General features: G+C 61.0%; 54 protein-coding genes and 3 pseudogenes (2 of these 57 cut by a window edge). 27 read left to right on the top strand and 30 right to left on the bottom strand.

The annotated features are described in order from the left end of the window. Nucleotides 1-521: the end of an amidohydrolase gene (locus FDW84_RS02765; RefSeq protein WP_138606315.1), read on the top strand. 1,153 nt of this gene lie to the left of the window's left edge; the window shows 521 of its 1,674 coding nt (coding positions 1,154-1,674); the start codon falls outside the window, past its left edge; the stop codon is at nt 519-521. Nucleotides 522-544: 23 nt separating this feature from the next. Here the strand turns inward: FDW84_RS02765 and FDW84_RS19610 are convergent, their stop codons facing one another. Further along, a complete protein-coding gene (locus FDW84_RS19610; protein WP_240721337.1) occupies nt 545-1,084 on the bottom strand; it encodes a molybdopterin-binding protein in 540 nt (179 codons plus the stop codon). A gap of 48 nt (nt 1,085-1,132) precedes the next feature. Continuing rightward, complete coding sequence (locus FDW84_RS19605; protein ID WP_240721336.1) at nt 1,133-1,483, bottom strand: molybdopterin-binding domain-containing protein; 351 nt, start codon at nt 1,481-1,483, stop codon at nt 1,133-1,135. Nucleotides 1,484-2,155: 672 nt separating this feature from the next. Here FDW84_RS19605 and FDW84_RS02755 point away from each other — a divergent pair. Both FDW84_RS02755 and FDW84_RS02750 read left to right on the top strand, forming a co-directional pair. Continuing rightward, complete coding sequence (locus tag FDW84_RS02755; protein ID WP_138606313.1) at nt 2,156-3,604, top strand: purine-cytosine permease family protein; 1,449 nt, start codon at nt 2,156-2,158, stop codon at nt 3,602-3,604. 377 nt (nt 3,605-3,981) lie between these two features. Beyond that, nucleotides 3,982-5,484 carry an aldehyde dehydrogenase family protein gene (locus FDW84_RS02750; protein WP_171046627.1) on the top strand — a complete coding sequence of 501 codons (1,503 nt, stop codon included), beginning with the start codon at nt 3,982-3,984 and terminating at the stop codon, nt 5,482-5,484. 1,623 nt (nt 5,485-7,107) lie between these two features. Here the strand turns inward: FDW84_RS02750 and FDW84_RS02740 are convergent. Then, on the bottom strand, nt 7,108-8,658 hold the full coding sequence (locus FDW84_RS02740; RefSeq protein ID WP_240721335.1) for a PucR family transcriptional regulator: 1,551 nt from the start codon (nt 8,656-8,658) through the stop codon (nt 7,108-7,110). A gap of 208 nt (nt 8,659-8,866) precedes the next feature. Here FDW84_RS02740 and FDW84_RS02735 point away from each other — a divergent pair, with 208 nt between their 5' ends. The 6 genes and pseudogenes from FDW84_RS02735 to FDW84_RS19600 form a co-directional block, all read left to right on the top strand. Beyond that, complete coding sequence (locus FDW84_RS02735; RefSeq protein WP_171046626.1) at nt 8,867-10,153, top strand: alpha-hydroxy acid oxidase; 1,287 nt, start codon at nt 8,867-8,869, stop codon at nt 10,151-10,153. A gap of 10 nt (nt 10,154-10,163) precedes the next feature. Next, a complete protein-coding gene (locus FDW84_RS02730; protein WP_138606305.1) occupies nt 10,164-11,099 on the top strand; it encodes an ABC transporter substrate-binding protein in 936 nt (311 codons plus the stop codon). Nucleotides 11,100-11,125: 26 nt separating this feature from the next. After that, on the top strand, nt 11,126-12,046 hold the full coding sequence (locus tag FDW84_RS02725; protein WP_240721334.1) for an amino acid ABC transporter permease: 921 nt from the start codon (nt 11,126-11,128) through the stop codon (nt 12,044-12,046). Beyond that, nucleotides 12,046-12,810 carry an amino acid ABC transporter ATP-binding protein gene (locus FDW84_RS02720; RefSeq protein ID WP_138606519.1) on the top strand — a complete coding sequence of 255 codons (765 nt, stop codon included), beginning with the start codon at nt 12,046-12,048 and terminating at the stop codon, nt 12,808-12,810. Before FDW84_RS02725 ends, FDW84_RS02720 begins: the two co-directional genes overlap by 1 nt. Nucleotides 12,811-12,842: 32 nt before the next feature. Beyond that, nucleotides 12,843-13,223 (top strand): RidA family protein, encoded by a 381-nt coding sequence (locus FDW84_RS02715; protein ID WP_138606300.1) that lies wholly within the window; start codon nt 12,843-12,845, stop codon nt 13,221-13,223. Nucleotides 13,224-13,437: 214 nt separating this feature from the next. Continuing rightward, nucleotides 13,438-13,578, top strand: a pseudogene (locus FDW84_RS19600) (PbrT family lead (Pb2+) uptake porter); the annotation flags it as partial. Between the two features lie 354 nt (nt 13,579-13,932). Here the strand turns inward: FDW84_RS19600 and FDW84_RS02705 are convergent. Continuing rightward, on the bottom strand, nt 13,933-14,646 hold the full coding sequence (locus FDW84_RS02705; RefSeq protein WP_171046625.1) for a helicase associated domain-containing protein: 714 nt from the start codon (nt 14,644-14,646) through the stop codon (nt 13,933-13,935). A 255-nt stretch (nt 14,647-14,901) separates the two neighbouring features. On the opposite strand from FDW84_RS02705, the gene FDW84_RS02700 reads away from it, so the two are divergent. Then, nucleotides 14,902-15,417: a hypothetical protein gene (locus FDW84_RS02700; RefSeq protein WP_138606296.1), complete on the top strand. Its 516-nt coding sequence runs from the start codon at nt 14,902-14,904 to the stop codon at nt 15,415-15,417. Nucleotides 15,418-15,642: 225 nt separating this feature from the next. Then, nucleotides 15,643-16,362, top strand: a complete 720-nt coding sequence (locus tag FDW84_RS02695; protein ID WP_138606294.1) for a hypothetical protein — start codon at nt 15,643-15,645, stop codon at nt 16,360-16,362. Nucleotide 16,363: 1 nt separating this feature from the next. On the opposite strand, the gene FDW84_RS02690 is transcribed toward FDW84_RS02695, so the two are convergent. Beyond that, nucleotides 16,364-16,894 carry a hypothetical protein gene (locus tag FDW84_RS02690; RefSeq protein ID WP_138606292.1) on the bottom strand — a complete coding sequence of 177 codons (531 nt, stop codon included), beginning with the start codon at nt 16,892-16,894 and terminating at the stop codon, nt 16,364-16,366. Between the two features lie 169 nt (nt 16,895-17,063). Between FDW84_RS02690 and FDW84_RS19180 the strand changes: the two genes are divergently transcribed. After that, entirely contained in the window at nt 17,064-17,216 is a 153-nt protein-coding gene (locus FDW84_RS19180; protein ID WP_171046624.1) for a hypothetical protein, read from the top strand. Nucleotides 17,217-17,988: 772 nt separating this feature from the next. On the opposite strand, the gene FDW84_RS02685 is transcribed toward FDW84_RS19180, so the two are convergent. After that, the gene (locus FDW84_RS02685) at nt 17,989-18,204 is read right to left on the bottom strand and encodes a hypothetical protein (RefSeq protein WP_138606290.1); all 216 of its coding nucleotides are present in this window, start codon (nt 18,202-18,204) and stop codon (nt 17,989-17,991) included. A 206-nt stretch (nt 18,205-18,410) separates the two neighbouring features. Here FDW84_RS02685 and FDW84_RS02680 point away from each other — a divergent pair, with 206 nt between their 5' ends. Continuing rightward, entirely contained in the window at nt 18,411-19,103 is a 693-nt protein-coding gene (locus FDW84_RS02680; protein ID WP_138606289.1) for a hypothetical protein, read from the top strand. A gap of 873 nt (nt 19,104-19,976) precedes the next feature. Further along, nucleotides 19,977-20,756, top strand: a complete 780-nt coding sequence (locus FDW84_RS02675; protein WP_138606287.1) for a hypothetical protein — start codon at nt 19,977-19,979, stop codon at nt 20,754-20,756. Between the two features lie 213 nt (nt 20,757-20,969). On the opposite strand, the gene FDW84_RS02670 is transcribed toward FDW84_RS02675, so the two are convergent. Then, nucleotides 20,970-21,536 carry a recombinase family protein gene (locus FDW84_RS02670; protein ID WP_138606285.1) on the bottom strand — a complete coding sequence of 189 codons (567 nt, stop codon included), beginning with the start codon at nt 21,534-21,536 and terminating at the stop codon, nt 20,970-20,972. 1,307 nt (nt 21,537-22,843) lie between these two features. Here FDW84_RS02670 and FDW84_RS02665 point away from each other — a divergent pair. Both FDW84_RS02665 and FDW84_RS02660 read left to right on the top strand, forming a co-directional pair. Then, nucleotides 22,844-24,988 carry a M1 family metallopeptidase gene (locus FDW84_RS02665; RefSeq protein ID WP_171046622.1) on the top strand — a complete coding sequence of 715 codons (2,145 nt, stop codon included), beginning with the start codon at nt 22,844-22,846 and terminating at the stop codon, nt 24,986-24,988. 1,404 nt (nt 24,989-26,392) lie between these two features. Then, nucleotides 26,393-28,342, top strand: a complete 1,950-nt coding sequence (locus FDW84_RS02660) for an Ig-like domain-containing protein (protein ID WP_240721333.1) — start codon at nt 26,393-26,395, stop codon at nt 28,340-28,342. A gap of 360 nt (nt 28,343-28,702) precedes the next feature. On the opposite strand, the gene FDW84_RS02655 is transcribed toward FDW84_RS02660, so the two are convergent. Further along, entirely contained in the window at nt 28,703-29,029 is a 327-nt protein-coding gene (locus tag FDW84_RS02655) for an acetylxylan esterase (protein ID WP_256371711.1), read from the bottom strand. A 470-nt stretch (nt 29,030-29,499) separates the two neighbouring features. On the opposite strand from FDW84_RS02655, the pseudogene FDW84_RS02650 reads away from it, so the two are divergent. Both FDW84_RS02650 and FDW84_RS19980 read left to right on the top strand, forming a co-directional pair. After that, nucleotides 29,500-29,823 (top strand): annotated as a pseudogene (locus FDW84_RS02650) (DUF3140 domain-containing protein); the annotation flags it as partial. 628 nt (nt 29,824-30,451) lie between these two features. Next, complete coding sequence (locus tag FDW84_RS19980; protein WP_138606278.1) at nt 30,452-30,829, top strand: sigma factor; 378 nt, start codon at nt 30,452-30,454, stop codon at nt 30,827-30,829. On the opposite strand, the gene FDW84_RS02640 is transcribed toward FDW84_RS19980, so the two are convergent. The 6 genes from FDW84_RS02640 to FDW84_RS02615 all read right to left on the bottom strand — a co-directional run bounded on the left by FDW84_RS02640 (nt 30,830) and on the right by FDW84_RS02615 (nt 34,532). Continuing rightward, nucleotides 30,830-31,267, bottom strand: coding sequence for a cupredoxin domain-containing protein (locus FDW84_RS02640; RefSeq protein WP_171046621.1), 438 nt, complete (start codon nt 31,265-31,267; stop codon nt 30,830-30,832). A 53-nt stretch (nt 31,268-31,320) separates the two neighbouring features. Beyond that, complete coding sequence (locus FDW84_RS02635; protein ID WP_138606274.1) at nt 31,321-31,956, bottom strand: hypothetical protein; 636 nt, start codon at nt 31,954-31,956, stop codon at nt 31,321-31,323. Nucleotides 31,957-32,000: 44 nt separating this feature from the next. Beyond that, nucleotides 32,001-32,702, bottom strand: coding sequence for a sortase domain-containing protein (locus FDW84_RS02630; RefSeq protein WP_138606272.1), 702 nt, complete (start codon nt 32,700-32,702; stop codon nt 32,001-32,003). Nucleotides 32,703-32,726: 24 nt separating this feature from the next. Further along, nucleotides 32,727-33,491, bottom strand: a complete 765-nt coding sequence (locus FDW84_RS02625) for a CHRD domain-containing protein (protein ID WP_171046620.1) — start codon at nt 33,489-33,491, stop codon at nt 32,727-32,729. A 178-nt stretch (nt 33,492-33,669) separates the two neighbouring features. Next, nucleotides 33,670-34,143 (bottom strand): hypothetical protein, encoded by a 474-nt coding sequence (locus FDW84_RS02620; RefSeq protein ID WP_205754715.1) that lies wholly within the window; start codon nt 34,141-34,143, stop codon nt 33,670-33,672. Continuing rightward, nucleotides 34,140-34,532 (bottom strand): cupredoxin domain-containing protein, encoded by a 393-nt coding sequence (locus FDW84_RS02615; RefSeq protein WP_138606270.1) that lies wholly within the window; start codon nt 34,530-34,532, stop codon nt 34,140-34,142. Before FDW84_RS02615 ends, FDW84_RS02620 begins: the two co-directional genes overlap by 4 nt. A 676-nt stretch (nt 34,533-35,208) precedes the next feature. Here FDW84_RS02615 and FDW84_RS02610 point away from each other — a divergent pair. Beyond that, the gene (locus tag FDW84_RS02610) at nt 35,209-35,802 is read left to right on the top strand and encodes a metalloregulator ArsR/SmtB family transcription factor (RefSeq protein ID WP_138606268.1); all 594 of its coding nucleotides are present in this window, start codon (nt 35,209-35,211) and stop codon (nt 35,800-35,802) included. 268 nt (nt 35,803-36,070) lie between these two features. Here the strand turns inward: FDW84_RS02610 and FDW84_RS02605 are convergent, their stop codons facing one another. From FDW84_RS02605 to FDW84_RS02585, 6 genes are all read right to left on the bottom strand, one after another. Further along, nucleotides 36,071-36,367, bottom strand: coding sequence for a hypothetical protein (locus FDW84_RS02605; RefSeq protein WP_138606266.1), 297 nt, complete (start codon nt 36,365-36,367; stop codon nt 36,071-36,073). Nucleotides 36,368-36,380: 13 nt separating this feature from the next. Then, nucleotides 36,381-37,103 carry a GAF and ANTAR domain-containing protein gene (locus FDW84_RS02600; RefSeq protein WP_138606264.1) on the bottom strand — a complete coding sequence of 241 codons (723 nt, stop codon included), beginning with the start codon at nt 37,101-37,103 and terminating at the stop codon, nt 36,381-36,383. A gap of 1,583 nt (nt 37,104-38,686) precedes the next feature. Continuing rightward, a complete protein-coding gene (locus tag FDW84_RS02595) occupies nt 38,687-39,373 on the bottom strand; it encodes a DUF1440 domain-containing protein (protein WP_138606262.1) in 687 nt (228 codons plus the stop codon). 242 nt (nt 39,374-39,615) lie between these two features. Next, nucleotides 39,616-40,263, bottom strand: coding sequence for a class I SAM-dependent methyltransferase (locus FDW84_RS02590; protein WP_205754714.1), 648 nt, complete (start codon nt 40,261-40,263; stop codon nt 39,616-39,618). Nucleotides 40,264-40,355: 92 nt separating this feature from the next. Then, nucleotides 40,356-40,514, bottom strand: coding sequence for a hypothetical protein (locus FDW84_RS19175; protein ID WP_171046607.1), 159 nt, complete (start codon nt 40,512-40,514; stop codon nt 40,356-40,358). A 4-nt stretch (nt 40,515-40,518) separates the two neighbouring features. Continuing rightward, nucleotides 40,519-40,944, bottom strand: coding sequence for a YciI family protein (locus tag FDW84_RS02585; RefSeq protein ID WP_138606260.1), 426 nt, complete (start codon nt 40,942-40,944; stop codon nt 40,519-40,521). Nucleotides 40,945-41,042: 98 nt separating this feature from the next. Between FDW84_RS02585 and FDW84_RS19170 the strand changes: the two genes are divergently transcribed. Beyond that, on the top strand, nt 41,043-41,252 hold the full coding sequence (locus tag FDW84_RS19170) for a hypothetical protein (protein ID WP_171046619.1): 210 nt from the start codon (nt 41,043-41,045) through the stop codon (nt 41,250-41,252). A gap of 56 nt (nt 41,253-41,308) precedes the next feature. On the opposite strand, the gene FDW84_RS02580 is transcribed toward FDW84_RS19170, so the two are convergent. Next, nucleotides 41,309-41,533: a hypothetical protein gene (locus tag FDW84_RS02580; RefSeq protein ID WP_138606258.1), complete on the bottom strand. Its 225-nt coding sequence runs from the start codon at nt 41,531-41,533 to the stop codon at nt 41,309-41,311. Between the two features lie 395 nt (nt 41,534-41,928). On the opposite strand from FDW84_RS02580, the gene FDW84_RS02575 reads away from it, so the two are divergent. The 3 genes and pseudogenes from FDW84_RS02575 to mscL all read left to right on the top strand — a co-directional run bounded on the left by FDW84_RS02575 (nt 41,929) and on the right by mscL (nt 44,608). Further along, nucleotides 41,929-43,203: a glycoside hydrolase family 26 protein gene (locus FDW84_RS02575; protein WP_138606256.1), complete on the top strand. Its 1,275-nt coding sequence runs from the start codon at nt 41,929-41,931 to the stop codon at nt 43,201-43,203. A 215-nt stretch (nt 43,204-43,418) separates the two neighbouring features. Continuing rightward, nucleotides 43,419-43,763, top strand: a pseudogene (locus FDW84_RS02570) (DUF1801 domain-containing protein); the annotation flags it as partial. Between the two features lie 371 nt (nt 43,764-44,134). Next, nucleotides 44,135-44,608 carry a large conductance mechanosensitive channel protein MscL gene (gene mscL / locus FDW84_RS02565; RefSeq protein ID WP_138132391.1) on the top strand — a complete coding sequence of 158 codons (474 nt, stop codon included), beginning with the start codon at nt 44,135-44,137 and terminating at the stop codon, nt 44,606-44,608. Between the two features lie 54 nt (nt 44,609-44,662). Here mscL and FDW84_RS19595 read toward each other — a convergent pair whose 3' ends face one another. After that, nucleotides 44,663-45,061 carry a PP2C family protein-serine/threonine phosphatase gene (locus FDW84_RS19595; RefSeq protein WP_240721331.1) on the bottom strand — a complete coding sequence of 133 codons (399 nt, stop codon included), beginning with the start codon at nt 45,059-45,061 and terminating at the stop codon, nt 44,663-44,665. Between the two features lie 282 nt (nt 45,062-45,343). Here FDW84_RS19595 and FDW84_RS02555 point away from each other — a divergent pair, with 282 nt between their 5' ends. Further along, nucleotides 45,344-45,925 carry a sugar phosphate isomerase/epimerase family protein gene (locus FDW84_RS02555; RefSeq protein ID WP_138606252.1) on the top strand — a complete coding sequence of 194 codons (582 nt, stop codon included), beginning with the start codon at nt 45,344-45,346 and terminating at the stop codon, nt 45,923-45,925. 654 nt (nt 45,926-46,579) lie between these two features. On the opposite strand, the gene FDW84_RS02550 is transcribed toward FDW84_RS02555, so the two are convergent. From FDW84_RS02550 to FDW84_RS02540, 3 genes are all read right to left on the bottom strand, one after another. Continuing rightward, nucleotides 46,580-46,960, bottom strand: a complete 381-nt coding sequence (locus FDW84_RS02550; protein ID WP_138606250.1) for a DUF7793 family protein — start codon at nt 46,958-46,960, stop codon at nt 46,580-46,582. Between the two features lie 1,132 nt (nt 46,961-48,092). Then, complete coding sequence (locus tag FDW84_RS02545) at nt 48,093-48,293, bottom strand: hypothetical protein (RefSeq protein ID WP_138606248.1); 201 nt, start codon at nt 48,291-48,293, stop codon at nt 48,093-48,095. A gap of 932 nt (nt 48,294-49,225) precedes the next feature. Then, entirely contained in the window at nt 49,226-49,441 is a 216-nt protein-coding gene (locus FDW84_RS02540; RefSeq protein WP_138606246.1) for a hypothetical protein, read from the bottom strand. Nucleotides 49,442-49,776: 335 nt separating this feature from the next. Between FDW84_RS02540 and FDW84_RS02535 the strand changes: the two genes are divergently transcribed. Further along, on the top strand, nt 49,777-51,003 hold the full coding sequence (locus FDW84_RS02535; RefSeq protein WP_138606244.1) for a sensor histidine kinase: 1,227 nt from the start codon (nt 49,777-49,779) through the stop codon (nt 51,001-51,003). A gap of 142 nt (nt 51,004-51,145) precedes the next feature. Here the strand turns inward: FDW84_RS02535 and FDW84_RS02530 are convergent, their stop codons facing one another. Beyond that, a complete protein-coding gene (locus FDW84_RS02530) occupies nt 51,146-51,553 on the bottom strand; it encodes an Hpt domain-containing protein (RefSeq protein WP_171046618.1) in 408 nt (135 codons plus the stop codon). A gap of 729 nt (nt 51,554-52,282) precedes the next feature. Between FDW84_RS02530 and FDW84_RS02525 the strand changes: the two genes are divergently transcribed. Both FDW84_RS02525 and FDW84_RS19160 read left to right on the top strand, forming a co-directional pair. Next, nucleotides 52,283-53,470, top strand: a complete 1,188-nt coding sequence (locus tag FDW84_RS02525; protein ID WP_171046616.1) for a glycosyltransferase family 2 protein — start codon at nt 52,283-52,285, stop codon at nt 53,468-53,470. A gap of 11 nt (nt 53,471-53,481) precedes the next feature. Beyond that, entirely contained in the window at nt 53,482-53,628 is a 147-nt protein-coding gene (locus FDW84_RS19160; RefSeq protein ID WP_171046615.1) for a hypothetical protein, read from the top strand. 12 nt (nt 53,629-53,640) lie between these two features. On the opposite strand, the gene FDW84_RS02520 is transcribed toward FDW84_RS19160, so the two are convergent. From FDW84_RS02520 to FDW84_RS19155, 4 genes are all read right to left on the bottom strand, one after another. Next, nucleotides 53,641-54,852 (bottom strand): glycosyl hydrolase, encoded by a 1,212-nt coding sequence (locus tag FDW84_RS02520; protein ID WP_138606238.1) that lies wholly within the window; start codon nt 54,850-54,852, stop codon nt 53,641-53,643. A 234-nt stretch (nt 54,853-55,086) separates the two neighbouring features. Beyond that, complete coding sequence (locus FDW84_RS02515; protein WP_138606236.1) at nt 55,087-56,337, bottom strand: RNA polymerase sigma factor; 1,251 nt, start codon at nt 56,335-56,337, stop codon at nt 55,087-55,089. A 4-nt stretch (nt 56,338-56,341) separates the two neighbouring features. After that, a complete protein-coding gene (locus FDW84_RS02510) occupies nt 56,342-56,767 on the bottom strand; it encodes a YciI family protein (RefSeq protein ID WP_138606234.1) in 426 nt (141 codons plus the stop codon). Nucleotides 56,768-56,940: 173 nt separating this feature from the next. Beyond that, nucleotides 56,941-56,995: the 3' end of a hypothetical protein gene (locus tag FDW84_RS19155; protein ID WP_171046614.1), read on the bottom strand. 83 nt of this gene lie beyond the right edge of the window; the window shows 55 of its 138 coding nt (coding positions 84-138); the start codon falls outside the window, past its right edge — the gene reads right to left on this strand; the stop codon is at nt 56,941-56,943.

The raw sequence follows: 56,995 nt of genomic DNA, 5'->3' as shown, positions 1-56,995 counted from the left end.
GAGCGATCGCGAATATCCAGCCCTTGTGGGCACGCCTGGACCCCGTATTGGTGGAAACCAAGCTTCCCTATCTGGATGACGCGCACCAGCTCGTGCACTTTGCTTTTGACACGTTACGCCGTGCAGGTGTTCAACTTGCCATCGGCAGCGACTGGCCCGTGTCCAGCCCGGACCCACTGTGGGGGATACACACGGCAGTCAACCGAACCGCCCCACCCGCCGACCCTCACGCGAGCGACGCTCGCTCCCGGACCGAACCGCTGCTGCCGGCCGAAGCGATGACGCTGGACACCGCATTGGCCGCCTACACCACCGGCTCCGCGCGCGCCAACCGTCTCGATAAGGAGCGCGGCTCTTTACAGGTCGGTATGACTGCAGACCTGGTCGTGCTTGATGCGGATCCTTACGCCGTGGAGGCCTCCGCGCTCGGGGAAATCGGCGTGGACCTAACATTCGCCGGCGGACAGGTTGTTTTCAGCCGCAGCAACGACAGCGCCCTTCCGGCCCTTTTCGGGCAATAGCCCACAGGTAGCTGCGCAAAGGATCAAGATGACTCAACCGATAGGCACAACGCACCTTGCCCAGGAGCAAAGCCAGCATCTGCAGAAGTCCTTGGCCGCTTCGACATCCTTTTGCTGGTGGTCGCCGCTGTTATGCTCCGTGGAGGTCCTGGGCCAGTCTCCGGCTTCGGCCGTTTGGCCAGGACGGCAGGGTGGCCAGGACGCATGGCTATGCCATACACCAAGAGGCGCCCGCCTAACCGGCTAACGGCTTCGCGGAAGTGGTCCGTTCCGGATTTCCCTGTTCCACCGGTGGTGATCACAACATCGGCGCTGGAACTTCCGACGGCACTGGTTTCGTCAAGAGCGGTAACGCATTTGGCGAGCGAATCGCCTATTCTGCGGGACGGGCCAGGAGTACCGCGGAGCAGGCTAATCACTGTGGCTAGTTGTGGTTCCAAGGCGTCCCTAACTGTTCCAGGAGGAGGAACACCATGGGCCGCTACCTTAGATCCTGTGAGAATGACAGCGACCGCGGGTTTTGCCTGGACCTCCAGATGGTCGTATCCGACTGCAACCGCCAACGCGATGTGCGCCGGGGGTTGAGCGCTGTTCCTGCCGGGATAAGCAACTCACCCGCCAGCGCCTCCGTAGCCGGCAGATCTCAGATGCTGGCCGGGACAAGGCTCGCCGCGGTGCAGGGTTTGAAGGGTCAGGGCTGGCTTCCCATTAGCGTCTTCAACGACTCGTCCAGATTCCTTCCGTAACACCGCTTGGGCGCCCTCTGGAGCCATACCTCCGGTGGCGATTACGCTCGCCGGGCCATGCGTGAGGGTCCGGCCTGCTTCGATCAGCAACCATGAACCTGTACCGTTCACGGCCCAGCCGTCCATCGCGGATGACACGTAGTGGGGGAGAGGCTGAATTGCGTTGACCGGGCTGGTCAAAACCCGGCCGGGCGCCTCCTGCAGGGGAACGTACACCGGGATAACGGACTAGCCGAGCTAAAGGCGACGTGCCGGGCTTCAGATCGGGTGGACGACAATGATTTCCTTGCTTCGATTCGTGGCTGACCGGCTGGAAGGGTGCAGTAGGACGGCTCCCGCGCGAAACCTTCGGGGCTGTTGGGTCTGTTTTGGCGGAAGCTTATGAAAGGGCCAAGCGATGCTCAGCACCCTCCGCCCCTAGTAGGTCTTGCGCGCCACAGCCGTTTCCCCGTCTTTCGTGACGAGAAGCGGGAAGCTGGAAGTTTCCACGCGGCATTAAGGGATTGAATCCCGGCAACCACCCCACGTGCAGCCCTTCGTCCCTCCCGGTTATCTGTCGGCAGGCAGATGCCCACTTGGCTTTCATGACAGTCGGGGAACCTTCCTCAGCGAACACGAACGCCAAACTCTTTGGATGTACGCGCGTTCCATCGATCTCGTCGTAACCGAGCACCCAACATTTGGAAAGTATGTGCAGGGCACGGCCGTCAATGCGAACCTACGTTAGCGCAGGCAGGGGAAGACCAGGCGCCACACGACTGGCGCGGGCGGCGTTCTGCATCTGGATCGCTGATGAACTAGCTCGATTTTTTGTCTTTTACAAATGTTCGCTTCGCGCTCAGAGTGTAGTGATGCGCATAACAGCGAACGGAACTTTGAAAGGCAGCAATGGCCCAAAGCAAGCTTGAGGTAGAGAAGTACTCCACAGACTTCGTTCCTCACTCAGAACGGTACGGCAAGGCCCGAAACCTCTTTTCCTTGTGGTTTGCCACCAACATGAATGTCCTGACGGTCGCTACTGGAGCCATCCCGGTGGCGCTCGGGCTGCCTGTGGTCTGGGCCGTTGTGGCCGCGATCGTTGGGCACGCAGTCGGAGCCGTCTTCATGGCGCTCCATTCAGCCCAGGGACCTATCCTCGGCATACCCCAAATGATTCAAAGCCGTGCGCAGTTCGGGTATCTCGGATCCATCCTGCCACTGGTGCTGGTTGTCATTATGTACATAGGATATTTTGCCGTCGGCGGCGTCCTTACCGGCAACGCACTGGCCGAATGGCTGGGATGGGACGTCAACATCAGCATCGCTATCGCAAATGCTCTGGCTACTGTCGTCACCATCTACGGCTACCGCTTGATCCGCGCCTCGGTCACGGTGGTCTCTTGGGTCACCGGCATAGCATTCGTTATCCTCACCATGGGTCTCGTTACCCGCAATGACCTCGCAGGCGCCCTTCCGCAGGGGGAGTTTACGTGGGGGCTGTTCTTCCTCGCGGTTACTCTTGCCGCAACATGGCAATTGACTTACGCCCCCTACGTAGCGGACTACAGCAGGTATCTACCCGCACACACCTCTGTACGCGCGTCATTTTGGTGGACCTATGCAGGTAGCGCGGCGTCCTCGACTTGGATGTTCGCCTTCGGTGCCATCGCCACGGCGGTAGCGGCTGACGCATTCGCCGGCGGCTCCGTCTCCTTCATTGCCGCGCAAGCAGGATTTGCCCCATGGCTGTTCCTGGTGCTGATTCTGCTCGGCAACATCGTCATTCTTGGCGTCGACCTCTACGGCGGATTCATGTCGGTAGTGACAATCACCGGAGCCCTGAAAGCTTCAACCGGCGTCCGCCCTTCGACACGCGTGATCACCGTGCTCGGCATCTCTGCAGTTGGAACCGTTCTTGCCATCGCCGGGCGTGGTGACTTCCTGAACACTCTGATGAACTTCATCGTCCTGCTCGCAGTCTTCCTGGTTCCCTGGACTTCCATTAACCTCATCGATTTCTACCTGGTGCGCAAGGAAAAATACGACATTCCTGCCATTTACGATCCGGCAGGCCGCTATCGGGGTGTGGACTGGAGGGCCATGACCGCATATGCAGTCGCCGTTGTCAGTGAGGTGCCCTTCCTGGTCACGCCACTGTTCACGGGTCCACTTGCTGAATCCTTCGACGGCGTCGACGTTTCCTGGGTTGTAGGTTTGGTCGTTTCGGCCGCTCTCTTCTACATCCTCATGAAAAGGTACCCCCGCCGGCATGGTTTCCTCCCGATACCGGAAACTGCATCAGAAGCCGATGAGTGCACGCCTGAAGAACTTGCTGGTTCGGCGACCGGAACCGAGTGATTCCTCGACGCCGATGCATGGCGAGCCAGACGAACCATAGGAACTTGGCCGAGCACGACTACAGCTGAACCGCCACGGCCCGCGGGTTGTGTCGCGCAAGTAAATCTTATTTACAGATGCAACCTATAGTAATTCAACGCTTTTCCTTGATCGGTCCGACGCTCTAAGCTTGAACTGTGGTCGTAGGACCGGACCGGGCTGATTCAGGAAAGACGTGCAAGGTTGCACAACCGACCGGGCATAAACTGACCGGGCATAACAGGATGGTTCCAGCGGTCGCCAATGACGACCCACAGGAACAGGCGCGTAGTGAATAGCGAATATGTTCTACCGGTCTTCCTGGACCGCCACCATTATGACTTCAAGGAGAACCAATCTTGACGACGGATACACACGCATCAGCAACCTGGGAGCAAAGGGCTGCGCGCCTTACCCTTGACGGTCGCGCCTTCATTGACGGGGAGCGAAAAGACGCCCTCTCGGGAAAGACGCGGCAAACGGTGAATCCGGCCACAGGCTCTGCTATTGCCGAGCTTGCAGCCTGTGGGGCGAAAGACGTGGAAGTAGCCGTGGCTGCAGCACGGCGCGCCCAGCCTGCATGGGCGGCGCTCGGTGCTGAAGGCCGCAAAGAGATCTTGCTGGCATGGGCTGCCCTGCTCGAGTCAAACGCTCGGGAACTGGCACTCATCGAGAGCATCGACAGTGGACGCCCAGTGCGCGAAACCAGCACAGTGGACGTACCCGGCACTATCTCCTGCCTCCGCTGGTATGCAGAAGCAATCGACAAGCTCGCTGGAGAGTTGCCAGCGGTGACCCCGGGAGCAGTCGCCCAGGTCACGCGGGAGCCCCTCGGTGTTGTGGCCGCCATCGTACCGTGGAACTTCCCACTTGAAATCGCTGCATGGAAACTGGGCCCGGCGCTTGCGTCCGGAAACACGGTCGTGCTCAAACCTGCCGAGCAGACCTCCCTCAGTGCCGTCCGAATCGCTGACCTTGCGGTGCAGGCCGGCCTGCCGGCAGGTGTACTGAATGTCGTCACTGGCTCAGGCCGTGAAGTCGGAACCACGCTTGCCCACCACATGGATGTGGATGCCCTTGCTTTCACGGGCTCGACCAACGTCAGCCGCACGCTGCTGGAAGCATCAGGCCGAAGCAATCTTAAGCGGTTGAGCCTTGAAGCAGGGGGCAAGAGCTCGAATGTCATTTTCGCTGATGCTGATGACCTCAAACTGGCAGCAGCCAAAGCTGCATTCGGCGCCTACTACAACAACGGACAGGTCTGCTCCGCGAACTCCCGCATCCTGGTTCAGCGGCCCGTCTACGATGAATTTATCGGTCTCTTGGCAGATGCAGCTGCCAACTATCGCCCGATCAATCCCCTTGTCGACGACGGCGGTAACGGTGCTCTGATCTCTTCTTCTCACACTGATGCCGTCGCTGAGTGGATTCCCGGCAACGGCCGCAACGGCGGGCAAGGTGAGATCATCTTCGGAGGAAACCGGGTAGAAATTTCCGGGTCCAATGCATTCCTTGAACCAACACTGCTCGGCGGGTTGCCCGCGGAGCACCCAGTACACCGAGAAGAAATTTTCGGACCGGTCGCGGTCGTGCATCCCTTTGATGCTGAAGAGGAAGCCACTACCCTGGCCAACGCAACCGAATTCGGGCTAGCCGCTTCGCTTTGGACGTCCAATCTTGCACGGGCCCATCGCGTTGCAGCGAAACTTATCGCCGGAACGGTTTCCGTAAATACGGTAGATGCACTCGGGAACACGACTCCGTTCGGAGGATTCCGGCAATCCGGATTCGGCAGGGACTTGTCTCTCCACGCTTTTGACAACTACACAGCCCCGAAGACCACATGGATCCAGTTCGGATAGCAGCTCCGGCTGCCACCGTTTCCGAGGTCCGCAGACCAGAACGGTGGCTGCCGGCGTTCAAGGTGGTAGACCTTCCACTGCGGACCAGCCAGGCTCATGGTAACCGTGGACGATCAGGCTGAGCAGAAGGGCCTCTGCTGAGAAACCCGTAAACAGGACAGAAATTGAACAATCAAAACCTGGGCGTTGGAGCAACGGTCCACTTCTACGACCCGTTCGCGACGAGTCAGCCACAGAGTGCCCTGCGGTCCAGAACGAGTTCCAGCACAAATGGCACCCGCAAGCGCGGAAAGCAGAGCGCTTACCAGAGAGCAGCCGCACGAGCCGCTGCAATCGCAGCGATTGAGCAGGACTTAAGGATGCTTAACGAGCAAAGCCTCCGGCGTGTTTCCGGGCTCTCATCGTCGCCCAATTCCGATAAGGCGTTCTGACTCCACCGCATAAGTCCACGGACACCACGTGGAGCAGGAAAACATGCACCATGCGCAGCACCAATGACTCGCCACCCCCAGCAGGATGACATGGATGACATGGCATCCAGTCGCCGTGGTCGCATGGGGCCTAGCTATAGGTCAACCAGCTGACCGAGCAGGGTGCCGCGGGTGACATCTGACCAGTAGCGGCTCTCGGCATTCGATGCAAAGCACAAACAGTAAAGAAGGGATAAACGATGCAAGCCTGCGCCCAAAACGATAATGAAGTTGAAATTACTGTAAAAAGCCGCTCCGACGTGGACACGCAGCTTGAGACAAATTTGGCCGTCCTCGTGGAACGTGCATTTGCCCACCGGAATGGAGGCATTCTCGTCACTCGGCACTCACACAACAAATTCACCCTGGCGCTGGACCCGAAGGTTCCCTTCGGACAAACCATAGAAGTAGACCGCCGATGACAGAATGGCCCGGCTCAGGAACGTAACGGACGGGAAGTGGCAGAGGAGCATTGACGGCCGGACTACCTGCTGTTGCGGACTTGAATGCGCTGTTGCAGGAAGCAGACAATGTGACCTGCAAGGCCCGACGCCATTCGAAGGGACGTGCGAACAGCTGCTCCACCCACCGCCGATCAAATGCGCCGATAATGGATATTTTGACAAACTGACGATGGGGGATTGTTCTACCCGTCACTGACGCGGGGCCTTTAAGGGCAGGGGCGCTCTGTGATCCTTCCCTGGCAAGAGCTGTCCTTTCTCGCCGTTCCCTAAGGCAGACCCTGTGCAGGCGGCGCTCCTAACCGGGAGCTGGCTCTCCATCAAGAACATAGACCAAAGCGAGCGACTGGCAATTCTCACCCGCTAGGTAGAGCTGCCAAATTGTCTGTGGCGCTCTAATGGCGGGCGGTTTCTCATGAACCTCGCAACAGGTCTGCTGTGAACCTACCAGTAGTGGGTGGGTTTCGAAGACCAGCTCTACTCCCGGAGTGGTGTCTGGCGTTTAGGCAGCACCCCAGCGGACGAAGAAATTACGCCAGGGCTTTCCGTCTCTTAAGTAACGGTCCTGCACCGAGGCTAACTTTCTATGCGTGTGCCTACCTTCGGCGGCTTTCAAATTGGCCGCCGAGTTTCGTTCGTTCTGAACTGGGTGTTGTAGTTGTTGCATACCCCATGCCTTGGCTGGGCACAGGCTATTTGGAGGCGAGGTCCATGGTGGTCAGCCGTAACCATAGCCAGAGCCGTTTTTGCTGGTCCGTCAGGTCGAGCTTGAAGTCTTCGGCCAGGCGGCCCACGCGGTACCGGATGGTGTTGTTGTGCACATGGAGTTCGGCGGCCATGGCTGAAATGTTTCCGGCGAAGGCGAGATAGGCCCGGAGCGTGGCCAGGTAGTCGGTCTGCTGCGCTGCGTCGTGGGCCTGAATTCTGGTGATCTCGTCCGCGCCGGCAAGTTCGTTGTCTTCGATGAACTTTCCGATTTTCATCAGGTTCAGCGGGATCTGGAAGTCTTCATAGAGCGCGACGCTGGGTGCGTTTGCTCCACGGCCCTGGAGACTAATTAGGTGGTGCAGGGTTTGCACGGCTTCGGATCGGGACCGGGGCAGGTCCTCGATGGTGGCCGCGATTCCGCCCACTGTCGCAATGACCGGGAACGAACTGATGGTGTGCGAATAGGCTTCGATCTCCTGGATGATCCGACTATGCAGTGTCCGGGGGGTGGTGCCATTGCAGGGCAGGAGTGCGTAGACCACTGATCCGATCAGTGCACTGTGGCCGGTGCCGAACTGGACGTTGCATACGGTGGTCACCAGGTGCAGCAGCCGGTGGATTTCGCGTACGGATTCCAGGCTTCCGGTCTCCGGGCGGACAATCGAGAACGCTGCCACGGCCAGCCCGTTGGCGGTGTTGAGGCCCAGTTGCGCTGCGGCGAAGGAAGCGTGGGGGGTGTCATCCATGAGCGTCCGGATGAGGTCGGCATTTCGCCGCTCTCCAAAGTCGGAGGCCGAGCGGGCATGGAGCATGTGCAGTCCTGCCAGGGGTGCCATCCGATCCAGCGCGCCTAATGCTGTGGCGCGTTTTTCTTCTCCGGGGTCGATGATCCAGATGGACCCGAGCAGCTCACCTCCTGCCCTTACGGCCAGTGCGAGGCGGGCCATGCCTTCGTCGGCCGCCGGAACCAGCACAGCACCCGGCGCGGCGTAAACGGCTTTGAAGTCTTGGTCGAACGCCGGTTGGATGGTTTCCTGCAGGGTCAGCGTGGTGATGCGTCGGAGTTCGTCGATGGGTTGGCCCGGCAGCGTGGAATAGCCGAGGATGCGCCCCAGTGGGTCCACGATGCTGGCGGCGCCGTTGGTGATGGAAGCCGCTGCGTTGGCAAACGCGTAAAGGTCGCCCAGCCGAACCCCTGAGGCGGAGTCCGCAGCGGCGCCCATGACTGACGCCCGTGCCAAGGCCACTAGTTGAGTCCAGTCCGCGTCATCTGGGGCCACGAGGACCGAGAGGGTATGCCGGACCGCCGCGGAGCGCAGTTGTTCCATCCGGGCGCCGTGGGCTTTGACGATCACCGCTGCCGCGTTGCTGTTCGCCGCCCGGTGGAGGAGCTGATCGAAATCCGGTGAACCGTAGGTGCAGCCGACCGCCAGGATGATGCGATCGTCCACGCTTGACCAGGTATCGAGGGGGTCGTACATGAGGACGTCCGAAACGGGATGTCCGAGGTTCTCGGGGGTGGGATTAGCATGCACGAGATGCGCCTGCATCAACTGGATGCAGTCTGAGAGGCGGACTGCTGATTGCTGCATCCCTGACGGTGCCACTATCTCCATGCTTGGACGTTATCACAGAGGCAAAAGGGATCTTGTGGAGGATTCCACATATAGAGCCGGGGAGATCTCGGTCACTATTGGGAAGGACGCAGGCAGGTGAGCCCGTCAGGAATGCAGAGGACACATCATGAAAATCAAGGACATCAGGGCACTTGCCTCGCTGCAAGGGCCGGCCGGATCTGTCGCGGAGCGCCTGTCCCGGAAATGCTACAGCGTTGAGGACATGCGGAAGTTGGCTGCCAAGCGGCTGCCCAAGAGCATCTTCGAATACATCGAAGGCGGAGGGGAGGACGAGGTCTCACTCCGCCGTAACCGGTCCTCGTTCGATGACTGGTCTTTCCTTCCCAAATGGGGATCAGTGGGCAACTTGGACCTCAGCACCACCATCCTCGGTGGCCCCACGTCGATGCCGGTGACTCTCGCGCCCACAGGCGGTACCCGGCTATTCCACCCCAAGGGTGAGTCGGCCGTCGCCCGTGCAGCGCTCAACGCCGGTATCCCGTATGGGTTGGCGCACCTGAGCACCACCACCATGGAAAATGTCAGTGCCGCTGCCCCGAGGCTTCGCCGGTGGTTCAACCTGGAACCGACCTCGGACAAAGGGCTGCTGCAGGCGGTCCTGGACCGGGTGTCCAGCGCCGGCTATGAAGCACTGCTGGTCAACGTCGACTGCCGGGCGATCGGGCATCGCGAGCGTGATTACCGCAATGGGTTCACCGCTCCGCCGTCCATTAAGCCGAAGACGGTTGTGGAGGGGATGCTGCACCCGGCGTGGGCGCTGGGATTTCTGGCCAACGACGCGATCGCCTTTCCCAACCTGGATGCTGAAGTTCCTGAGGGTCCACTTGCCAGTTCGCCTGACATGTGGCGTACGCTGCTGGCCGGTTCCTATGAACCCACCGATTGGGACGACATCCGGGACCTGCGGGAACGCTGGAACGGTCCAATCGTGCTGAAGGGCGTAGTGAACGCGAACGACGCCGCGCTGGCCGCTTCCATGGGAATCGATGCCATTCAGGTCAGCAACCACGGCGGACGGCAGTTGGACCACATGGCGGCACCCCTGGATGTCCTGCCGGAGATCGTTGCCAAGACTGCCGGCCGGATGGAAATCATCGTCGACGGCGGCATCCGCCGGGGTTCGGACGTGGTCAAGGCTCTGGCCCTCGGTGCGGGCGCCTGCTCCATCGGGCGCCCGTACCTATACGGCTTGGCTGCCGCCGGCCAAGCCGGTGTGGAGCACGTCCTGAAAATGTTTACGGCCGAAATGACCCGCACCATGTTGCTCCTCGGAGTGTCCACCATCAAAGAACTGCGGACGGAAGGCCGGGACTTGATCCGGCACCGCAACGAAGCGTTCGCCCGCACCCAACCTACCTATGTCCCCGAGGCCCCTTTGGCCTTGCAGAAATGAGGAACCCGACATGAAAAATCCAACAGCGGCTCTCCGCGCCAAACCCGGCCTGTCGGCTATCTTGGCCACTGCCGTCCTGACGCTGGCCGTCACGGGGTGCAGCACTGGCCCATCAGCGTCGAACCCCTCCCGCGAGGCTGCCGCAGCCGGCACCGGCGTCCCCGCGCTGGAAGTCAACCAGGCCGCCGTCGACCTTCTCCCGGAGTCCATCAAGGCCTCCAAAGTCCTGCGCGTGGCCATCCCCACCAACGAACCCCCAACGCAGTTTTACCGCGAAGGTACGCAGGAAATGACTGGAACCAACCCGGACGTGGCCCGTCTCATCGGCGAGGCATTGGGGGTCAAAGTGGACATCCAGGTGGCCAACTTCGATTCCATCATTCCCGGTCTGGCCGCCAACCGCTATGACATGACCGTTTCATCCATGACCCCCACCGAAAAGCGCATGGAAGTCCTGGACTTTGTGGACTACATGCAGATCGGCAACGCCATAGCCGTCCCTAAGGGTAACCCTGGCGGCATCAAGGATGAGAACACGCTTTGCGGCAAGAACATAGGGCTCCTCACGGGCTCGTACCAGCTGACAGTGAACGTTCCTTCCTATGATGAAGCCTGCGCTGCAGCCGGAAAGGATGCCATCCAGAAGAGTGAATTCCAGGACACCCGGCAGGCCATCTCCGCGCTCACAAGCGGGCGGTTGGACGCAGTGCTGGCGGATTCTCCCATCCTGAACTTCGCCGCAACCCAAAACCCCGGCATCGAGGTTGCGCGGACCTACGAGTTCACGCCTGTTGGTGTGGGCGTGCCGAAGGAGTCCGGCCTGGTGAAGTCGGTCTCCGCTGCCCTGGACACCGTGATCAAGAGTGAGTCCTACACCAAGGTCCTTGGGAAGTACGGCCTTGAGAGCAGCGCCATCACCGACGCGCGCGTCAACTTCGCCCAGTAATGAATTCGAGTAGAGAGGTGACGGCTGTGCATAAGCAACCCTCAGTCCCCGGCACCAGGGAGCCAGCGACAGCTTCCGGAGACTCAATTCCCGTGGTGCCGCTGAAGCACCCTGTCCGTTTGGTCCTTGCCGCCGTACTGATCCTGGTGACGCTCAGCGCGGCGTGGGATGTGGCCGTGAACGAACGGTACCGCTGGGATGTTGTGGCGTCTTACCTGTTCGCGCCGCAAATCCTCGCCGGAGCAGGTTTGACGCTCATGTTGACCGTGGTTTCCATGACGGTGGGCATCGCGCTGGGCACGCTGTTGGCAATAATGCGGCTCTCCGACAACCCGATCCTGAGCACCATCAGCCGTGCCTACATCTGGTTCTTCCGCGGAACGCCGCTCCTGGTCCAATTGATCTTTTGGTACAACATTGCTGCGCTCTACCCTGTGATCGCGTTCGGGCTGCCGTTTGGTGGACCGTCCGTGGTCCTGGGATCAGCGAACGTGCTGATCTCCCCGCTGGGCGCAGCACTCCTGGGCCTGTCCTTAAACGAAGCCGCGTACATGGCCGAGATCATCCGCGGCGGCATCAGGTCCGTGGACAAGGGCCAGTACGACGCCGCCCGAGCCCTGGGAATGAGCGGCGGCAAGCTCATGAACAGGGTGATCCTGCCACAGGCCATGCGTGTGGTGCTGCCTCCCACCGGCAACCAGGTCATCTCAATGCTCAAAGGCACGTCCCTAGTCAGCGTCCTGGCGATCTCGGACCTGCTCTATTCAGCCCAGATCATTTACGCGGACAACTACCAGACCATTCCGCTGCTGATCGTGGCAAGCCTCTGGTACCTGCTCATGACCACCGTCCTGAGCTTCTTCCAAAACAAACTCGAACGCCGATACGGCCGAGGTTTCGACTCAGCGCCGCGACGGATCCGCCAGCCTAAGACAAGGACAGCATGATGACTACCGCCATGGTGGAAGCCCGGGGAGTCCGGAAGAACTTCGGCGTTATCGAAATCCTCAAAGGCATCGACCTCAGGGTTGAGAAGGGATCGGTGACCTGCTTGATCGGCCCGTCCGGTTCCGGCAAGACCACCTTCCTGCGCTGCATCAACCACCTGGAGAAGGTCGACGCCGGCCGGCTCTACGTGAATGAGCACCTGGTGGGCTACGCCGAGCGCAACGGGAAGCTCTATGAAATGAAGGAACGCCAAACCGCCCGCTCCCGGCTCAACGCGGGAATGGTGTTCCAACGCTTCAACCTCTTTCCACACATGACCGTGCTGGAGAACATCATCGAGGCACCCGTCCACGTGCTCGGCCGGTCCCGGCACGAAGTGATTGTGGAAGCACAGGCGCTGCTGGACAGGGTTGGCCTGGGCAACCGTGGCCACTCCTACCCCCAGGAACTTTCCGGCGGGCAGCAGCAGCGCATCGCGATCGCAAGGGCACTGGCGATGAAGCCCAAGCTCATGCTCTTCGATGAGCCCACATCAGCGCTTGACCCAGAACTGGTGGGTGAAGTCCTGGACGTCATGAAGTCCCTGGCAGAGGCAGGAATGACCATGGTCGTCGTGACGCATGAGCTCGGCTTCGCCCGGCAAGTGGCCGACCAAGTGGTGTTCATGGATGGCGGCGTGGTCGTCGAAAGTGGCCCCCCGGAGGACGTCCTGGACAACCCGCAACAGGAGCGCACCAAGGCGTTCCTCTCCAAGGTCCTCTAGCAATTCCCATCGATCGCAACGAAAGGCATTACATGTCCCGCCAGCAAGTCGTCACCAGCCTCGCCCCGAGCCCGGCCGGTCCCTACTCCCAAGCCATCGTAGCCAACGGATTTCTCTTCACCGCAGGCCAGACGCCCCATGACCCGGTGACCGATGAGCTCGTGGGCATCACCATTGAGGAACAAACAATCCAGGCCATGACGAACCTCGGCGAAGTCCTGGCCGCGCACGGCCTGGACTTCTCCCACGTGGTCAAAGCCACCGTTCACCTGCACCACCCCGGCCGCGACTTCGACGGCTTCAACACCATTTACTCAAAATACATGGAAGCCCCGTACCCGGCACGAACCACCGTGGGTTCATTCCTGGGCGACTTCCTGGTGGAGATCGATGTGGTCGCAGTAATTCCGTAACGAGCAGGTTTTGACGGCGAAACCCGGACCTGACGATGTTTCATCAGCCGTGAACCGAGGTCTCTACGATTGCCGTCCTGAGGTGGAGAGTCAGCCTGCCTATCGGCCAAGGTGCCCAGAAGGAACCCTGGAGTGTCTGCCAACTTCGTCGCGGCCACGCAATAAGCCCCGAACTTAGCGATGCGCAAAACCAGTCCAGGACGGCCTTGCCTAGGAACTGCTCGACGAAGTGGCCCCGGGGAAGGTCACCGGCGAAGAAGAGATCTGGTCCAGCACGGAGCGGTGGGACTTCCAAGCAAACGTTGACGGCGCCAGATCGGCCTGCGAAAGCGTGAAGCCACCCTGCAGCAGAAGGGCGCCGCACTCGCAATCGACCCCTCTTCAGGGAGCTTGGTTACTGCACCTAGAAAGCCCGGGCTCGCAGTCACCGGCCGCCGGCCGACAGGGCACTGATAGGCAGGCAGATACAGGCCCCTTAGGCTCCTCCCCCCATCCGGGAGAAAACGCCGATAACGGATATTCCGTCAAGCTGCCCTCCGCTCAGTGTCACCTTTGGCCTGCGCAAATACGGACTTTACCAGTAAGCGGGAAGGCTGGATGCAGCAGTCGGCATGACCGACGTCGCTGTCGGCGGGGGCTTGTTACCTTCGCGGGACGCTCAGCTCGGAACCAAAGTGGACCTGAATAAAGCCGTCCTGGCGGTCCTGAATCAAACTGCCATAGTCACAAGGTGCCCCGAAGACTTAGACTCGCTGGTTTTTCTCCACCCAGGAGCTGTTGCGTCCAGCTGCTGCTTATCCTGCGGCACTAGCGTCCCTTTGTTTGCCGCTATCCTCCGCCCGTGAAGCCATATTCCGAGTTCCCGCTCGCCCTGTTCCCGGCCCGGGCGGTAACTGGGGAACCTGCGATGACGGGAAACGAAATCCTCCAGCTGGCTCAGTCTGGTCCTGAATAAAGCTGACTCTTTGACCTGGCGGTAAGTTCTGCGCCATTCCCCGATCCTGTCCAGCATGTTGACCCGGTAACCGCACAGGCCGCCGCGCTGCCAGCGACGACGTTGCTCATCGAGCCACCTGCCCATTCGCGCATGGTCAGGATCTTCAAGATGCGGATGAGGCAGGGACCCTTTTTCCAGGAGGTAGACGTGCACTTCTTCGAGGCGGCGCAGCCAGAAGGTGCGACCCGGGATCACACAATGCTCTGCCAGCTGGGCGCGGTTGGCACTATGCGTGACAGCCAGGTCCTGGTCCTGTCTCACAAGTTTGCGAAGCCTGTTGTGGACAGCATTCGGATGGACTCCGATTTCAGAAGCGATTTCCCTTGCTGATTTGCCCGACAGGTACATCGACAGCCAGTCTTCGTTTTTTACCACAGGTGTTGAAATTTGCTCACGACGGAGCCACTGCACTTCGTTTTCCCCCATGACCACAAGATAGCCCTTATGACCACCCCTATCCAGACCCATCGAGTGATAGCCAAAGATACGGATTGGTTGACTCGACTTCCTCCAGCCCCCAGCGAATAGTCACTTCATCGGCGACCGGCAGTCTCAGCGAAGAGGCAGCTGGCGGGACACTTTGGGGGAGGTGGTACAGGACAGTTGTTGTTCGCTTGCCGTGGCGTTTTGCTGCGGCAAACCACTCCCGGCTCTGTGCCGGATCACACCCTTGGGGGGACATTGAAATTCAAGTCTTTAATCGCGTCGGCCGGCGCTTCCGCACTGCTTTTGCTGACCCTGGCATCTCCGCCGGCGCAGGCTGCGCCGGACCAAGCAAAGGCCGGAAACACCAAGTCCGCAACAGACAAAGAAACACTTGAAAGGCTGGCGGCGTGGTACACCGAGCACGGCGTGCCAGACAAGCAGAAGAAGGATCTGCTTAACCACATCAGCAACGGAGGTGTCGTGGAATCCGATCGTCCCGGCACAACGCCGTCAACCTCGGAGAAGGTGACCGAGGCCAACGCTGACGTGACGGTCAACCGTTTCAACGACGGGTCCATCACCGTGTCCAAGGTGGAAAAGCCGGTAATCATCAAATCCAGCAAGGATGAGATCTCACTCCTCAGCGTTGGTCAGTGCCAGGGCTACTCCGGCGGCAGCGGCTACGCGGTCTACTACGATTGCCTGGCTGAGCATTCCAACTCCACGGTTCATCTGGCATTCCGGGCCACCTACGCTGACCAGTGGCTATGACCAAATCAACAACGTCTGGGGCGCCTACCAGTATGCCTGGGGCGGTACCAACAGCACCCCGAACCTGCGCATCGAACAGAAAAATGAAGCCTGGAACAGCGGCGCCCGCGCTGCATCTACAGTCCGCTTCACCCCGGCCAACAGCGGAAATTCCACCGGTTACACAATGCGACTGTGGGTTATGAACAACTCAGCTTTCACCAACATCTACAACGAGGGATAGGGATGAAGACAGCACTCTCAACCAAGCCCCTGCGGGCAGCCCTCGTCATGCTCTGCCTGTCCTTGTCACTCCTGGGCGTGAGCGCCCCTGCGGTCGCGAAGCAGGCAGACACCGCGGAGATCGAGTCCTTCTGGTCCTCCTACAACGTTCCCCGCGACGTGCAGGTAAAGCTGCTGAAGAAGATCAATGCCGGCGAGATGACCGAGGCCAACAAGTCCGCTGCGGAACCAGTCAATGAGGAGACAGTTGACCGGGACGGGTTCCGGTCAACTGTGAAGACCTTCGCTGATGGATCCATCGCGGTTACCTCGCTGGAGCTTCCGACAGAAGCCGTTCCTGCCGCGGAGGGGCAGGTCACGCCGATGGCTTCCATCAGCTCCTGCACCACATATGGAGGTGCCGGCTGGGCCAGCTACCAGGGCTGCCTGATCAATCACCGGACAGACACGATCTATATCGAGTTCAGGGCCACCTATGAGAAGTACCAGGGCGCTTACGCCCAGATCACCAATCACTGGGGTGGGTACATACAGACCTACGGAGGTGTAGTCGCCGTTGACTCCCCACACGTTACTTACTACGTGCGGAGCTCGGGGACTTACGGCCAAGCCGTAGTACAGTACTCGTCCACTGTGAAGAACTGGGCAAACAGCTACAGCGAGACCGTCCAGCTGTCACTGCGTGTAGGAACGGCAGGCAACGCCTGGGTAACTAACTACTAGGTCAAAGATTGTGGCCCGTGGCTGACCGGCTGCGGGCCACAGTCATGTACGTGGCCGCGAGGATGAGGACGCCAGCCGCTACGACGGCCAAGATCTCAACACTGGGCATGAATCGGCTGACCACAGCAGCTCCGGCCGCAAGGGCACCGGCCGCAGCAAGGTATGGCTTCCGAAGCGAAATACCCCATGCCAGGCAAAGAAGCCCAAAATAGCCGCTGTAGTAGAAACTCAGCGCCGTGTCGACGAGAAATGCTACGACAGCTCCAAGAATCATCCCTACCGAGTCCTGCGATCTGAAGCCCAGCTTCCTTCGGCAGGTGAAGTAGACGACAAGGGCAACAAGAATCGTCAGTAGCCGGAATAGAGTAGCCCACCCCATGCCTGCGTAATCGAAGGACCACGCCAGGTCAGACACCACGACGGCCCAGACCAGCGAGGCAATGCCTGTTGCGAGGCCGACGGATCGAACAATGGCAGTCTCCCGCGCCGCAGTGTACGGGCCCACTATCTCGTCAAAACCGTTCCCGACCATGTATAAGCCTGCCCCCTGGTAGTTGGCCCACCTCGTCCGCGGCGCGAACAGGATTGGCCGATAGCTGCGGCGTTGACAGTAGGACAGTTGCGAAGGCGTGTCCAGTCACAGGAGTCCGACAAACTGGACAAGGCGACGCCTATCGGTGGCGCCGCACACATAGCAGCCTATGATCACTCCTTTGCCTGGCCAGCCCATCATCCTTGTCCACCTGGACGGCTGCTTCTTCGCCGACTGGGCAACGCCCTGCGACCGGCAGACTGGCCTGGGCATCATCATCGGCCTAGGGGTCACTCCCGACGGTTCCCGGCGCTTTGCCTAACCGGTGTGTCTGTCAGGGCAAAAATCCGAGCAACGGTGGGCAGCACAAGCGCATTTTGCAGGCACTCCCCCGGCAATTTTGAAACGCCGATAATGGAGATTCTGTAAAGCTGACATGGATAAATTCGTCGACCGCCTTGTTCATCCCCGACTCTGGAACGGTGATCCGCTCATGCATCGCGAATCTCTACTCGTGGTCATAGCATCAGGCCTGTCAGATGTCAGCATTGGGGACGGCCATTGCGCTCACCCAGTAATCCCGTCGAAGTAATTACCGAAGGATGCAGCGGCTTTCAACGGCGAGCTGACCTCAAGTCTGCCTTCGCTACGGGCGGTAAGCCTCCCACCACCAGCCGTGCTCCAGGAAGTAGATCAGGAACGGAGCCACGACCGCTGCAAGGGACAAGGTAATAGCCACAATTGTCATCCGTTTGTTGAAGAGTGACTGTTGCGTGCGATCTTGGTCGACGCGCTTTCGGTCTTCCTCAGCGTTTTGGATGGTCTGGTTTAGTGCAGCGAGTAGAACCTTGGTCTCCTCCAAATGTTGGAGCTGTTCCGCAGCTTGATAACGCGTGGGCGCCGGCGGCGGGGGAGCCGCCTGGTAACTAGCACCGTTGAGGGGCACCCCGCCGCTAGCTTCGGAGCGTAGGCGGCCAAAGCTATATGCGGCAGGCGAGGCCGCTCTTGCGGCCCGGCCGAGATTTTCCAGGCTGTTGGAAAAGCTGTCAGATGAGTTACTCAAGGAATCCCCAGTCGATATTCAAGCAGCCGGATTAGAAGTTCAGCTCGCCGTCCCGGCCGAGCTCCATCTCCAAATCCTGTTCCTTCGGCTTCACATTTCGCGGGCCTGCGGAGTGGTTGCGCGGATGATTCGGGTGCTCTTCCCGCATCCAGCCAAGGTAGGTACTGCTGTCTCCCGCGCCCAAGCGGAATGCGCCGGCATAGTCACAGCCGTCCACCGTGCATGCAAGCTCAAAATCAGCCATCATTCGTCCCCATCTCGAAGTGTTTGCTGCTCAGAGTACCTGTCGCGCTTATGGGCTGTCGTCGCGGGACGTGAAAGTGTCCAGGATCTCGTCCATGGGTCGCCTAGGGGAAAGCCCTGCCGACCTGGAGTCCGATCAGGGGTACAGGATAGGCCGCGGCGCGTTGCTGCTGCCCGTGAGACTGACGCGGCCCGGTCTAGGCTGGGCCCGTGCAAATTATCACTGATACGGATCCCGAAGAGCTCGCCCGGCGTTCGGCTGATATAGCCCAGTCAGCCGCAGATGCTGCGTGGTTGTCGGCCTACGCAACTCTCGCCACCGCCATCTTGTCCTTCGGTCTTCTGGTCGGCGCCGTGCTTGCTTGGCGAGTAGCCAGGGACACCCTAGATCAAAGCAAGCGGGCCCACGAGCAGATGGAGAAGGACAGCGTAGAGCAGACCCGGCCCTATGTTTACGCAAGGATCGTTCCCAGTATCGGAGGATTTAACGCTTGGGACCTCGTTGTCCGAAATTCCGGGCGCTCATCCGCAAGTAACCTGACCATCACAGTTTCGGAGTGGCCGGATTCGGACACGCTGACCGAGGCCCTGCGGACCATGTTTGAGCACCCGCAAATCTTGCCGCCCGATACCAGCATCAGGACATATTGGTTCCTGGGGCCGCGCGACCAGGCCGGCTCGAGCGGGGCAGCGGGCTTTGATATCCCCGTGGACCTCACGGTCAACTATTTCGGCAGTGGTCCCAATCCTCACCAGTACGTGGAGACTTTTCATCTCAATCCTTCTGTTCTCGGCCTAACGCCGCAGCCCGCTGCCGGCGTGAAGCTCAAGGAACCAACGGAAGAATTGCATAAGATGCGGGAGATCGTGCAGGCCCTTAACGAGCTGCGAAGAGGCCAGTAGAAGGGGCTAATGGACCCCCGGCGAAATTGTCCGTACGCACACGGATTTGGTGAGCCCCTTCTAGGTTTAGAAGTAGGAGACATTTCTTGTGTGTGACCTTGCCAATGTCACGGCATCGGTCCACATTCAAGCTATCCCAAAGGCATGCAAGGCGACCGTCCGCACCTTCATTTTTCTGGCTATGCTCCCATGGGAAATGAGCGATCATCAGCCCAAGGCCCGAGGCGCGTACGCAAGAAACTTGACACTATCCAGTACAGTCAAAGTTAAAAGGAGCTGCCCCTCCTCCCAGCGCAAGATCCGATTCTGCAGCATCGAAGACTGGAGCTGCAAGCCGACCCCGTGGCGCTGAATTTGCCTGGCGATAGTCACCGAACCCTCGACTTGCAGGTGACACGGAAGTCCCGGGAACATGGGGCATAGCTCAAGAAGAACCCCTGCCTGCCGTATGGGTATTCTCACTGCGAAGGCCAGAAAACACTGCTGATGATCTTCGTGGACAGTTAAATTTGGAGCGACTGCTAACGTAGAAAGTAGATACAAGGTGCGCTGTTACGCGTAACCAAAATCCTATTGATACCACCCTCCATCATGATTCGTATGGGCAGTCAAATAGCAAACCTTCAGTCCATGTGATCATCGCCGTTGAATTGGTAACGGCATACGGCGCATACTGCTCAATAACCTTCGAACCTCTGCAACAGCAGGGGTTCTTCTCTTTTAAGCACAGAAAGGAGCCAACCTTCACACCCTAAGTCAACCTCAAAATCGTGACCCCTCCCTCGAAGGACCGTCCCTTGGACGGTCCTTTTCTTTTGCCCTCATCCGAACATTCCGGGCGCCGCTGACGCCCTCAGACACAGGAGGTTAACCTTGAAGTCACATCCCTATGCACGCTTCATCAACTGGACCGCGGCGACTTACATCAAGGAGCGGCGGCCGGGCACTCGGCAGTCTCAGGCGGTACTCACTTGGCTAAGGGCCTATGGCATTACAGCCGCAAGGGTCGATGCGTTCTTGCGGCTTAGCGGGCAGCACTCCTCGACGATGCCCAACGGGCTGGTCATGGACATTCTGGAGCTCAGCCACTCAAAGGTCCGCCAAACGCTGAAAGACGAATACGTGCTCGATGCGCTGCTCCATACGTGGAGCTCCCTGGCGGATGTCTACGGCAGGGCAGCTACCCCGGCCGCCCAAGAAGTGGCCAGACTACTACTTCTCGACGAAGGCGGCCACGCGCTCATCATGGCAGAAGGCATGGGATACCCCGGAGAAGAGACATTGCTGAAGAGGTACTGGGGTGAGACCGACCTGCTGGACCTTTCCCAGATTCACAAAGGCACAGCGGGATTCAAAGATGTCGGCAGGCTCCTTGAGGACATTAAACGGCAGAGGGAGGAGCTTCCACAGCGGCCAACTCCTGTGCAGCTCCCACACCAGCAACAACCTACAAGGCCGACTTCAGCGCACAGGAAGACACCAACCCCTTCGGCCTACCAGCGCCCGGGCACCTGCTCGCCTAGCCAGGACCCCGACCGACTCCCGCCTCTGCCCACCAGCGGTCGGCGTTGGCGTCACCCCTCTGCAGACCTGAACGATGAACTATACGGAAACTGGCGCGACCACTGGGACAACACGTTGCCCGAACGGTAAAGCATGCGACTCCAACCCCGCCGCTTACTTCGCGGCGGGGTAACGGTGCCTCCCTCCCGCCCGTTCGCACATGGACACCACCCCTGGCGTTTGTGAGGCGATGCCGGCGGACGGCCTGACCTTGGCGAAACTCCTGCCAAGGTCAGCGCCAAAGTTCGATCGACGACCCTGCAGGGTAAACCGCGGGGTTAACTGGGAACGCGGGGGAGGGGCCTACTTCAACGCTGCGTGGCGGAGGTACTGGTAGACCGTTTCCCTGCTGATTCCGTAATCGCGGGCTAAGACGACTTTCGGGATACCGCTGCCGGCGCGTTCAACCAGTTCTGCTGCACGCTCGGGTGTCAGCGTCTTTTTCCGTCCTTTGTAGGCGCCGCGCTGCTGGGCCAGAGCGATGCCCTCGCGCTGGCGTTCCCTGATCAGTGAGCGTTCGAATTCGGCGAAGGCACCCATGACGGAGAGCATGAGGTTAGCCAGGGGGGAGTCCTCACCGGTGAAGACGAGCTGCTCCTTGAGGAACTCCACCCGCACCCCACGTCGGGTGAGCCCTTGGACCAGGGCGCGCAGGTCATCGAGGTTGCGGGCGAGCCGGTCCATGCTGTGCACAACGACGGCGTCCCCGTCCCGGACGAACCGGAGCAATTCGGTCAGCTGCGGCCGTGCGGTGTCCCGGCCGGAGGCCTTGTCCGTGAAAACCCGGTCCAGGCCCTGGCCTTCGAGCTGGCGCTGCTCATTCTGGTCAAGGGTGCTGACCCTTACGTACCCGATGCGCTGACCTTTCACGCCGGCCTCCGTTCGACGGTATTGAGAACGAGTGTTAGCCCGCTCAGGGACCACGTCAAGAGCCGCCGGAATACGGGAGCCCCAATTTAGATGACCCGGCCGGCTAGCCCCGAAAAAATGCATCTGATGCAATACGCAGTCTTCAGCTTTACATAACGCCGGCTATCAGCGAATTGCTTGTGCCGGAGCAGCGCAAGGGAGCGCGGGGAAACATCCGCCGACGGCCCCCGCGCTCTATGATTCATTCCCGGCTACTCCACGGAAGCGACTCTCTACCGCAGCCCAGCTTGGCGCCTTAGCCGTGGACTAGGACATACCCCCGACGCTTGCTTTCTTGGAATGAGTACCGAAGCTCTCGCTGCACTTGCTCGTCGAGGTCCGCCGGAACCTGGCAGCCCGTTCCATTGCCGGGGCCGTAGCCCTGAGGCTGCGACGGTGGGCAGCGAAGTTCGGGCGATACGCCGCGATGAACGTCGACGCAGAGCTCGTGTTCATGACCCGTGCGGCAGCGGAAAATTGCCCGTACGCTTTGTTCCTGCTTCATAAGTATGTCCCCTTCATCCCTTGATGGCAGCACGATGCTTCCGCTTAGGACGCTAACTGCAGGGTCTGACAATCGTGCAGGATCCACGGTGCATGAGCGCGGGGCTGGAGGGGCCGCTCGGCCCGTTACTTTACATAATCTGAATTATCGGCGTTTTAGTAGCGGGGGAGAGGTAGCTGCGGTTACTTCCGCGTTCTGGTCGTATTGGACGCTCGCTGAGGCCCACTACTGCAGCGCGTAGTGCACATCCTTGCCCTGCCCCCTTTCTGCAGTTAGGTAGAGGTGTTGTGGCAAATGACGTATGGCAGCGACATAAAATTTCCACACCCGGTCACCTCGACTGGCCCACACATGCGGCGCATCTGTCCGCAGTCAGGGATAATTCCCGAACTCACCAAATTCGCAGCTACGGACGGGAATGGCCCGAAGGCGGCGGTACGCCTTCCATTCGTTCCGGGGCTCTGACGGCAACTTCGCCGAGGTCTCGACGCTACTAAGTCACTCATCGTGTCGGCCGCTGGTCCGGCATCTTGTCCTACACGCTCTTGAAGACAGCGTTGCTGGACGGTGTCAACCACTTCTCCCGCTATGCAGACGCTGATAGTCGATGTCAGTGATGATGCATGGCCCGGGACGGTGCCTACCGCGCAACCGTGAACAAGAGCGGCTCAGTAAACGAGGGAAGCAGGGAGTTGTCATGTCGCCCCAGCCCACTGCCCTGGGAACAGTACCTAGAGTTAGCGACGGCCGTCGGCTTACAGCCGTGTCTGCAGCATTGTTGCTGTTGGCAACCGCCTTGCCTGTACCCGCCGCCGCGACGGAAACCACAGCGCTCTTAGCCGCGGATGAGTCTTCACGAGGGGACGTCAATTACCGGCCCGGGGCGCCGGGGCTGGGTGATCCCTACTTTCCGCTGGACGGCAACGGCGGCTATGACGTCGGCCGGTATGTGCTGGACCTCAGCTATGATCCGCTGACCGACATCTTGGGCGGGACCGCGACCATCACCGCCGAGGCCACGCAGGACCTCTCGGCATTCAACCTCGACCTGGATAACTTTACGGTCCGTGAGATAACGGTCAACGACCGTTCTGCCCAATTCACGCACGACGCTGGCGAGCTGACTGTCACCCCGCAGCGGGGCATCAGGAAGGGCAGTCACTTCACTGCCCAGGTACGCTACGACGGCATCCCTAAAACCATCAGCGATCAGTACGGGCAGTCCGGGTTCTTCCACACCGACGACGGCTCCCTGATCATCGGCGAGCCGCATGTAGCCGCGACCTGGTTCCCGGTTAACGACCATCCCCTGGACAAGGCCGCCTACACGTTCCGGATCACGGTCCCCGAAGGGCTAGAAGCAGTAGCCAACGGGCGCCTGCTGGGTAGCCGGGTCCAGGACGGCAGGACCAGCTGGATATGGGAGGCACGCGAACCGATGGCGTCCTATCTTGCCACGGCCAGTGTCGGGCAGTGGGACTTCAACCAGTACCAGGCAGGGCGAGTCAAGTACCTCGATGCGCTGGACCCCGACCTCTTTGAGCCGGTGGCGGAACCGCGCACCGGCACCAACTTCGCCTGGTCACAGGCAGCGAACAGTTCGTACGAACGGCTCACGCAGACCATCAGCGTCCCGGCCGGCGGAGCGCAGCTGTCCTTCTGGCTGAGCCGTGATACCGAAACCAACTGGGATTTCACCTTCGTTGAGGCTCGCACCGCAGGCGCCGATAACTGGACGACCCTACCGGATGCTAACGGACATACCTCCAGGGAGACAGGCTTTTCCTGCCCCGGGTGGCACGACCTGCACCCATTCCTTACCCACTACCAGACGGATGACGGCGCGGGCGGCTGCACGGCGACGGGCAGCTCCGGCGCGTGGTGGGCGGCCAGCGGCACCAGTGACGGCTGGGAACAGTGGTCGGCCGACCTGACCGATTTTGCCGGCAGTGAGGTCGAAATCTCCATCAGCTATGTCAGTGATGACATCCACCCGCAACCCGGCGTGTTTGTCGACGATGTTGTGGTCTCCACGGGCGAGGGCAGTACCTCCTTCGAGGAGGACGGCGACACTATGGACGGCTGGACAACTTTGGGTCCACCGCCAGGCAGTCCGGACAACGAGAGCGACTGGATCGTAACGGCCGAGTCTCCCCCGGGCGTCGGAGAAAACATACAAGCTTCATTTGCCAGGCAACCCGAAATCATCGAATTCCTCGAAGGCTACTTTGGCCGGTATCCGTTCCGAGACGCCGGTGGCACCGTGGACGACCTCCCAGGGCTGGGCTTCGCCCTGGAGAACCAGACACGGCCCATCTACGGCAAGGAAATTTTCTACGACCGGGTTGAAGGTGACTCATTCGTAGTTCACGAATTGGCGCACCAGTGGAGCGGGAACAGCGTCTCCCTGGCAGCTTGGCAACATATCTGGCTAAACGAGGGATTTGCCACTTATGCCCACTGGCTATGGAGCGAACGGGAGGGCTTGGACACCGTCCAAGAGCGCTTCGACGCCGTTGGCTCGATCCCGACAGATGCGCCTTTCTGGAGCATCAGGATCGGCGATCCTGGGCCGGAAGCCTTATTTGACTCCGCCGTTTATGAGCGGGGCGCCATGACCCTGCACGCACTGAGGAAAGCGGTCGGCGACGAGGACTTCTTCCGTATCCTGCGCGACTGGGCGCAACTCAACGCCGGCGGCAACGTCTCCACAGATGAGTTCATCACCCTCGCCGAGAAAGTGTCCGGCGAAGACTTGAACGCGCTCTTCGATGAATGGTTGTTCACCCCCGAAAAACCACCCAGTCTAGAGGCCCCTGCGGCCCTTAGTACGGAACCGGCCACTGCCCGCGTGCCGCCCGCCGACGAGAACCTCAAGCGCAGTACCCCAGGCGGCAAGGCCCCCTGATTCCGAGCCTCCTCGACCCAACAGGTACCGCCCGTTTTTGGTGACGGAACCATATTGCTGCCGTCCACGGCACAACTGGCGCAGCAAATTCCAGAGTGCTGCACCAAGCCTTGTCCGGCCTGCACGGGCCTCGCGGTCGGCTACGCCTTCCAGCCTGGCCGCTAGCTACTGCGCCGTTCGGTTGTGTACTTGATGCTGGCCTCTTCGCGCAGCGCTTCAGGGCGTTGGTTCGCTTCGTTCATGGTCTAGATCTTCTCGGTCGGCCTCGACCACAGCTACACAGCCTGGAGTCTCGTCACGGCCGGCAAGTTGTTCCTGTTTCGCCTTGTTCTCCCAAGTGGTGCCCTGGTTGCCTCGGCGAGCTCGCCAACCGTACTACGCGGCCTTACTGGTGTCCGCGGCTTTACTCTTCAATAGGAACGCCACCCTCGAATACGCAGCCATCAGGATGCGCCTTGGCACAGCGGAACTTTTTTGAGCAAACCAACATCGTCTCGGCTGAGCGACCGTAGGTGGGACGATTGTTCGTACCCTAGGCCTGAAGCTGGTTCGCGGTTTGATCACCCACGGTCATTGCAATTGGAGCACGAGTTTGGGTGTGGTCGTAGTCTCTTTTAAGCCGAAGTCGGCACCGTCGCTGCTCGTGCCGTTGATGGCAAGCGGGAGGGCGCCGCCGATCTCGCCGTGCAGAGCTGACGCGCTTAACGTCACTTCATAACTGGTGTTCGAAGTGACCGGTGTTGCTGCGTCGTCGGCTAGCGTGGTTGCCTCCGGGCTGCCGTGCGGCCGGTGTTTGTTGTGCAGGTATTCCGCGACTTTTCACATGAGTACGCGCTACTGGTGAAGGCTGGAATAGCGGTTGGTACGGTGGGGAATCCGCAGCGGCAAGGGACAGGTACCATGGCGTGGCACGTGCTCCTTACGCTGGAAGTCATTATTCAACTCGGGGGAGCAACGTTGCGAGCTTATGCATCTGCTGACTTGGACGTGGGTGGAAGAGATCGCTGGACTTCCCGGCACTGGGAAAGGCGAAGAGGCGGACGCCAGGCTGGCCCCGGCCCAGGCCGGGCACGGTATCTATGGCTTTCTGCACTGCTGACAGCGTCGCTGCTTGCGTTGTGCGTTCTGGTAGTGCCGGTTTCGGCGTCCGCTGCTGCGGATGACGTTGGGGTTGAGGGTCCGTCTCATTCGGGGACCGGAACGCCGACGGGTACGAAGCGGCCAACGAGCGGGTTGTGGTTTCACGACGGGTTCTGGTGGGGAAACCTCTGGGACAGTGCCAGTTCGAATTTTCATATCTTCAAATTCGATACCGGGACGAGTTCCTGGGTCGACACAGGCGTCGCGACGGACACGCGCGCGAATACCCACCATGACGTGCTGTGGGACGGTAAGACGTTGCATGTGGCGAGCTATCGGTTCGCCAATGACGGTCTGCCGGCTGAGCCGAACTACCCGACGACGATGCGCCGTTACAGCTACGACACGGGTACGAAGAAGTACTCGCTCCTGAGCTCTACAAACATCAACAACCACCGCGTTGAGGCCCTGACCATTGATAAAGACTCGACTGGCCGGGTGTGGGCCACCTGGCAGCAGGCAAACCGGATTTATCTCAATGTCACCGGCACGGACGGCAAGACCTGGGGGACACCGTTCCCGCATCCTTCGTCGTTGAGCAACGTGTCGGTGGACGACACGTCTGCTCTGATCGCGTTCGACGGGAAGATGGGTGTGATGTGGAGCCGGCAGGCCGGTGACGCCACCGACGGCATGTACTGGAGCTACCACGTCGATGGAGCAGACGACACCGCCTGGACGACTCCTGTCGCAGCCGTGAAGGGACAGCGCAGCGGTGATGACCACATGAACCTGAAGTGGCTGGACTCCTCGGGTGACCAGGTTTTCGCTGCTGTTAAAACATCGTTCACATCGGCGTCCCAGCCGCTGATCCAGCTATTGGGGTTCAATAGCACTACGTCGACGTGGTCGGCCCACACGATCGCGACTGTTGCGGAGTGTCCAAACCGCGTGATCGTCCTGATTGACGAGAGCACCCGGATGCTGCGCACCTTCGCTACCTACCCGAAGCCGGGTGGCACAACGAACGCCGGTGTCTGCACCAGTTCGGGGGGCGCGATCTACGAAAAGTCCACGCCACTGGACAACATCGACTTCAGCGCAGCGACCAAGACGCCCCGCATTGTTGACGCCGACCAGTATGTCCACAACGTGACCTCAACCAAGCAGAACCTCAACAGTACGACGCGGGGCACAACCAACAGCGGTCTGCTGCTGCTCGCCGATGCGAACGCCACGAGCATGTACTGGTACTACTATGATCCCAGCAGCAGCGGTGGCAGCACTGACACCACGGTTCCGACCGTGACGGCCGTGTCTCCCGATGCCGGTACCACAGCCGTGGCAGTGACTGCCAGTGTGACAGGGACGTTCTCGGAGGCCCTGGACCCGTCCACGGTCACGGCGGACACCTTCACGTTGACCGCAGGGACGACTTCCGTGGCGGCCACTGTGGCGTACGACTCCGCTGGCAACATTGCAACGTTGGACCCTGCCGCGGACCTGGCAGCGGGTACTGAATACACTGCAACGATCAAGGGCGGTACCAGCGGTGTGAAGGATGTTGCCGGTAACGCCTTGGCCGCGGACAAGACATGGACCTTCACCACGGTCCCGCCTCCGGCCGCGCAGACTCCCATTGCAGCCAAAGCAACTTCACTGAATGGTGCTCTTGGCGCAGCCACCACTCCAGAGGTGTACGGCCTGAAGGACAACGGCGGGTACCAGTGTTTCGAACGCGGATGCATCCTCTACTCGCCAGCAACAGGTGCCCACATCTCCCTAGGGGCGATTCGTGGCCTGTGGGCGGCTACAGGGTTTGAAAATGGCAGGCTGGGATACCCGGTTACCGATGAAGTGGCCGGGCTCCGGGACGGCGGGGTGTATCAGAACTACCAGGGCGGCGCGATCATCTGGTCACCGGCAACAGGTGCCCACATCTCCCTAGGGGCGATTCGTGGCCTGTGGGCCGCTACAGGGTTTGAAAATGGCAGGCTGGGATACCCGGTCACGGACGAAGTGGCCGGGCTCCGGGACGGCGGGGTGTATCAGAACTACCAGGGCGGCACGATCATCTGGTCACCGGCAACAGGTGCCCACATCTCCGTTGGCGGTATTCGCACGATCTGGGCCTCCACAGGTTATGAATCAGGTCGCCTCGGATACCCCACAAGTGACGAATACTCGACAGGTGATGACGGAAGCATGGCCCAGAACTATCAGGGCGGAGTCATTCATTGGAGCCCGAACGGGTCCCACATCTCTTGGTTGTAAGGGCTGCACTCCTGTGTTGTCGTTCGATGTTTCGTAACTGCTGAGTTTCGAAGCAGTAAGAGGGCGTGAGGATCCGCAGCCGTGGTAAACGAACCCCTTCAGGTGCGGACGTTACTTAATCCACGTTGGTGGAGGCAGAGCGCTGCTTCTGCTACGCCATCAGCGCCCGGGGACGGAACGGCTTGGTCATGACGGCATGCCCCGGCACGCATGAGCACTGATCCAGCTGGTTAGCTACTACCTATGGTTGGAAGCGAGCAAGGGTGGATGGAAACTGGAGGAGGCCAGAGTTCAGCGAGCTAGTCACGGGAGCGAGCTTGCCGAGCCTAGCTAGATTGACGGAATATTTATTATCGGCGCTTAGCGAGCAGGGGACAGGCGCCCAAAGGGATCGCTAAACCGTTTGTGTACGTACTTGAGTTGACGGACCCAGTGGTGTTCCTGGCCTCCCTCGTGACCGTTGAAGTGGTAGATATCGATCGACTGGGCCGTCGCGTGGCGTGTTGAGCCAGAGCTTTTGATTCCGTAGCTGTTGTAGGACGCGAAGACGGTCGATGGCGGGCACACGTCATCGAGCAGTGCGACGGAAAACAGCGCCGGCGTGGTTGCCCTGCGAATGAGATGGACTCCGTCGAAGTAATTCAGGACCTTCAAGGTGTCCTCGTGGCGTTCCCGGTGGCGACCCAGTGGGAAGTCCGGGCGGCCCGGGTCCGGGGAACAACGAATACCATATGGTGTCCATCCTCTGGCCCGACAGTGAAAATTGGCAGCACTATGTGGCCAAGGGGCAGTCTGCTCCAGTCCAGCTTCTCTATAAGCAAGGAGCCTGCCTTGAAGAGGTCAACCTTCTGGGAGCATTGACACCTCCGCCACCTACGCTGAAAAATTTCAGCAGGTAGTAAGGGGATGTATGGGAACTATCGAGGATTCAGAGACTGATGCTTGTCTGCCTGCAACGGATACTCCCGAGACAGAACACCCACCTTCGCTTCTCCCGGACATCCCGGAGCACGCCATCATTGATAAGGTTCCAGCCCTCCGACTGGCCCTTACCGCATCGCCCGCCCCTGGCCCACTTCGGGGTGGACTGAACAACAATTTTGCGCACTCAGAAGGAGTAGATCATGACGGATTAGGCGTATAGCGATTTCAAATCGCTAGTGAATATGACCTCGAAAGAGCTCGAAAAGTGGCTACAAACAGATGAGTCTCAATCCGTTGGCATTGCAAAAGGCACGTCGAGTGACAAGAAGACTGACGTGGGCGGGGCCGAATCTATCGGACATGAGTCGGGAAGGAAGATCTTGGATATCATGTCCAAGAAAGAAAGCGCCCTTACTGATGATGATGTCGCGCATATAAAAAAGGTTAATGCATATATTAGGCGGCATAAGGCCCAGAGACCATCAAAAGAAGATATTGAGCATTCTAGGTGGCGGTATTCGCTCATGAATTGGGGGCATGACCCGTCGAAAGAGTAGTTATTTTACGTACGTTACCAAGTGGCACTGAGGGCAGTGATAACCTTGAAAGACGACATTGAGGGGTCGCCCAGTCACCGCCGACCCCCAGCCAAGCCCTCCCTGGGCCGATACCTCACCAGTGTGAGAGCCGCTGAAGTATAGACAGAAAATTCACTCTCTACGTCCGCTGGCGTTGGCAAGGCCCGATCGGACATGCAGGCTACCCAGCTCGTAAACCTTTTCCATCAAGCTTCGGGGCGCTGGCTCAAGGTTCACCTCCCTCAACAGCAGTCCCTGACCTTCCTGCGCATGAGCGCACGCTACGCCCTACCTGTCCGATTGGCCTCGGGGTAAGAAGGCAGTTTTTCGTGCTTCAACTGTGACAACTTTTCATATTATGTGTCATCGGCTGAAGACTTCATTGTCAGTTTAGTAATTCGGTGGGTTCCCGGGATATATTCAGGAGGATGTGGAGTGCTTTCCCTATTTTAACAGTACGCAGTTGAAAACGTGGATACCCCGGCAATTGAAGTAACCTTTCTCATTGGTCCAGTGGGGCCGCAGGCTCAACCTCGCAGGTAAACGCGTCAGTAGCTGGGAACAAGGGCAGCGTCCTGAGGGGCCCGGATTCGCTGCAGGGGCTTCTGTGCAGGATTTCCCAAAGCGACGTGGAGGCCTCCAGGGACCTGTATGTCCGCACGGTGCGGCGGCTGTACGGCGTCTGGCAGTGCAGGTAGTTAAAAGGTCGGAGCTGGCTGAGGAGGTTGTGCAGGAAGTCCTCGTTCAGGTGTGGTTATCGGCGGGCCGGTTTGATCCTTCCCGGGGTGAGCCCCGGGTGTGGCTGTTCACGCTGACCCACCGCTCCGCCGTCGAGGTTGTCCGGCGGGAGCAAACTTGTCATGAACGTGATTCCCGGCATGACCGAGAGACAACGGCGCTGGGCCAGGCTACTGTCAAAAAATTGATTCTGCGCAGAGGCCGGCAGATGCCAGATAAGAGTAGCCGTGAGGTGTTTCCCCAGTGACTATTTCACCGTGAGGGTGCCTTTCATGTTTCCGTGGAAGTTGCAGTGGTACGGGTAGGTCCCTGGTTCTGTGGGGGCGGTAAAGCTGGTGGTGCCGATCTGGACGTTGACGTCGAACGCGTCGCCGGTGTCAGCGGTTATGGTGTGCGCTTCGATGTCTTCGTTGGTGACCGTAATTTCCGCTCCTGGGCTCACGGTGCCGGCTCCCTGGTATTGGAATCCCTTAATCAATATGCTCGCGGGGGTCGCCGACGAGGAGCCCGTACCGGGGGCTGAGGGAGCGGGCTCGGTGGTGGCGGCAGAAGCTGAGGGGAATTGTTCCGTCACGGTGGGCGCCGCTGTGGTGCCGGACCCTGACATGCCCCCGCAGCCGGACAGGGCCAGCATCACTGCTGCTGCGAGTCCAAGGGCGCTGCTCGTTCTGGTGCTTGTCTTCATGGCTGGACCTTTCATGAGGAACCGCAAATGAGTGTTGTTGCTGCAGAAATTGGTCAGGGGTGTTCGATCCAGCAGGCGAGGATGGTGGTGGAGAGCTGGTAGGCCAGCGCATTCCTGGTGATGTCGTCCGGCCCCAACGTGGTGGGCAGGTCAGAAGCGTCTACTTGGAGGACGAAGCTGTCCTTTTGGAAGACCGCTGACCCGTCGGCGGTTTCGTAGGCAGGAAATCCCAGGTTGGCGAGGCCTTCGATGGGTGTGGCGTCTTTTGCGAGGGACTGCATCGCGTCGAAGTAGGTCAGTGCCGCGGCCTTGTCCTTGGCTTCCTTGACGGAGATGACCAGGTCCCCTTCGTCCAGGTGGTAGGTGCACGTAAATGTGCTGTCGGCCCAGTCGTTGATGGTGTGCGGGTCCTGCCCGAGGTCCAGGATGGCGGTGAGCCGGTCCTTTGGCTGGTCCCCGCAGACCATGAGGGCGGCTTCACTGGGGCCGTCGGCCTTGGGGGCACCCGGTGATGAGGAACCGGCACCGTGGTGTCCGCCGCCGTGGCCCTCAGAGTGCCCGGTTTCGGTGGAAGCTGCTGGTGCCGAGGGGCCCGATGGTGCGGTGACGGATCCGGCCGCTGTTGCACAGCCGGTGAGCAGCAGGGCCGAGAGTGCCAGGGAGGCCAGCAAGGGCGTGTGCTGTTTCATCGGTTTTCCATCCTGGCCACACCGTCTGCCGGTGGCGGCCGTTGTCAGGCTTTGAGGGTGGCGTAGATGACGTAGTTGTCGTCAAACTCCCCGGTGGCGGGGTCGTAGCCGTCGCAGGTGATGAGCCGCAGTTCTGACCCGGGAGTGTTCCCGTAGACCTCAAGGGTGGGGAACCTGTCTTTGGGGTAGAGCGCGCCGCGGTCAACGGTGAAGACGGCGGCGCTGCCATCGGCCCGGGAAACGGTGATTTCGGCGCCGGGGGTGAGCTTGCGCAGGTCTGCGAAGACACCCTTGTTGCCGCCCAGGGCGTTGACGTGGCCCAGCAGCACTGAAGGTCCGCGTTCTCCGGGGGTGGGGGAGCCGTCGTACCAGCTGGCAGGGGCTCCGTTGCCGGTGTCCTGCGGTACTTTCAGGGAGCCGTTCTCTTCCAGTCCCAGGTGGATCAGGTCCGTCCGGACCGAGATCGAGGGAATGGTCAGGGTGACCGGGGCCGAAGCGGCCATGACCGGCGGGAGCTGCTGTGCGGGCGGGGCCACAGCAGGGGCGGCGGGTGTCGGCGCGGAAACAGGCGGGGGAGCGCTGGGGGTGCCGGGCGCAGCAGGGGCTGAGACCGAGGCTGCAGGTGACGTTCCCGGATCCGGGGTGGTGGGTCCGGCGGCGCAGCCGGTGAGGGTGAGCAGGAGCAGAACCCCGGCCGCCGTGGAGGCTAGGGGGCCTGTGCGGTGGCCGGGGTTCCTGGGTGTCACTGTATTGATCCGTTCAGCTGGTGCTTAGGCTGCTGCGTTGCGGCGGCGGACGACGTACGCTCCGCCGGCGAGGGCGATCAGTGCCAGGCCGGAACCGATGGCGAGGGCTCCGGTGTCGGTGCCGGTTTCGGTGGGGACGCCGGTTGCTGCCCCGCCTGCGGGCATTTTCATTTGTCCGGCCGTCAGGGTCCCGCACAGGGCGGGGGAGGTGGCGGCAAGCGGAAGCTCAGGGACAAGATCGCTCTTGGCCGCCTGCGCGGCAGGGCTCAGCGTGGCCGGGTCAAGGCCGTGGACAACCACCACTGCGGTGCCTGCCTGAAGGGCGGCCTTGGTCTCGGCATTCAGCTCGAAGGTGCGGTCAATGGTGTATGCGGCGCCCTGGCCGGCGACCTTGAGGTCAAGGCCTGCTGCGGGGCTAGTGTCCCCGCTGGTGGACAGGGTGGTGACGATGCCGCCGTAGGCCGGTGCGCCTTCGGTGGTGTTGATGACCTGGTCGCCGTTGGTATCGGCTGAGGGGTCCGGGCACATGCCCTTCGCGCCGCCGTGGATGTGCTGGACGTGCGGGTAGGGTGCGTCCATGAATGTCGCGGCCAGGCCGGAAACGTTCAGAACAACATGGGCCTGGTTGCCCGTGACGTCAACGGTGACGGTGCCGGACGCTGAGCTGCCGTTCAGCTGGCCCAGGGTGGTCTGGTAGGACTGGTCGGCGGCCATGGCCGGGGAACCGGAAAGGGCAAGGGCGCCCAAAGCGAGGGTGGGAACAGCCATAAAGCGGAGTGTCTTATTCATCAGAAAAATCTCCTCATACACGCGCGTGATGTTGGTATCCCCGGGAGGGGACAACAGTACTTCGCAACCGCTCCAGCAAAGGATGGGTACGGATTTGGCCGGGTTCACATATTTTTGCAGGCCGTCTCCGTGCGGCCGTCCGAGAGGCGCCGTACCGGGAGGTCACCAGAGGAAGGGGTCAGGCAGATGAGGTGCCGCCGTGCCGTCTCCGGACAACCCGCCCTGATTCAGGCTGGTGCTTGTGCAGCAGGGCGTACCCGGCCACCGCCAGGGCGCCTGCGGCGGCCTCAGCGAGGGCAGTGATGACTTTGGCCGTGTACCAGACCGGTTCATACATCGACGGCAGCGGCCCGATAGCGGGGACCTGGAGATAGCGGTAAAGGATGACCGCGGCCAGGGACGACAACGCCACCAGCGCAGCGGCAGCGAAAGCCGTCCGGGAACCCTTGACCAGGACGAACGCCGCTGCAACGACGGCCGCGCTGGCCTGAACCGAAAACAGGGTGCCCTGGCCGACACCGCCCGGCGCTGCCTGCTGATATCCCGAGGCCAGCTGGACATGGACCACCCCGCTGCCCACCAGGGCCGCCGCGACACCAACCCGCAACACCCAAAGAGCGCCTCCCTGCTGGTTTCTGTCTGCGCGGTTCATCTCACGACCAGCGTCCCGGTCATCTGCGGATGAAAGCTGCAGATAATCCCGTACTCGCCCAAAGCCTTTGGTGCCTGGAAAATTACTGTTCCACCGCCCGGGACTTCAATATCGAACCCGCCCTCGTCCCTTGCCGTGACAGTGTGCGGAGCGCTGTCCGCGTTCGTTACCGTCAGCATCGCGCCGGGCTTTACGGAAGCGGGAACCTCATACTTAAAGTCCCTGATCGTAATGACCGCTTCACCAGCCTGGGCCGATCCATCAGCTGGTATGGCGGTGGAGCTGGCCGCGGGTGGGGCCGAGGCATCCCCACCCTGGACCGCGCACCCAGTGACGGCCGCAAGTGAAACAGTTGCGGCTACGGTTAGGCTGCGATTGATTCTTTTCATGACAATCCCCTTCAAGGGATACAGTCCTGCACACACCGGGCTGGCGCGGCCATCAGGAAACTACCCCACACCCGCTATTCGTCACCCTTGCCCGGACGGACTGCCCGCACTTTCAACGCCGGCGGGCTTGCGCTAAGCGGAAGGCTCCTGGTGCCTTCGGACCGGGTCGTTGTAGCCCTGGCAAAGGCTGGTCCCATGCTTACTTACCCTGATGTGGGTTGAGCAATACGTCGGCCCCTCCTGGCCGGAAGGACCCAGTACCAGCAGCTTAATCTCGACACCGCTGTGGAGGAGTTCGACCCGGCAACGGAGACTGCCATGGCCTTCGGGGCAGGCCCGCCAAGCACCAGCCGGCTCCTGGACGCTGGCGCGTACTGCTCGGCCCTGCAGGCCACCCCTCGTGCCCACCGCCGTTCGCCCCGCATAGGGCATACGAACACGAAAACGGCCTTTAGCGGTCGCTCCGCTGCATAAAGTCCGTGTCCCTGCGAAAACTGTGAGGAGCGGGCAGTTTCCTCACCGGGGTTGGTCCGGCTGCTGGCATTGGACCGCGGCGATGACGCTTTGCGGGGGTTCCGCGTCCAGGCTCCGGCGCCTTTGCTTAACCAGTACCCCGGTGATCCTGAGAGAGGATAATCAGCGATAGGAGAACGTTTATGCCTGCAGGTAGGGAGCCATGGTGGTTGGACAAGCGAACGCGGTCAATGCCCGTGCGGTTGCGGAAGCGGAGCTTTTCAAGGCGCTGGCTCATCCCGCCCGCGCCAGGGTGCTTGGAGTCCTGGCCAACGGTTTGGCTTCTGTGCCCGAGTTGTGCACTGCCACAGGCATGAAGCCTTCTCATTTGGCGGGCCATCTGACACAGCTCCGTGCCCAGCACCTGGTGACCGGGACCCGTTCGGGCGGCAGGCTGCTGTACGGCTTGTCTTTTCCTGAGATTGCCCGGGTACTGGCTGCCGCTGATGTCGTTTTGTCTGCCCGGGCTGCTGCTCAACTGAACGGATTGGACACCATCGGCGCCTCGGAACCAAGCGCACAGGACCCGGTGAATGAGAACCTGGCCTCCGTGGTGGAGGAGTTTGTTCCCGTCCTGGAAGAATCCCTGCAGACGCGCGCCTTGATTGCTAAAGCTGTTGAATCGGTCAGTTCCCGGACAGGCCTAAGCTCTGACGCAGCTCGAAACGCACTTCTGGCTGAGTCCGTGGAACGTCGCGTTCCCCTCGCCGAGGTGGCACGTGACGCCGTTGCCAGCGGTGAAACCGATTGGCCTTAGCCCTTGACCCTGTGCTTCGACCGTCCCACACTCTTAAAAGAGGAATTGATCAATTCATCACTTTTCAATCCTCCCTTTTGGGGGCCTTCTGATCAAAGTGCTCAGAGGGCTGGTAATGGCGGGACAGGGGATGCTGCGGTCGGTTCGTATTTTGGGGCCGCGTATGGCCGGGAAGGGGCAGGAACAGTGTGGTTCCTGCCCCTTTCCGATCCCAACCCCTCCGGCTTTACTAATCGCGGCTACACCAGTGACGCCATCGCGGCATGCGCTAGTTCACGCCTGCCTGACCCTCGTCTGCCCGTGGGTGGATTGCCCGGCTGTAGCTGGCACGCCTTCCATTGACGCCAAGGCTATTGAGGGACTCATTCAGCGCATGCGCCAACATATCCCGTTCCATGGGTGGAATGCTGAGGGCAGCATAGACGTAGGCCTGGACTTCGGTCAGCCCGACTTTTCCTCCTATACTGAAGTACTTCATCCACACCTGCTCAAGAGCCAGCGGTGCAGCCTCGAACGCTAACCGGAAATCGTGGCGCTGTTCGTCCTCGCCCCCAGGGACCGCCATCGTTCACCCCCGGTCAAGTATCAAGTCCCGGCGTGGACCCAATCACGTCTTCTGCCACTTCCTGCAACGTCCGGTCCTCGTTCAGAGCCCTGGCCATGAGGTGCAGCATCGCATCGTGGTCCCCGATGCGACGATTGGACATGACGATTCCCTTGGCGGTGCTGAGGACGTCGCGCTGGGCAAGCGTCGACTTCAGCTGTTCACTCAACATCCGGCCCTTGTCACGGGCCTGAACGTTCACCAGGAAGATCGAGGCTTGCGCTGCGAACAGTTCCAGCAGCCGGATCAGCCGGTGCGAAGCCGCCTTGGGTTTGTCCCAGTAAATCTTGATGGCGCCAAAAGCCAAGTTCCCCGAGAGCAGAGGAACACTTACGCAAGAACGCAAGCCCAGCTCGTCTGCCGCTGCTCCCCATTCCGGCCACCGCAAGTCCGTACGTACATCAGCAATATCAACCGGATGCCCGGAAGCCCATGCGCTAAGGCAGGGCCCCTGCCCAAGCTCGTATTGCAGGCTATCTGCCCGTGCCACGATGCTGCTCGTGGACGCTGCACTACTGCGGCTGCCCTTAGCGTCCAGAAGAGATACCCCCGCGCCCGCGGCGTCGCCGACGGCCAGGACCGCCGCCTCCGTGATGAGCGTCAGGGCGTTGGCGACAGTCTCCTCGGTCAGGAGCACGTTGGAAAACCGCGCAAAGACTGCGGCCAGCTCATCGGCCAGCGGCAATTCAGTATCCATGACCGCTCCAATCCCAGCCTTCCGGCCCTAAGAACCAGTTGCGTCTCTACCTCATCTCAGCACACAAAGCCACCCGAATCCACTCCCGCAAGGGGCCGTCCGGCCCGTCTGCGCTTCCCGCTGTCCCGGCAGGCTCTGCCCGCATCTTCCGGCGGCGGCCCGGGCAGTGCCGCATCACATTCGTTCCCGCAGCCGGTGACCGCTTGGTCACCACTGCCACAACCGGGGACCATTTCTATGGGTTATCCGCCGCTCCTGCTGCCAGGGGAGGAGCTACCCAATGGTCCCAGAAGGCTCAGCTTCAACACGGACACGGCCACCATCGGCGTCCCCGCCCCGATGATCCACGTTTTGTCCGCGGGGAGGCCTGGTTGTTGGACTCCAGTTCATTCACCCCGGCGGCCTTTAGCTCTTCCTGGTCTCCGTTCCGGACATGGAAAACCACGGCAGGCGCTCCGTTGGCCTGTGCGTCCTCGGCGAAAGCTTCCAGCTCGCGGGCAAGTTCCGCAACCGACGAGGTGGCCGTTTCATCAGGAGTGCCGAATGTGCAGCCGGCAAGCACCAGAACCAGGGTCAGTACAGCACGTGCCTGTTCCCCAGGGAACCTCACCCCATGGGCTGCCCGGGTATGTCGCCAGCGGACCGCTGCCCGGACCCTTTCACAATGTGGCGGTCGTACCCGTAGCATCTAGTACAGCGTCCGCGAAAGCCCCCTTCGGAATCGGGTTCTGCCAGCCGTTGATGCCCAGCATCGAGCCTGCACAGCAGAGCAAGGTCATGGCTACTCCTCTCCGACAATGTGTCACCCATCCCGCATCTGATTATGTTCCTGAAGCCTCTGATTGAACCTGCAGGAACCCAAGCCCTACCTGCGTTGCACTGCCGCTCCCGGGCGCCGGCTTTGCGTGTGTCAGGAAGTAAAAATTCGTTTGAGTGGGTGAAAGCCCGTCGGATTAGGAAGTGGCCCAGCTGCTCGGCAAAAACCCGGGAACGGCAGCGTGATTTCGGGACGCAGTTTGAGTAACTTGTTCATGCTCGTGGTTGAGCAGTCAGCCGGTACGGCACTCGAAGAGAGTCACCGACCATGACATTTGACGCTGATCACTTCCATCCTGAAGGCACCTGGCCCCGGAGAAGAAATCACCGTCACCAACGAAGACATTGAAGCGCACAGCCTCACCGCCGACACCGGCAGCGCGTTCGACGCCGTCATCCAAACCGGCGCCGGCACCTTCACCCCACCGACCGAAACCCGGCACCGGCACCTTCACCGCACCGACCGAACCCGGCACCTACCCCTACCATTGCATCTTCCACGGCAACATGAAAGGCACCCTCACCATCAAATAGGACCCCGGGACATCCAAGCCCGCCCATCGGTACGGTCCATGCCGGAATGCGTCCACTGGACTGTAAAGCGCGGGCGGGCAGAAGCCCGGCGAAGATGTGTCAGCTGACACTTATCGTTACCAATGGATTCAGGAGAAGAGGGGGACAATAGCTACCGCACGCGGCGTCCTGCTCCTGTCCCGGTCCTTCCTGGTAACTGGCGTGGCAGTGTTCCTCGCAGCAGCCGGCAACACTCACCGGACACGGTCAAAGAGCTGCAGCACGCTTTCGGTGACGACACCGAGAACCATGTGTGCCACTGCACCCCGTGCGTGTGCCTGCCAGGGGTATTCCGTTGGCCCGGAGGCCAGCCCCAGCGCAGGGGCAACCACCTCATCATTAACCACGAACAATCCCAGACCATAGAGAGCACCGCCACCTGCCTGCATCATCGGCACCTGTCTGCGGATAACAGCGTGCAGTGCCCCGGGCAGGATTCCCAGCGCGTAATGCAGGGCAACACCTGAAGGATTCGGTTGGCCGGTGTGCACGTTGATGCCGGTCATAGCGGCTATTTTCTCAGCTCCGACGTGGGCGACGTCTTTGCCTGCCGATTGTGCCTGCGGCTGCCGGTCCAGCGCCTCCTGCTCCGCATCGGTGTACTCGACGTCGTCTCCGCCCTGGCGCGCCTGCAGTTCGCGGGCCACCGCGTCCTTGGCTTCATGGTTGTAAAGGAACCACCCGACCCGGTCCATCGCCCAGACGCCGACGGCACCCGCTACTGCACCCAGCAGCATGTCCAAGGCAACACTGCGCGGTGGTTGCTCTACCGGCCGGGCAGGAGCAGGGACTGGAGATGCCTGTGTCTGACGGTTCCCGGCCGGCTGCGGGGAAGTAGTGCGGCCCTCGGGGAAGTCTCGGGTGGTCGTGGGATGTGTCATCGAAAATGTCCTCTCAACGGTTTTGCACAGCTAACGGCAAAGAACGACCGCCACACAGGGCTGACTATAGAAGCAGCATGCCCGGGAACAAAGGGTAAGTTTCAAGAGGACATCCAACTGAGATGAGAAGCGGAATAGTTGCGATGCTCTGCACGCTATCGGATGCGTCCACGTCCACCATCGGCGGCAGCCGGGGCCAGAGCGTCCAGGACTCACCGAGGCAGTTCAGCGCAGGACCGTCCTCAGTTGTTTCCGGAGGTATCGTGCTTGTAGGCAAGTATTTGAAAGACGATGCCGCCTGGTCCGCTGCGCTGGACCTCGGTGATGCTGAAGCCCGCGCTTGCCAGGTATGGGACAGGATCGCGGGTGATGTGCTCGGCGCTCACACGGATGATGAGGGGTTCGATCGCCCGCATGAGGGCGCGCGCCAAGGCCCGCGTGGAGCGCCCGTGTTCGGCCAGGACGAACACTCCCCCTGGACGGAGTACACGATACGCCTCACGGCTGGCGGCGAGGGGATCTGGTATGGCGCAGAACGTGAAGGTGGAAATGAAGGTATCCGCGCTTCCCGATGGTAAGTCCAGGGTTTGCGCGTCCCCGTGATGTAACTCGACTCGAGCGATACAATTTTCAGTTACTCGTCTGCGGGCGATAGCGAGCATCTTCTCGGAGAGGTCAAACCCTCTCAGATGCTTGACTTCAGGGCCGTACAGCGGAAGGTTCAGACCCGAACCCACACCTATCTCGACTACCGCCCCCTGGGCCCTCGATACAGCCCAGGCCCGGGCCCCATTGGCAATGAAGCGCTCAAAAAAGTTCATCCACCGGTCATAGAGGCGCGCATTTTTGTTGAAAGCCTTAGCGATGTCTTCGTTGCTGGTCCGATTCACTACACCTCCCTGGAAATCGGGCTTATCGCTGCTGGACCGTTCCGACAGCTGCCCCTATGTACACAAATTTATGGCCGGGTTTTTGAAACGACTTACGACATAGCCAGAGTACGCGTTATCCCGAGGGTCAGGCCGACGTCCCCGGTCACCTTGGCCAGTGTTGCGATGATCCGGGCGCTTTCGATCCGCCACACTGCATCCAGGGTGCGCTGGACCTCTAGTGTGGAGGTGCCCAGGGGTTTGTCGGCCATGTCGCTAGGGCTGGTTGAGTTCTTCGCGCCAGCCGGCTTCCTTTTGGAGGAATTCGTTGTCTGAGAAGTCTTCAAAGTCACTCATATCGGTCACGCGACGGACTTCGAGTTTGCTTCCCGGGCCCAGGGGGCAGCGGCTTGCCCACTGGACCGCTTCTTCCTTGCTGGCGGTCTGGATGATCCAGAATCCGTTGAACAGTTCGTGGGTTTCCCCGTACGGGCCGTCGGTAACGATGGGCTCCTCCGCGGAAAAGTCGACAACGAACGCGTCGCTCATGTCATCGGCGAGCCCCTCACCGGCCAGCAGCACCCCCGCCTTCATAAGGGATTCGTTGTAGGCGCCCATGGCATTGATGATCTGTTCGATGTCCGCAGCTTCGTAGGCCTTTTTGGCCTGGTCCGTAGCGCGCATAATCAGCATGAACTTCACTGTTCTTCTCCTTCATAATGAGAACGCCTGATGCGTCCTTCTACTATCGCGTCGAACGGGCAAGCGCCGGATCGACAAGGACTAGAAATATTTTCAAAATGCCTGACGACGATAGCCTGATCGGCTTGTCAGTCTTGGTCGTTCGGCCCGTCAGCCGGGCCATGGTGGTCGGATCGGTCAGACTTTTCGGCGACCTGATCCCGATGGATTCGCTTTGGAGCGCCGACCAGATCGGCGGGTACGGGAGGATCCTTGTCATCATCAGCTGTCATGAGGCTCATCCTAGGGGCAACGAAAGGCTCAGTTAGATGCGACACCACGATGGGAGCCCGATGCTGGAGTGGTCCGAGGGCTTGTACCGAATTCACGGATACAGCCGGGGCGAGGTGGTTCCCACCGTTGAGCTCGTGCTCGCCCACAGCACCCTGATGACCGGGAAGCGGCACGCCAGCTCATTCAAATCCTGTCCACGGAGGGCGGCCAGGGCTCCAACTTTCACCGCATCCTCGACAGTAAGGGCCGGGAACACCGCGTGCTGACCGTGGCCGAGGCGGACCGGGACGTGGCGGGCAAGGTCGTGACCATTCACGGGTTCATGATCGACTTGACCCGCGCCATGGCTATTGAGATGGAATGCTCAGCCATGCCTTCCTCCATCGGCGCCCGTGCCCGGGTGAGGTCGTTGTTGGATGCTTACCGGCAGTACGGGGGTGAGGAACCGCTGTGGTGTCGCAGGGGCCGGCCCTGTCAGGCTTGGTGTTTTGCCGGGCCCATACGCCAACGGCTACACCGGCCAGTGCCCAGAAGGCGCCCACGACGACCCCGGCACGGACGATCCAGAATGGCACCCGCAGGGTGTCCCCGGCGCTTGACGTTTCGGTTGCACGATTCGTCATGCCCAGCATCCTGCCCTACCCGGCCCCGCAGAGCCCAGTCAGTGCCTAGGATGGGAGAAATTGCAGGTCAAATGGGGGTTATACAGGCATGTCCGGAAGGACTCAGAAAAAGAACCGGTCCGGGCGGAAGGGTTTGTCGGAGACGCGACAGGTTGTGGCGCTGGCCGGGGTAGTGGTGCTGGTGGCCGGGGGAGTAGGTGCTGCCGGGATCTACGGCAGCCTGTCGGCCAGGGCGCATGAGCAGCAACGGCAGCAGACCCAGACTCTAGGGACCGCGCCGGCGGCCTCTGTCTGCGAGGTCCTTGACCGGGCCGAGATGGTCCCGGAGACCGGGACGCTGTTTGGAGTGAACCTCGATTGGCAGGCCAAACCCTTGGCGGCTTACGCTGCGGACCTGGGCCGCAAACCGGCCGTGAGCGTGTCCTTCACCGGATTCCCGTACACGGGGCAGGAAAAGGTTGATCTGCAACGGGCTGTGCAGCAGATCCGGGCTGACGGCCAGATGATGCTGCTGACCCTCGAACCCGTGAACGGGCTGGCTGCGGTCACCCCCGACTCCGCCGAGGCGTTGGCCAGGGACCTGGCGCAGTTCAATGCCGACGGCGTCCCGGTGATTGTCCGGTTCGCCCATGAAATGAACGGCTCCTGGTACCCGTGGTCCCAGCAGCCTGCCCTCTACATTATGGCGTTCCGGACCCTAGCCGAGGCGGTGCACACCCACGCCCCGGGCTCGGCGATGATGTGGGCGCCGAACTACGGCGGCGGCTACCCGTTCGCCGGAGGCCAGTACGAAACCAAACCCGGCACCGGGGACTTCACTGCCCTGGACACCGACGCCGACGGTGCGTTGACCATGAACGACGACGCCTACGCCCCGTACTACCCGGGCAATGACGCGGTGGACTGGGTCGGGATGTCCCTTTACCACTGGGGATTAGAGTACCCGTGGGGAGAAAACGAGCTTCCGGAGCCGGGCAAATTCGCTGACCAGCTCACAGGCAACTACGTCGGCGCGAACGGTGATGACAGCCTGCTTCCCGACTTCTACCAGGTCTACGGAGAAGCGCACGGCAAGCCCGTAGCCGTACCGGAAACAGCAGCGCTCTTCGCCCCCGGAGCCGGCGGTGAAGGGGAACTTCCAATCAAGCAGGCCTGGTGGGAACAGCTTTTCGACCCCGCCACCGCCACGCGGTTCCCGCAGCTGAAAATGATCAATTGGTTTGAATGGGACAAAGAAGAAGTGGAAGTCAAAGGGAGAGTGGACTGGACGGTCACCAACACCCCAGATGTCCGTGACGCTTTCACCGCCGCCCTGCCGGACTGGCTGCGCTACGGCCCCGACACCTGCCAGCCCCGCCTCTGAAGGCCGGCGGTTGCCTGGCGGAATACCATGGGTCCAGGGTTACTGCACGGGTAGCGGCAGGTCTGTGTTTCGTAGCCTGCGCCCGTACTACTGTGGCCATGTGCAGCCCTTTAGCGAGGAGATCCATGGCAGCGAAGCCGCCGGCAATGTCGCCGTCCGATCAACCGGTTTAGGAGGTACTCGACCGGCTCCAGGGCCCCCGACGTGTCGAGGCCGACGAACTGCTCGCACTCCTGGCCGAGGTCAGCGGTGAACGGCCTGTAGTATGGGCCGGCCGCATCATCGGCTTCGGCGAGTACGTATACCGATACGAGAGCGGCCACGGGGGCCGCGCTCCTTTGCTCGCCTTCGCGTCCGGGCCAGCGAAGCATACGATCTACCTCATCAACGACTTCTCAGAGCGCTGGCCTGACCTCATGGGCCGAATTGGCAAGCACCGCGCCAGCAAGGCATGCCTGTACCTCACCCGGCTGACCACCGTGGACCGCAGCGCGCTGCGCGAGCTCCTTCAACACTCGCTTAACGAAACTCGGTCAACAGCATCTAACCGCTCGGACTGAGCATTCACTGGCGAACCACTCACGTCGATGTGCGGGGGAAGTCCCGGATGCAGCATCTACGCAGCCGCGCAGGCGCTGGATACCGGAAAGTGTTGAGTCGGTTGATGACGCAGGCCTGCTTGGGGCAGTAGGGCGTCGGCTCGGGTCGCGCGGCTCACCGCGCCCTTGTTCGCAAGCGCAGCGAGTTGTTCAGCGGTGTCGCTCGACGGGGAGAAAGGCCGCTTTGTCAGGTCATCGGGCGCCCCTGAAGATCCGGGACGCACGGGAGGCCGCCTCCTATTCCTCTGCTTACCAGGGAGCCTGCGGCCGGGCCCGGCGCGTTAGAGGCGGCCGCACTCGGACCTAGGCGTCAACGGGTTTAGCATCATGACATGTCGAATATGTGGAAAGAATTCAAAGCCTTTGCCATGGGCGGCAACATGTTTGATCTCGCCCTCGGCTTCATCATCGGCACGGCCTTCGCCGCTCTCGTTGACAGCCTGGCCAACGACATTCTGCTGCAGTTCGTTGCGGCGATCTTCGGGGCTCCGGACTTCAGTCAGATGAGCTTCACTGTCAACGACGCCGAGATCAGATACGGCAGCTTCATCACCGTGCTAATCAGGTTCCTGCTGCTGGCCCTGGTGCTGTTCGGGATCGTTAAGCTCCTCAAGCGCTTTGGCATGGGCAACTTCCGCGCCCAGGGCCAACAGGAATGCCCCTACTGCAAGGAATTCGTGGCAATTGACGCCATAAAGTGCAAGTACTGCACCGCCGACATCGACCCGGGGCAACTGGAGGAAGAAGACATTGAGCTGCTGAAGAAGCGTGAAGGCTGGCAAAACCCCAATGACGGCATCGCCTAATCCTCCCTCCAACGAGCCCCGGCGGCTGGTTGTGCCCCAACCCTCGGTTTGCGGCTAACCGAGAGGGTCCCCTTTCTGGGGAAAACGGCGGACCATGAGGAGTGTCAGGTCGGCAGTGGCTTGTGATAGTCCGTTGATGAGCGCCTTGATGGCTGCGATTGGGTTAACTGCGGCGGCGATTGCCGTCAGCTCGGTCTGAAGTTCGGCCAGGTTGTCATGGGCGACTTCGAGGACACCATCGCTGGGGGTGATCAGGGAATCGCCCGGTTCCAGATGCAGCTCCTCTGTTGCCCAGTGTTGCCCGGACACGATTCCCAAGGGCGGGCCGCTGGGGGAGAGCTGATTCATTTTCCCTTCGGCTGTGAGGTGGTGAGCGAGTCCGTATCCGGCGTTCGAGTAGCGGATGGTCCCGGTGTCGGAGGTCTGCGCTAAATGCGGTGACGAATAGGTCATCAAGGGCTAGGTCCTTTTCCAGGTAGGTTGAGACCGCAGCAAGGGCGTCGCCGGGGAGGGTTTGTCCAGACCAGCGCAGGTGGGTGTGTACGGCGGCGGCCAGAAGCGCCGGACCGGTCCCTTTGCCCATGGCGTCGGCCACGGTGATCCGCAAAGCATTGCCATGCACTTGCCAGTCGTAAAAGTCCCCGGACAGGTCCCCTGCCGGTCGCGTGTACGCGTGGACTTAGTATCCCCTCAGAGGCTGGGGGTGTCGGGTAGAAGGGCACAAACGCGAACGTTATCCGCGACCTTCACGAAAGGCTCGAACTCGCCGCCGCCCTTGGGGTCGGCGGCGTCAGAAACTTCCCCAGCGCTGACCCTGGCAATGGTAAGGCCAAGGACTGGGACGAAACCGCCGGCCGGCGGCTGTCAGCCGCAGCAGAGGTTGCGTCATCCCTGAACGTTCAATTGCTGCTCGAAACCCATGACTCCCACCCCACCGGGACAGACATCGCCCGGATCCTGCGCCTCGTCGAACCCAGCGGGACCACAAAGGCCATCTGGGACGTCCTCCATCCCTGGCGGCACGGGGAACAGCCCGAGAACACTGCAAACGCAGTGCGGGGATCCTTGGCCTACTGCCAGTTCATAGATGCCATCATTGGGGCCGGCCCAGACAGCGTCACTCTCACCCTTCCGGGCCAAGGCGCCATACCGATCTCCGCTATCGCAGGTATGGCTGAAAAGATCAGCAAAAACCAGGGCGATGAAACGTTCTGGGCCTGCCCCAAATGGGAAAAAGCCTGGCACCCCCATCTCGCCGAACTCCCAGAGGCACTTACAGCCCTCCGCGCCATCCTCATGCCCATGGCAACATCGTAAACATCCACCTCGCTTCGGGCCGGAACCCATGATCGCGGGGCCAGCAGCCCATCGTGGATCTTCCACATCGGCTATATCGGCTCCCTCACCAACCCCCCGTCGCGTCATGGGCGGAAGCGATTTTCACCCGTTTCGTAATGCCCCTTTTGGGTGCTCTATGGTGGCATTTCCAGCCAAGGGGGCTGTGCGCCGCAGGGCGTACTGTTTTCGTCGAATTCCTCGCCCGGCCATGGCACCAGCTTTTGGCATGCCGGAAAATTACTCAGGGGCATCTCGTCCTTGTCCGGGAAGACCGACGTTTCTCCCTCAGGGGTAGCTGCCACGGGACGGGCTGGCTCCTGACGTCAGTACATCAGGAGCCCGCACCCATTACACCGCTTGCCGCGGACATGGCCTCTGCACAGCGGGAGCTGAACCAGCACTGACAGGACGTAGCGCTTTTGACTGTGACTGCCCTGATGAGCTTCTGCCGACATCCCGCCTTGGTTCTGCCTGCTGGCTGTCAAAAGGCGGGGGCGGCTGCTGCCGACAATTGTGCCTCACGGTTCGCGACAGCTTGCCCTTTTGAAGACACATCTCGATAAAAGACTCACACGGCAAAATCGCATCAGCCCTGCTTGAAGACCTGCAGGCGGGGTACCTGTTACGACGGCGCTAGGGCAGCGAGGGGTCTTTCACCAACCAAGCCATCGCCTCGTGCAGGTTCGTGAAGAACCGTGTCGGATGCCCCGGTTGATGACGTGCCGTGTAAAAGTTGGCGATGGTTTCATCGACCGGGGAAGACCCGACGATGGCCGCCCGCAGAAGGGGCCAAGGTGCGGCGAAGGCCTCCTGCGCCCTTTGGTCGATCCATGTCATGCCTGTCATCTCTACCAGCAGGGGCAGGGTTTGCCCTGCACTGAGAGCCCTGGCACGCTGCATGAGCGCTCTTGCGTCACTTTCCCTGACCACCGACCCGGGTTCCCACTTCAAATGCAGGATCTGCCCGGAAAGCTTAAGCGTGCCGGTCGTGCCGTTGTGGCCTTGATCTTCCATGTCAGCTCCTCAAGGTCCGGACTTCGGAGCCTGGTGGTACCGCTCCAGGGAAAGTGTCGGACACGCCCATAAATTATGCCGTAAGAGTTCAGAACTCCCAGGAGGCCACCTGATAAGCGACGAAGATCGCTTAACGTGCCGGCGCCGCGGCCCTCACCCGGCTGGCTATCCACGAGAGGACCGCAACCTCATGGGAGCGAACCATGGAGTAGCGATCGGCCCGTCCCTCCAGAGCGGATGCCAGTGGCTCCCCGCCTCGGGCTCGTCCCCGAGCAACCCCGCTCTTGGAGCCGGGTCACAGTCACCACCCTGAGTTAGATTCATCAACTTCCGGACGGCTGGCTCCACGTTGGAGCTGTAATACTGCCACTGATCCAGCGAGATATCAGGAACACGGCGTGGTGCCCATTAGTTGGGCGAGAGGATGGTGGGGGTGTGATGAAACAGAGATAGGGCGCCAGCCGGGTACTCGGGCACTGTAGATTGACACCGGGGTGAAGCGCTGCCGGGTCGTCGTCGGCCGCGGAGGCGGCATGTCCGCCGGTGTCAGGCAAAGGTCGGTGATATGGCCCATACCAGCATATTCAAGGATATCGGCGATGCCGCAACTGCGGACTGCTTGTCGGGGAACGGCCGTGACGTTGCCATCACTGTTCCGTCCGGAGCGGCAATTCTGAATCGGAAGTTCGAGTCGTCGTCGTCACCGCCCTAAGGTCTCCTCCGGGTACGGCTGATGCGACGGCCCTGTGCGTGCCGACTGAACGGCAGCGCGGCATCGGGCTGCGTTCCGGACGGTTGGGGGTAAAGCTCGGGCGGGGAAGCGCGGGTCATCCCACTGAATCCTTCGCTAAACCTACGTCGAAGCTTCATTACTTGTGAGTAGAACTCTGCCCGCTTCAGCGCCAGACCAGGCACCGGTGACCGCCCGTCGCCATCCTCCTTGGCACCCTGACCTGGTGAAGGATCCTGCGGTGCAGGAGGACGTTCTCTGAGCGGATGCAGGGCGTAGTTCCTGATGGCTACGCCCCGCACTTGATGCACCTGATGAGAAGATACGAAGACCCTAGCCATACATAACGTCAACATCGACTCTCGGTTCAGGCTCGGGGAGAGGCCCTGGAGAGGAGTGCTATTACAACTCGGTCGCCGGCGGGCGGGGCGTTGCGACGACCTCTTCGATGTATTCCTTGGCCTTGTCATCCAGCGGCGGGGCGGCGTTGCCCGACACATCGGCGCGACCTGCCTTAACCTTCTGGAAGACGAGGCCGCCCAGGACTGCCAGCACTGCGAGGGCGAGCAAAGGTAGTAACGCGGATCTGGATTTTTTTGCCATTTCCAGATCCTACTCGCGCCTCAGGCTTTGCGGCTTCTATCCGATTGGAGATTCGCGGACAAACCTTCACAGACCGGCTCCCGCTCGGCGTCGGAGCCGGCAGGGTGCAGACACTCGGGTACGGCGGATCGGCTTCCGTCCTGATCCTTGGTCCTGGAGTGGCTGGGAACGGGCGACCGGTGGCAGGTTCCCGTGCCGATGGATGCTCGGCCCCGGCTGGAAGGACGAATAGGGGTACCATGCCCGTTGGTCTGCGGTTTCGGCTTTGTGCAGCGCCCCAGGAGAGTCGGCTCCTGGGGCGCATCCAGGGGTTGCGGTCAATTAGGCGAGGCACCCGCCGAGCGCGATCGTCCAACCGCCACTATTCTCCGTCCATACACGACATCATCCAGCCCTACATGGTCGAAATAGGGCGGCCGCTACCGGTGATCCCCAATCGGCGGATAGGTTATTGCGCGCATTTCGCTGGGGTCTACCTCTGGATGGGTGGCTGCCCAAGCGTTGAGCGCGTCAATATTGTTACCGAGTGGCCCGCCCGGGTCAGGCACACAGTCCACTTCAGCCTGTAATTTCCGAATAGCGTCCCACAACTCCGGGCCTCGCTCGGAGCCTCTCGTCGATCATGTCCCATAGTTGCATGCGCCCGGCATGACCAGGGGCAATGGCCAGCAGCAAAGTAGCTTTATGAGATGAGGTTCCGGGACGACCTCGTGGTCCCGGAACAAAGGACGGCGAACAGGTCTCCTTCGACCTACTACATGCCACACCGAAAGGATGACCAACCTGGGTATCTGAAGCTCCCCGTGCCATGGCAAAACGTTGCGCTGAGGCCGCTGCATGTTACAGACGCTGTTCAACGTCACGGGGACTTAGGGTCCTGGTCTGTTGCACAACTCCGCCGCCCGGGGAGGCGGTGGAGCTACCCCTCTTCCTCAGTCAGCATTCAGCTTTAGGTCAAAGCCGTCCCGGATATGGAAGAGTCGGCGACCGCCTACGGGATTGTGGACCCAGACCACCTCTCCTTCTGCGGTTTTAGCATCAACCACCCCCGTATATTCCGTGCGGCCAGCTCGGGTCAAGGAAACCTTTTCACCCACTTCGGCGTCGTGCCAGAGTACCGGCTTGTGATTTTCGGGTTTCCAGGTCACTGAGTTTCCTTCCACGGTTATGCGACGGCATCGGAGGCGTCATAAGCAATAAGACGCCACGACGCCATCCGGCTCAATGGACCGATTGACTACGTCAGACGGTGCTACTTGTGCATGCCTCCAACCGATATCTATCCGCGCGTCGCTTTCCACTTGTGCGGGCGGCCCTGACGACTGGAGAGCCGGTCCCAGTGAAGGTTGCCTGACAGTGGTGAGTGGTGAGTGGTGAGTGGTGAATAGGTTGATCCTGAGCTGGCCCGGCACGGCCGCTACGTACTGGAAGTGCGGGCGGGTATGCTTCGCGGGGGGGCGGATAGTGGACTGGGGGTTTTCTAATGGCAGGTGCAGCTGGACGGCTGGCTTTCAGCAATGACATCGATCGCGACCTTGAGTTGCTGGAGTACGGGCTGGACCCATCCCTGGATTCACCGTTGTTGCCCAACGCGGCAGTGATGAATGGGCTGCAGAACCTGGTGCGGCTGGCGACCCAGTTGTCCGACGCACCGTTTGGCGTGGTGAACATCATCAGTGCCGGGCACCAGCATCAGATCGGGGCGTGGGGCGTGGACCCCGGAGTGTGCTCCCGCGAGGATTCGATGTGCGCCAAAGTCTTCCTGTCCCGTGAGAAGACCGTAGTTCCGGACGCTTCCCGCGATCCCCGTTTTGCGGACAGTCCTTTTGTCACCGGTGAGATCGGCAGAGTCCGTTTCTACGCCTCAATTCCCTTGGAGACGGAATCCGGATTCGTGCCGGGCACGTTGTGTGTCTTCTCGGAAGCTGCCCATGAGCTGAGCCCGGGGCAGGTGGACATGTTGGAAGTCCTCGCCAAACAGGTAGTGGAGCTGTTGGAGCTGCAGCACCGGACGGCCCAGCTGGACCGGGCCTATGCCGAGCTGACGGAAAGCAACGCCCGGCTCGCTGGGTTCGCCGGCCGAGTCAGTCATGACCTGCGGACTCCGTTGACCACAATGCTGGGCTATCTGGAGATGCTGCAGGACGACCCCAACATCCAGGCTGTCCCCGGTGCCGCCGATGACCTGGACAAGATCGACGCGTGCGGGCGGCGCATGCTCGGGATGCTCGAAGACGTTTTGAGCTACTCCCGTGTCGGTGGCGGCATCCAGCCGGAGTACGTGTCTCTCCGGACTGCTGTCGATGAGGCGATGTGGGACCTGGGCATCAACGAAGAGAACATGGTGGAGGTGCAGGACCTGCGTGTTTACGCGGACAAGGGCCAGCTGCGGACCTTGCTGCAGAATCTGCTGTCCAATGCGATGAACTACCGCAGCCCTAACCGCGACCTTCGAATCCGTATCAGCGGAGCCTCCAACTATCACGGCGCTTCTGTTTTTGTAGCGGACAACGGCAAGGGTATTGCAGCCGAAGACCGGGCAAAAGTACTGGAACCCCTCGTTCGGCTTCACCGTGAAGGCGACGGCGCCGGCACAGGCCTGGGCCTTGCCACATGCAGCAGCATTGCCAAGGCCCACGGCGGGGAGCTCACGCTTTCAGAAACTCCTGGCGGGGGAACCACGGTCGCGGTCAGCTTCCCCGCGGACTGACCGCCGAGCTTCCTGATGATGTAGGCGGTGAGCTGCAAGGATGGAGCTTTCGTCCTGGTTAGAAGTCTCTGACCGGGGTGCCGGTTTCGGTTAGCGAGGCCACAGGGCAATGTCGGGCGAGAAGCCTGCCAGCACACGGAGGTCAGCTTGCTGTGTCTTCTACTTGCAGCAGGTCTTGCCGGGCGTGTTCATACACCTGGTCCCGGCCCTCGAACAAGTCGAGCACGCTGGCGCTCAGGGTTGCTGCCTCGTGGTTGGCAGCGTCGAAGTTTCCCGCCCGGACCAGCGCTTCAAGGGCGCGGCATTCAGCCTCAATAGCATGTGTCCCGGCCATGGCGGAAGTGATCTTGAGGCTCCTGAGGGCGTCCATTGAGGCTTCGCTGTCGCTCCCGCGCAGCCCATGCAGGATTCGCTGAAGCCTGCGTGGCAGCATATTCAGATACTCAATTAGGAACTGCAGGGCGATGTCAGGACTGTCCGTTTCATCGGTCAGTTCCCTAATGCTTTGAAGCTCGATCACAGTGGTTGGGGCTGCCTTGGATAGGGGCATTGTTCCCAAAGCTGTTGGCTTTTCCCGTTCTCTGGGAGCACCCGGTGTCATGAGGGGCAGCACGGACCTTTCCTGCAGGTGAACGGTGCTTCCGCTGAGCGAGCACGGGGAGCTTCCGGACTGGTGGTTTCGAGCTGATGCCCTGGACCTGTTTATTCAATGGCTGCCAGAACCGAGTTGGACTAGCGGGTTAGTCAACGGCTCTTCCTGGCAGATATACATACTGCAGAGCGTCACTCAAGAAGTGCCACAAATACCCGCAAGAGTTCCTCAAAATGAGCAGCACCTGACACTCCGGGACGGATGCAAACCCGGTGGCGTTATTTGGCTGAACTCCGCTGGCGGCATAAACGGTTCCTATCTCTTTGGCGGCGCAGGCAAAGAGGGCAAATGCCCTTATGCGAATTTGGCCCCCGCCGATTACGTACACCATGGCAACCTCACCCGGACAGGTAACGATGCTGGTCAGCGCCTTCTCGCCACAACAACAAGGCAGCTTTCCTGCCTGAACCAATTCGCCGAGAACCTACAAATTAGTGAGAACCGTCACGCGCCAATGCGTGTTTGATTGATTTTTTTATTCAGCTCAATAAATGATCAAGGGCCGTTGATCAGGAATTGCGGTGATTGACTGAACCTTGATGCCGCCAAGGGGCGAATTCTGAGACAAGGGTTATTAGCTGGATTTCGAAGGCCCGCTGGGCTTTCGAAATCCAGAAGGAGGCTCCCGTGTCCGTTGCTTTGCCCTCGGCGGTTGAAGAGAAGGTCCGCCACGGCGCCCCTGCCGACTGCGGCAAACTGACGTATTCGGCCGCAGGACCGGCGGGGGGCCCTGACTGCGCGAGCCTGCGTGTGGTGGTGCTGGTTCCGGCTTATAACGAGGCCGCCTCGATAGGGGCGACACTGGATGGGCTGATGCACCAGAGCCGGCCCGCGGACCTGGTCGTCGTTGTTCCCAATGGCTGCACGGACTCAACGGCTGCGGTTGCCCGCGCATATCCGGTGACGGTGATGGAGCTGCCCCGTCTGGAACACCGCAAGTCCGAGGCGCTGAACCGTGCATGGGCGGCATACGCCCATGACGCGGACGTAGTGGTATGCCTTGATGCGGACACCGTGCTGCCGCCCAATGCGCTGGCAGCATGGGAAAGCGAATTCAGTGGCGAAGCGGGCGCGCTTCTGGGGGGCTCGTCGTCGAAGTTCACCATGCAGGACCCCGGGCTGCTGAGCCGGCTTCAAAAAGCTGAGTTCGCTACCTGGACGGACACTGCGCTGCGCCGGGGAAGGACGAGCGTGCTGGCCGGGACTGGCTGCGCCATCAACAACGCCGTTCTCCGCCAAGTGGCTGCACGGGACGACAGGGAAGGCCCGTGGGTTTACACCTCCCAGGTTGAAGACTTCGAACTGACGTACCGGATCCGGGAACTCGGCTTCATCTGCCAGGTCTCGCCCGACGTGCGTGCCTACACCGATTCGATGAAAACACTCAAGGCCCTCTGGGGACAGCGGATGAAATGGCAGGTTGGCACCGTGGAGGACCTGCTGGACCTGGGGGTGAACCGGCTGACACTCCGGGACTGGGCCCAGCAGGCGATGGGCCTGCTCGGTGTCTTCCTGAAGCTGCTGTGGATCGGCGTCATGATCCTCTCCGTGTCCCTGGGAGTGTTCCATGTCGTCCTGTTCTGGTGGCTGGTGCCAATTCTGTTCGTCGCGCTGGACATCAAGCGCGCGCTGCGGATACCCCACCGCGACTGGAAGGACATCGTCATTGCCGCCTCCTTCTTCCCGCAGGAACTGTTCATGTGGCTTCGCTCCGGGTGGTTCATGGCCTCCTGGTGCGCAGTCCTGACCACCAAGATCACCCGGCGGCGGATCGACCGCTGGGAAGCCCAATACACAGCAGAGGAAATCAACTAACGATGTATGGAATGAACACCACCCTCCCCGCTTCCGGCGCCGCCCTGGCCTACACCGGGCTGAACGTTGGTGCAGGGCTATTGACCGCGCTGGGCATCATGCTGATCGGCGCGGCCCTGATCGCCCTGGTCCGCCGCAACCCGGCAGCCCGGCCGTAACCGCCTGACGGTCTATGACGCCCGGCGTGCCGCCAAAGCAGATTTGAAGGCGGCCGCCGAGGCGTCACTGCTGTTGATGCGCCAGTCTGCTTCCTTTCGAATGTGGAACCAGACGAAACCGACCACGTCCGGTTGCGCCGCCAGGTAGGAGACCAGATCGCTGTTCCAGGCAGCCTTGGAGCCGCCCAGCTCACTGGAAGACGTTTCGGCGATGAGGATCGGAAGCCCCGGGGCCAACGACCGCAGTTCGGCGATTCCCGGTGCGAAGAGATCCTGCGGCGAAATCCACCCGCTCCACGAAGCGGACGTGCCCCAGTTGTACCCGTCAAGCGCCACAACATCGACGTAACCGGCCCCCGGGTACAGCCCGGCCAGGTCGGTGGATCCCCAATAGGGAACGTTCGGGCTCCACACCCACGACACGTTGGACGCCCCGGCGGCGGCCACAACGTCATGCACGTGCCGCCACGCCTGCACGTAGTCGCCGGCACCATTGCCGTTGACCCCCTCAGCCCAGGGGTACCAGTCGCCGTTCATCTCATGCGCGAACCGCAGCTGGACCGGATAACCCCAGGCAGCCAGCGCCTGTCCCCACCGGCTGAGGTGGGCGTCGAAGTCCCCGGCAGCTATGCGGTCCAGCGCATAAACGGGCTGGTCCACCCCTCCTCCCCAGGCCCACGGCTCCCAGGTCACCAGCGGAACAGCACCGCGCGCCCGCGCAGCATTCATTTCAGCAATCGGGGGCACCTGCAGGAAATCCTTGTAAAACAAAACACTGGACGGGCTCTCACCCGCCAGCCGTGAGACCTCGTCCAGTTCCCCGGCTGCCAAGGGCCCACCCGGAACCCCAACCCCGAACCGCAAGGCGGCCGTGCTGACCGGCGGCAGCTCTGGAGCGGCCTGCATCACGGTGAACACCGAAGAGGCTTTGACGGATGAGGTTTTGGCCGTGACGGTGACAGTCCCGGCAGCGGACGACGGGATGGTGATCGAGGTGCTGAACGCCCCAGTCGCCGTGGTCCGGAAAGTGAAGGCCGTCGGGCCAGCAGCGACAGTTCCGGACACGGAGGCCTTGAAACCGGTGCCGCTCACCGTCACTGCAGATCCGGCGGGTCCGCTGGCCGGGCTGAGGGAGATACTCGCGGCCGGTGCTGCCAGTACTGGCTGCAGTCCAGCGAATATCAGTCCGAGAGCGACGGTCATGGTGACAGTAAGGAGCTTCATCAGTTTGAACACGGCGATCGGTCCCCGCAATCGTCAAAGGCTGCCCCAGCAGCCGCCCGTTCAGCGCCGGTCGGCACTGTCCTGATCCTAAAGACCACGAAGGGAACAAAGTCTCAAGATGGGCTCAAGTTTTTTTGCCGCGTGGCGGCCCTGGCAACGCCTGCCTGCCCGCTCCACCGTTCGGCGGGACACTGCGTGAGCGATTGCGGGCTTTTCCCGTCCCGTCGGAAAGTCTCAGAGTGTGGCTGCTTTGGCGAGGAGGACGGCTTTTTGTTGTTCGTTGGTGGTTAGAGCGGCTGCCTGCTGCAGATCTTTCTTAGCTTCGGCGGTTCTTCCGAGCTTGGAGAGCAGTTCACCGCGGATGCTGGGCAGCAGGTGTGAGCGGCGGAGGGCGCCCCCGGCGACGAGGCGGTCCACGATTTTCAGGGCGGCGGCGGGTCCGGTGGCCATGGAGACCGCTACGGCGTGGTTGAGTTCGACGATGGGGTTGGGTGCGAGGCGTCCGAGGGCCTCGTAGAGCAGGACAATTTTGTGCCAGTCGGTATCTTCGAAACTGGGGGCGGTGGCATGGCATTGGGCGATGGCAGCCTGCAGGGTGTAGTTTCCCCGTCCGCGGCCCAGGGCGTCGGTACGTGCCAGTGCCGTCAGGCCACGGCCGATTTGTGTCCTGTCCCAGCGTGATCTATCCTGGTCGGCGAGCAGGACCGGGCTGCCGTCGTGGTTCACGCGCGCTGGGAACCGGGATGCCTGGAATTCCATGAGTGCGACGAGTCCATGGACTTCGGGCTCCCGGGGGAGCAGGCCGGCGAGCACCCGGGCCAGGCGCAGGGCTTCGTTGGCGATGTCTGTGCGGATCCACCGTTCTCCGGTTGTGGCGGCGTAGCCTTCGGTGAAGATGAGGTACAGCACCGCCAGTACCGCGTTCAGCCGCCCGTTCCACTCGTTTGGTTCGGGGGGTTCGAAGGGTACGCGGGCGGCCGAGAGAGTCTTCTTTGCCCGGACGATGCGCTGCTGGACGGTGGCGACGGGAACGAGCAGCATGCGTGCGATTTCCTCGCTGGTCAGGCCACCGACGGTTCGCAGCGTCAACGCGACCTGGCCCTCGCGCGAGAGCACGGGGTGGCAGGCGGTGAAGATGAGCCGAAGCACGTCGTCGGGGATCGGCTGCCACTGGTCCTCGGTCATTTCCGTGAGGTCGTGGGCCATCGCGCGGTAGCGTTCGTCGAGCCGCTCGCGGCGGCGCCAGGCGTCGATGGCCTTGCGTTTCGCCACGGCCGTGAGCCAGGCGCCCGGATTATTCGGGACGCCTGACTCGGGCCATTGCGTGAGGGCATCGATCAGGGCTTCCTGGGCGAGATCTTCCGCCAAACCCACGTCGCCGGTCACTTTGGCAAGCGTTGCGATGATCCGCGCGCTTTCGATCCGCCACACGGCGTCCAGGGTTCGCTGGATCGCCGGCACGGCGGCGAGGTGCTTGTCAACCATATCGCTAGGGCTGGTTGAGTTCCTCGCGCCAGCCGGCTTCCTTTTGGAGGAACTCGTTGTCGGCGAAGTCTTCAAAGTCACTCATATCGGTCACGCGGCGGACTTCGAGTTTGCTTCCCGGGCCCAGGGGGCAGCGGCTTGCCCACTGGACCGCTTCTTCCTTGCTGGCGGTCTGGATGATCCAGAACCCGTTGAACAGTTCATGGGTTTCCCCGTACGGGCCGTCGGTAACGATGGGCTCCTCCGCGGAAAAGTCGACAACGAACGCGTCGCTCATGTCATCGGCGAGCCCCTCACCGGCCAGCAGCACCCCGGCCTTCATGAGCGATTCGTTATAGGCGCCCATGGCATTGATGATCTGTTCGATGTCCGCAGCTTCGTAGGCCTTCTTGGCCTCTGCCGTAGCGCGCATAATCAGCATGAACTTCACGGTTCTTCTCCTTTTGATGAGAACGCCTAATGCGTCCTTCTACTATGGCGTCGAACGGGCAAGCACCGGATCGACAACGACTACAAAAAAATAAATATTTTCGGACACAACTGCCGCGAGCTCCGGCGCCCATTTTTGGAGCGCTGGCCTCAAGGCGGATCGGCTTGTCTGTCTTAGCCGTTGGGCGCCTCTGCAGGGGCCTCGTGGTCGGACCGGTCGTACTCGTAC

The sequence above is a fragment of the Pseudarthrobacter sp. NamE5 genome, from assembly GCF_005796225.1.
GTDB lineage: Bacteria > Actinomycetota > Actinomycetes > Actinomycetales > Micrococcaceae > Arthrobacter.
The sequence above is the reverse complement of the archived record's forward strand: the minus strand, read 5'-3'. Positions and strand labels throughout refer to the sequence as shown.

What these genes read in the sequence shown, in the direction of transcription:
- FDW84_RS02755 (WP_138606313.1), top strand. Translation starts at nt 2,156, where the DNA reads ATGGCCCAAAGCAAGCTTGAGGTAGAGAAGTACTCCACAGACTTCGTT.
- FDW84_RS02735 (WP_171046626.1), top strand. Translation starts at nt 8,867, where the DNA reads ATGAAAATCAAGGACATCAGGGCACTTGCCTCGCTGCAAGGGCCGGCC.
- FDW84_RS02730 (WP_138606305.1), top strand. Translation starts at nt 10,164, where the DNA reads ATGAAAAATCCAACAGCGGCTCTCCGCGCCAAACCCGGCCTGTCGGCT.
- FDW84_RS02720 (WP_138606519.1), top strand. Translation starts at nt 12,046, where the DNA reads ATGACTACCGCCATGGTGGAAGCCCGGGGAGTCCGGAAGAACTTCGGC.
- FDW84_RS02715 (WP_138606300.1), top strand. Translation starts at nt 12,843, where the DNA reads ATGTCCCGCCAGCAAGTCGTCACCAGCCTCGCCCCGAGCCCGGCCGGT.
- FDW84_RS02705 (WP_171046625.1), bottom strand. Translation starts at nt 14,646, where the DNA reads ATGGGGGAAAACGAAGTGCAGTGGCTCCGTCGTGAGCAAATTTCAACA.
- FDW84_RS02695 (WP_138606294.1), top strand. Translation starts at nt 15,643, where the DNA reads ATGAAGACAGCACTCTCAACCAAGCCCCTGCGGGCAGCCCTCGTCATG.
- FDW84_RS02690 (WP_138606292.1), bottom strand. Translation starts at nt 16,894, where the DNA reads ATGGTCGGGAACGGTTTTGACGAGATAGTGGGCCCGTACACTGCGGCG.
- FDW84_RS19180 (WP_171046624.1), top strand. Translation starts at nt 17,064, where the DNA reads ATGATCACTCCTTTGCCTGGCCAGCCCATCATCCTTGTCCACCTGGAC.
- FDW84_RS02685 (WP_138606290.1), bottom strand. Translation starts at nt 18,204, where the DNA reads ATGATGGCTGATTTTGAGCTTGCATGCACGGTGGACGGCTGTGACTAT.
- FDW84_RS02640 (WP_171046621.1), bottom strand. Translation starts at nt 31,267, where the DNA reads ATGAAGACAAGCACCAGAACGAGCAGCGCCCTTGGACTCGCAGCAGCA.
- FDW84_RS02635 (WP_138606274.1), bottom strand. Translation starts at nt 31,956, where the DNA reads ATGAAACAGCACACGCCCTTGCTGGCCTCCCTGGCACTCTCGGCCCTG.
- FDW84_RS02625 (WP_171046620.1), bottom strand. Translation starts at nt 33,491, where the DNA reads ATGAATAAGACACTCCGCTTTATGGCTGTTCCCACCCTCGCTTTGGGC.
- FDW84_RS02620 (WP_205754715.1), bottom strand. Translation starts at nt 34,143, where the DNA reads ATGAACCGCGCAGACAGAAACCAGCAGGGAGGCGCTCTTTGGGTGTTG.
- FDW84_RS02615 (WP_138606270.1), bottom strand. Translation starts at nt 34,532, where the DNA reads ATGAAAAGAATCAATCGCAGCCTAACCGTAGCCGCAACTGTTTCACTT.
- FDW84_RS02610 (WP_138606268.1), top strand. Translation starts at nt 35,209, where the DNA reads ATGGTGGTTGGACAAGCGAACGCGGTCAATGCCCGTGCGGTTGCGGAA.
- FDW84_RS02605 (WP_138606266.1), bottom strand. Translation starts at nt 36,367, where the DNA reads ATGGCGGTCCCTGGGGGCGAGGACGAACAGCGCCACGATTTCCGGTTA.
- FDW84_RS02600 (WP_138606264.1), bottom strand. Translation starts at nt 37,103, where the DNA reads ATGGATACTGAATTGCCGCTGGCCGATGAGCTGGCCGCAGTCTTTGCG.
- FDW84_RS02595 (WP_138606262.1), bottom strand. Translation starts at nt 39,373, where the DNA reads ATGACACATCCCACGACCACCCGAGACTTCCCCGAGGGCCGCACTACT.
- FDW84_RS19175 (WP_171046607.1), bottom strand. Translation starts at nt 40,514, where the DNA reads ATGGCCGACAAACCCCTGGGCACCTCCACACTAGAGGTCCAGCGCACC.
- FDW84_RS19170 (WP_171046619.1), top strand. Translation starts at nt 41,043, where the DNA reads ATGCCTGACGACGATAGCCTGATCGGCTTGTCAGTCTTGGTCGTTCGG.
- FDW84_RS02575 (WP_138606256.1), top strand. Translation starts at nt 41,929, where the DNA reads ATGTCCGGAAGGACTCAGAAAAAGAACCGGTCCGGGCGGAAGGGTTTG.
- mscL (WP_138132391.1), top strand. Translation starts at nt 44,135, where the DNA reads ATGTCGAATATGTGGAAAGAATTCAAAGCCTTTGCCATGGGCGGCAAC.
- FDW84_RS19595 (WP_240721331.1), bottom strand. Translation starts at nt 45,061, where the DNA reads ATGACCTATTCGTCACCGCATTTAGCGCAGACCTCCGACACCGGGACC.
- FDW84_RS02550 (WP_138606250.1), bottom strand. Translation starts at nt 46,960, where the DNA reads ATGGAAGATCAAGGCCACAACGGCACGACCGGCACGCTTAAGCTTTCC.
- FDW84_RS02545 (WP_138606248.1), bottom strand. Translation starts at nt 48,293, where the DNA reads ATGGCAAAAAAATCCAGATCCGCGTTACTACCTTTGCTCGCCCTCGCA.
- FDW84_RS02535 (WP_138606244.1), top strand. Translation starts at nt 49,777, where the DNA reads ATGGCAGGTGCAGCTGGACGGCTGGCTTTCAGCAATGACATCGATCGC.
- FDW84_RS02530 (WP_171046618.1), bottom strand. Translation starts at nt 51,553, where the DNA reads ATGCCCCTATCCAAGGCAGCCCCAACCACTGTGATCGAGCTTCAAAGC.
- FDW84_RS19160 (WP_171046615.1), top strand. Translation starts at nt 53,482, where the DNA reads ATGAACACCACCCTCCCCGCTTCCGGCGCCGCCCTGGCCTACACCGGG.
- FDW84_RS02520 (WP_138606238.1), bottom strand. Translation starts at nt 54,852, where the DNA reads ATGAAGCTCCTTACTGTCACCATGACCGTCGCTCTCGGACTGATATTC.
- FDW84_RS02515 (WP_138606236.1), bottom strand. Translation starts at nt 56,337, where the DNA reads ATGGTTGACAAGCACCTCGCCGCCGTGCCGGCGATCCAGCGAACCCTG.